General features: G+C 58.9%; 34 protein-coding genes and 6 pseudogenes. 17 read left to right on the top strand and 23 right to left on the bottom strand.

The window, feature by feature from the left end; translation table 11 throughout:
- On the top strand, positions 1-234 hold a 234-nt coding region (locus tag JCM25414_RS23895; RefSeq protein ID WP_206777963.1), incomplete at its 5' end, for a hypothetical protein.
- Positions 235-291: 57 nt separating this feature from the next.
- Here JCM25414_RS23895 and JCM25414_RS22645 read toward each other — a convergent pair.
- Entirely contained in the window at positions 292-462 is a 171-nt protein-coding gene (locus JCM25414_RS22645; protein ID WP_023979726.1) for a DUF1328 domain-containing protein, read from the bottom strand.
- Positions 463-654: 192 nt separating this feature from the next.
- On the opposite strand from JCM25414_RS22645, the pseudogene JCM25414_RS20750 reads away from it, so the two are divergent.
- The 4 genes and pseudogenes from JCM25414_RS20750 to JCM25414_RS25445 all read left to right on the top strand — a co-directional run bounded on the left by JCM25414_RS20750 (position 655) and on the right by JCM25414_RS25445 (position 7,931).
- Positions 655-2,685 (top strand): annotated as a pseudogene (locus tag JCM25414_RS20750) (NAD(+) synthase).
- 942 nt (positions 2,686-3,627) lie between these two features.
- Positions 3,628-5,067, top strand: coding sequence for a beta strand repeat-containing protein (locus tag JCM25414_RS14290; RefSeq protein ID WP_025842076.1), 1,440 nt, complete (start codon positions 3,628-3,630; stop codon positions 5,065-5,067).
- 174 nt (positions 5,068-5,241) lie between these two features.
- Positions 5,242-6,525 carry a hypothetical protein gene (locus JCM25414_RS25440; protein WP_051535916.1) on the top strand — a complete coding sequence of 428 codons (1,284 nt, stop codon included), beginning with the start codon at positions 5,242-5,244 and terminating at the stop codon, positions 6,523-6,525.
- Positions 6,483-7,931, top strand: a complete 1,449-nt coding sequence (locus JCM25414_RS25445) for a glycosyltransferase (RefSeq protein WP_242403622.1) — start codon at positions 6,483-6,485, stop codon at positions 7,929-7,931. The genes JCM25414_RS25440 and JCM25414_RS25445 overlap by 43 nt, the downstream gene beginning before the upstream one ends.
- A 195-nt stretch (positions 7,932-8,126) precedes the next feature.
- Here the strand turns inward: JCM25414_RS25445 and JCM25414_RS20760 are convergent.
- Together JCM25414_RS20760 and JCM25414_RS14305 are read right to left on the bottom strand one after the other, a co-directional pair.
- Positions 8,127-10,500, bottom strand: a pseudogene (locus JCM25414_RS20760) (membrane-bound PQQ-dependent dehydrogenase, glucose/quinate/shikimate family).
- A gap of 441 nt (positions 10,501-10,941) precedes the next feature.
- Positions 10,942-11,868, bottom strand: coding sequence for a LysR family transcriptional regulator (locus JCM25414_RS14305; protein ID WP_025842077.1), 927 nt, complete (start codon positions 11,866-11,868; stop codon positions 10,942-10,944).
- Positions 11,869-12,077: 209 nt separating this feature from the next.
- Here JCM25414_RS14305 and JCM25414_RS25455 point away from each other — a divergent pair, with 209 nt between their 5' ends.
- The 6 genes and pseudogenes from JCM25414_RS25455 to JCM25414_RS20770 all read left to right on the top strand — a co-directional run bounded on the left by JCM25414_RS25455 (position 12,078) and on the right by JCM25414_RS20770 (position 17,134).
- Positions 12,078-12,887 (top strand): TonB-dependent receptor plug domain-containing protein, encoded by an 810-nt coding sequence (locus JCM25414_RS25455; RefSeq protein ID WP_025842078.1) that lies wholly within the window; start codon positions 12,078-12,080, stop codon positions 12,885-12,887.
- Positions 12,881-13,021 carry a hypothetical protein gene (locus JCM25414_RS25460; protein ID WP_242403617.1) on the top strand — a complete coding sequence of 47 codons (141 nt, stop codon included), beginning with the start codon at positions 12,881-12,883 and terminating at the stop codon, positions 13,019-13,021. Before JCM25414_RS25455 ends, JCM25414_RS25460 begins: the two co-directional genes overlap by 7 nt.
- Positions 13,022-13,054: 33 nt before the next feature.
- Entirely contained in the window at positions 13,055-13,633 is a 579-nt protein-coding gene (locus JCM25414_RS26195; protein WP_025842079.1) for a TonB-dependent receptor domain-containing protein, read from the top strand.
- Complete coding sequence (locus tag JCM25414_RS26200) at positions 13,630-14,367, top strand: TonB-dependent receptor domain-containing protein (protein ID WP_025842080.1); 738 nt, start codon at positions 13,630-13,632, stop codon at positions 14,365-14,367. Before JCM25414_RS26195 ends, JCM25414_RS26200 begins: the two co-directional genes overlap by 4 nt.
- A gap of 28 nt (positions 14,368-14,395) precedes the next feature.
- Positions 14,396-15,694, top strand: a complete 1,299-nt coding sequence (locus JCM25414_RS14330) for an MFS transporter (protein WP_025842081.1) — start codon at positions 14,396-14,398, stop codon at positions 15,692-15,694.
- Between the two features lie 28 nt (positions 15,695-15,722).
- Positions 15,723-17,134: pseudogene (locus tag JCM25414_RS20770) on the top strand (amidohydrolase).
- A gap of 66 nt (positions 17,135-17,200) precedes the next feature.
- On the opposite strand, the gene JCM25414_RS14340 reads toward JCM25414_RS20770, so the two are convergent.
- From JCM25414_RS14340 to JCM25414_RS14385, 13 genes are all read right to left on the bottom strand, one after another.
- A complete protein-coding gene (locus tag JCM25414_RS14340) occupies positions 17,201-18,220 on the bottom strand; it encodes an ABC transporter permease (protein ID WP_081775957.1) in 1,020 nt (339 codons plus the stop codon).
- Positions 18,213-18,986 (bottom strand): ABC transporter permease, encoded by a 774-nt coding sequence (locus JCM25414_RS20775; protein ID WP_369346097.1) that lies wholly within the window; start codon positions 18,984-18,986, stop codon positions 18,213-18,215. Before JCM25414_RS20775 ends, JCM25414_RS14340 begins: the two co-directional genes overlap by 8 nt.
- Complete coding sequence (locus tag JCM25414_RS25470; protein WP_242403618.1) at positions 18,920-19,216, bottom strand: hypothetical protein; 297 nt, start codon at positions 19,214-19,216, stop codon at positions 18,920-18,922. Before JCM25414_RS25470 ends, JCM25414_RS20775 begins: the two co-directional genes overlap by 67 nt.
- Positions 19,209-20,696 (bottom strand): sugar ABC transporter ATP-binding protein, encoded by a 1,488-nt coding sequence (locus JCM25414_RS14350; RefSeq protein WP_025842083.1) that lies wholly within the window; start codon positions 20,694-20,696, stop codon positions 19,209-19,211. Before JCM25414_RS14350 ends, JCM25414_RS25470 begins: the two co-directional genes overlap by 8 nt.
- Positions 20,693-21,700 (bottom strand): substrate-binding domain-containing protein, encoded by a 1,008-nt coding sequence (locus JCM25414_RS14355; RefSeq protein WP_081775958.1) that lies wholly within the window; start codon positions 21,698-21,700, stop codon positions 20,693-20,695. Before JCM25414_RS14355 ends, JCM25414_RS14350 begins: the two co-directional genes overlap by 4 nt.
- Positions 21,701-21,790: 90 nt before the next feature.
- Positions 21,791-22,672, bottom strand: a complete 882-nt coding sequence (locus JCM25414_RS14360) for a sugar phosphate isomerase/epimerase family protein (RefSeq protein ID WP_025842085.1) — start codon at positions 22,670-22,672, stop codon at positions 21,791-21,793.
- Between the two features lie 91 nt (positions 22,673-22,763).
- On the bottom strand, positions 22,764-23,075 hold the full coding sequence (locus JCM25414_RS27055; protein WP_148301117.1) for a substrate-binding domain-containing protein: 312 nt from the start codon (positions 23,073-23,075) through the stop codon (positions 22,764-22,766).
- On the bottom strand, positions 22,961-23,695 hold the full coding sequence (locus JCM25414_RS14365; protein WP_025842086.1) for a LacI family DNA-binding transcriptional regulator: 735 nt from the start codon (positions 23,693-23,695) through the stop codon (positions 22,961-22,963). Before JCM25414_RS14365 ends, JCM25414_RS27055 begins: the two co-directional genes overlap by 115 nt.
- Positions 23,696-23,937: 242 nt before the next feature.
- Entirely contained in the window at positions 23,938-24,918 is a 981-nt protein-coding gene (locus JCM25414_RS14370; protein WP_159101785.1) for a polysaccharide deacetylase family protein, read from the bottom strand.
- Positions 24,919-25,085: 167 nt separating this feature from the next.
- The gene (locus tag JCM25414_RS14375) at positions 25,086-25,793 is read right to left on the bottom strand and encodes a histidine phosphatase family protein (RefSeq protein WP_025842088.1); all 708 of its coding nucleotides are present in this window, start codon (positions 25,791-25,793) and stop codon (positions 25,086-25,088) included.
- Positions 25,790-26,542: a hypothetical protein gene (locus JCM25414_RS25475; RefSeq protein ID WP_242403619.1), complete on the bottom strand. Its 753-nt coding sequence runs from the start codon at positions 26,540-26,542 to the stop codon at positions 25,790-25,792. The genes JCM25414_RS14375 and JCM25414_RS25475 overlap by 4 nt, the downstream gene beginning before the upstream one ends.
- On the bottom strand, positions 26,460-27,884 hold the full coding sequence (locus tag JCM25414_RS25480) for a hypothetical protein (RefSeq protein WP_242403620.1): 1,425 nt from the start codon (positions 27,882-27,884) through the stop codon (positions 26,460-26,462). The genes JCM25414_RS25475 and JCM25414_RS25480 overlap by 83 nt, the downstream gene beginning before the upstream one ends.
- Positions 27,885-28,088: 204 nt before the next feature.
- A complete protein-coding gene (locus tag JCM25414_RS14385; protein ID WP_242403621.1) occupies positions 28,089-29,021 on the bottom strand; it encodes a LysR family transcriptional regulator in 933 nt (310 codons plus the stop codon).
- A gap of 150 nt (positions 29,022-29,171) precedes the next feature.
- On the opposite strand from JCM25414_RS14385, the gene JCM25414_RS14390 reads away from it, so the two are divergent.
- A complete protein-coding gene (locus tag JCM25414_RS14390; protein WP_025842090.1) occupies positions 29,172-29,897 on the top strand; it encodes an SDR family NAD(P)-dependent oxidoreductase in 726 nt (241 codons plus the stop codon).
- Between the two features lie 341 nt (positions 29,898-30,238).
- Here JCM25414_RS14390 and ilvC read toward each other — a convergent pair whose 3' ends face one another.
- From ilvC to miaA, 4 genes are read right to left on the bottom strand one after another with little or no spacing between them, the layout of a single operon-like run.
- Complete coding sequence (gene ilvC, locus JCM25414_RS14400; RefSeq protein WP_025842092.1) at positions 30,239-31,258, bottom strand: ketol-acid reductoisomerase; 1,020 nt, start codon at positions 31,256-31,258, stop codon at positions 30,239-30,241.
- Positions 31,258-31,785, bottom strand: a complete 528-nt coding sequence (gene ilvN, locus JCM25414_RS14405; RefSeq protein WP_025842093.1) for an acetolactate synthase small subunit — start codon at positions 31,783-31,785, stop codon at positions 31,258-31,260. Before ilvN ends, ilvC begins: the two co-directional genes overlap by 1 nt.
- Positions 31,785-33,581 carry a biosynthetic-type acetolactate synthase large subunit gene (gene ilvB / locus JCM25414_RS14410; protein WP_025842094.1) on the bottom strand — a complete coding sequence of 599 codons (1,797 nt, stop codon included), beginning with the start codon at positions 33,579-33,581 and terminating at the stop codon, positions 31,785-31,787. Before ilvB ends, ilvN begins: the two co-directional genes overlap by 1 nt.
- A 32-nt stretch (positions 33,582-33,613) precedes the next feature.
- A complete protein-coding gene (gene miaA / locus JCM25414_RS14415) occupies positions 33,614-34,636 on the bottom strand; it encodes a tRNA (adenosine(37)-N6)-dimethylallyltransferase MiaA (RefSeq protein ID WP_081775960.1) in 1,023 nt (340 codons plus the stop codon).
- A 1-nt stretch (position 34,637) separates the two neighbouring features.
- Between miaA and serB the strand changes: the two are divergent.
- Positions 34,638-35,526: pseudogene (serB, locus tag JCM25414_RS20785) on the top strand (phosphoserine phosphatase SerB).
- 182 nt (positions 35,527-35,708) lie between these two features.
- Here the strand turns inward: serB and JCM25414_RS14425 are convergent.
- Positions 35,709-36,860: an alpha/beta fold hydrolase gene (locus JCM25414_RS14425; protein WP_025842096.1), complete on the bottom strand. Its 1,152-nt coding sequence runs from the start codon at positions 36,858-36,860 to the stop codon at positions 35,709-35,711.
- 478 nt (positions 36,861-37,338) lie between these two features.
- Here JCM25414_RS14425 and JCM25414_RS20790 point away from each other — a divergent pair.
- The 3 genes and pseudogenes from JCM25414_RS20790 (at position 37,339) to JCM25414_RS20795 (ending at position 40,211) form a co-directional block, all read left to right on the top strand.
- Positions 37,339-38,834: pseudogene (locus JCM25414_RS20790) on the top strand (CoA-acylating methylmalonate-semialdehyde dehydrogenase).
- Between the two features lie 156 nt (positions 38,835-38,990).
- Positions 38,991-39,263: a DUF3297 family protein gene (locus JCM25414_RS14435; protein WP_025842097.1), complete on the top strand. Its 273-nt coding sequence runs from the start codon at positions 38,991-38,993 to the stop codon at positions 39,261-39,263.
- A 4-nt stretch (positions 39,264-39,267) separates the two neighbouring features.
- A pseudogene (locus JCM25414_RS20795) lies at positions 39,268-40,211 on the top strand (nucleoside hydrolase).
- A 124-nt stretch (positions 40,212-40,335) separates the two neighbouring features.
- Here the strand turns inward: JCM25414_RS20795 and JCM25414_RS14445 are convergent.
- Both JCM25414_RS14445 and JCM25414_RS20800 read right to left on the bottom strand, forming a co-directional pair.
- Positions 40,336-42,561: a TonB-dependent siderophore receptor gene (locus JCM25414_RS14445; RefSeq protein ID WP_025842098.1), complete on the bottom strand. Its 2,226-nt coding sequence runs from the start codon at positions 42,559-42,561 to the stop codon at positions 40,336-40,338.
- A gap of 144 nt (positions 42,562-42,705) precedes the next feature.
- Complete coding sequence (locus JCM25414_RS20800; protein WP_199897650.1) at positions 42,706-43,248, bottom strand: GDSL-type esterase/lipase family protein; 543 nt, start codon at positions 43,246-43,248, stop codon at positions 42,706-42,708.
- A 637-nt stretch (positions 43,249-43,885) separates the two neighbouring features.
- On the opposite strand from JCM25414_RS20800, the gene JCM25414_RS20805 reads away from it, so the two are divergent.
- A partial coding sequence (locus JCM25414_RS20805) for an outer membrane beta-barrel protein (RefSeq protein WP_148301118.1) occupies positions 43,886-44,298 on the top strand: 413 nt, incomplete at its 3' end.

Raw genomic sequence — 44,298 nt, forward strand, 5'->3', positions numbered from 1 at the left:
GCGGCTGGGGCGGATGGGGCCTCGGGGTCGCGACCGGTGCCGTCATCGGCGCTGCGGCGACGAGTTCGTATTACGCCAACCCCTATTATGGCGGAGGCTATGCGACGACCCCCTATACCTATCAGTGCGGCGCTACGCCAATTGCGCACCGGCACCGGGCTATGCCTATCCTGGCACCTATGCAGCCCCTTATCCGAACGCTATCCCGGCGACCCCGATCCCAACGGCTACTGAAGGGGTTGGGGGAAAGGTGCAGACCGCCTGGGCCTGCACCTGGGGAACGACCTGCGTTCAGCGCATACGCCCGCGGCCAAATACGAAGCTGAGAACGAACAGCACCAGAAAGATAAAGAACAGGATTTTGCCTATCGAGGCGAAATCGGCTGAAATACCACCGAAACCGAGCACACCCGCCAGAAGGGCAAGGATCAGGAACACGATTGTCCAGCGAAGAAGGTCCATGGCGATAACTCCGTGATTGGAACATAACATAATCGTCATGATCCTGGGTCTTTGGGTGAACGGGCCAGCCTCGCAACGGTTTGCTTCGCGATGACAGGGCCTTGTCTTTTAATCTGGAAAGACGTTTCTGGGCGAGAGCCGGTGCCAATGCCGGAAGCATGTTATAGGGCCGATGCTGCAGGAGATGATCCCATGAGCGCGTTTCGATCTCTCTATCGTCATGGTTTTGCCCGGGTTGCGGCCTGCACCATCCCTGTGCGCCTTGCTGACCCACGCCATAATCTGCAGCAGATCGTCGCCCTTTCCCGGCAATGCTCGGCTGCCGGAGCGGCTTTGGCCGTGTTTCCCGAGCTATGCCTTTCAGGCTATGCAATCGACGATCTGAGGCAGCAGGACGCGCTGCTCGACGGCGTGATCGAATGCCTCGTGCATCTGAGAGATGAAAGCGCCTCCTGGAAGAGCGTTATCGTCGCGGGTGCGCCGCTCGTGCATCGGGGGGGTCTCTTCAATTGCGCGGTGGTGCTGCATCGGGGAGAAATTCTTGGCATCGTCCCGAAATCCTACCTGCCAAACTACCGCGAGTTCTACGATTCGCGCCATTTCGTCGCCGGGGTCGATATCGTCGATGAAACGCTGCGGCTTGGCGGGCGGGACGTGCCGTTCGGCACAGATCTGATTTTCGAAGCACAGGACCTGCCCGGCTTCGCGCTCGGCATCGAAATCTGCGAGGATCTCTGTACCTAATCCACCCAGCACCGCGCTCGCTCTGGCAGGCGCTACGGTCATCGGCAATCCGTCGGCCAGCACCATCACCATTGGCAAATCGGAGGATCGCCATCTGCTCTGTCGCGCGCAATCGCAACGCGCCCTTTGTGCTTATGTCTATGCCGCGGCCGGAGCCGGCGAGTCGACGACAGACGTCGCGTGGGACGGGCAGGTTTCCGTCTATGAAGCGGGCCGCCTGCTGGCCGAGTCAGACCGTTTTCCCGTCGAAGCCAGATGACGCTTGCCGATATCGATATCGATCTGATCCGTCAGGAGCGCATGCGCATGGGGAGCTTCCATGACTGCGCCCGCGCCAATGATCATGGGCAATGGCGCCGCATCGGCTTCACGCTGGCGCCGGTTGAGGGCGATATCGGCTTTCAGCGCATCGTCCCGCGCTTTCCTTTCGTGCCCGAAAATCCTGGCCGACTGGATCAGGATTGTTATGAAGCCTGGACCATTCAGGTGCGCGCCCTCACGCAGCGCCTCAAGACGAGCGGTGTCGAACGCTGCGTGATCGGCGTATCAGGGGGGCTCGACTCCACCCTTGCCCTTCTGGTCGCCGCACGCGCCGCCGATGAACTCGAATGGAGCCGTGACAGGGTCGATGCCTATACCATGCCAGGCTTTGCAACAGGCGATGCCAGCCTGGGCCTCGCCCATGAGCTGATGACGGCGCTGGGCGTTGACGCCCACGAGCTCGATATCAAACCGACCGCCATGCAAATGCTGGAAACCATCGGCCATCCCTTTGCCTCAGGCGCGCCAGTGCATGACATCACGTTCGAGAACGTTCAGGCAGGGTTGCGTACCGATTTCCTGTTCCGCCTTGCCAATCAGCGCAACGGGATCGTGATTGGCACTGGCGATCTGTCCGAACTGGCACTCGGCTGGTGCACCTATGGCGTCGGCGACCAGATGTCGCATTACAACGTCAATGCCGGCATGCCGAAAACGCTCATCCAGCATCTGATTCGCTGGCTGGCCCGCAAGGGAGGTCTCGGCGACACGATTGCGCCCGTGCTAGAACGGATCGTCTCGGCAGAAATCACGCCCGAGCTGGTGCCCGCCGGTGCGGAAGGGGTGCAGAAAACCGAAGACAAGATCGGTCCGTATGCCCTGCAGGATTTCACACTCTATTATGTACTGCGCTACGGCTTTCGCCCGAGCAAGATCCTTTTCCTCGCGCTACAGGCTTGGGAAAACAAGGATCGCAGCATCTGGCCAGCCCATTTCCCGGAAGACAGAAAGCTAGCTTTTGACGCTGCCGCCATCCGTCACTGGCTAAAGGTATTTCTGACGCGCTTCTTCGGCTTCAGCCAGTTTAAACGCTCCGCTCTGCCTAATGGGCCCAAGCTCTCTTCCGGGGGAAGTCTCTCTCCCCGTGGCGAATGGCGCGCGCCTTCCGACGGGACTGCGGCGGCGTGGCTCGAAGAGCTTGAGAAGACCCTCCTGTAAAAGGGGGGATCGCTCCATACACTTTAACCCGTGCCATTCGACACGCGGCCTCATCTGGAACAACACGAATAGACTGATACTCGATAGGCCCACTGCGCGCCGTCCGTAAGGCAATTGCCCAGCTATATATCGAAAACGTAGCCGTTCAGCTTTCTCCGTGGCGCCTTGCGTTACATGCATGGTCACGACTTCGGCAAACCGGATCGACGACGGGCAATGTCTTCGTGTCACCGATTCTGACTCACCGACCAATTTTCTAAAAAAAGCGTCATTCCTCAGGCGGAAAAGGCCCGTCCGCGCCTGTAACATTCTTCATCAATTCGTGAAGAGGTGAGGCAAACCCATGAAAGAATTCAAGAAACAGGATCCGTTTCTCAATATTTTCTTTTAGGACCTTTTCCACGGTAGGGAATTTTATTGTAACGATATCAGCTACTTATACGAATATTCTAACGTACCCCGTGATCGCGCCTGTTCGTAGAAGAGAAAGAAACCGAAGAAATTCGTCGTAATGACGATAATAGTTTATCTTTTTACTTCAGGAGAAGTCATTACAAGCCATTCATATTCAACACAAACAAATCTGATTCGAAACAATAATCTCGCAAGATTGTGAGTATTAAGTCACTCACAATGTGGAGTTTTTATGGATAAAACCCTCGGAAACGCTATGTTTCCTTACCTCAGGTCCATTTCAAATCACTTCAACATCCCGGATCTGCGTTCAATATGATAGTTTGCATCAAACTATTATCCATCGGCCACAAATACCTTTTGATTTATTGACTCAGACCATAGGTTAAGACATCTATAAAAAAAATTGGTTTTTCGATCTAGATCTTGGTAGACGGCACGACCGATGGGCGTGGGCATGTTGAGAGCGCCCGACGCATTGTAACGGTCTATGTCTGAAGCCTCCAGAAATAACAAGGAGCTGGTCGCATGGCGATCGTAACGGTAGTTGGTTCGTCTGGTATGACTGTGCAGGTCACCGTTGAAGGTGCCCGCATGCAGACACTCGCCTCGAGCTACGCAGCACAGATTCTGGGCGCTGTGACAACGGGCGACATCACCTCGGTCGATCTTGTGACAGGTGCGAATACCGGCCCCTCAGCCTCGACGAGCATCGTTCAGGGCGTCATCACCACCGGTGGTGCCTTCTCGATGGCAGGCAACTACAGCAACCTGGTCATCGGCTCGCTTGGTGCGCCGTTCAACGATCCGGCCCAGGATACGCCTGTAGCACCGACTGTGAAGGCTGTTACCGTCGACGGCACGGGCGTGACCGCGGGCATGCTCTCGGTTCTCGCTGGCGACACTGAAGGCGTGACCTTCTACGCAGGCAATTATAACGGCAGCTTCGTCTCGACGATGGGCAACAACCTGTTCGATGGTCGCGGTCATACCGGCAACTGGACGATTGCTACCGGCGACGGCAACGACACCATCTACGCAGCAGCCGGGACGAACAATATCCGTGCTGGCGAGGGACAGAACGTCATCAACCTCAGCACCGGCGCCAATTTTGTCGCTTCTGAAGGTCAGGACACCATTACCGGCGTAGAAAATGCGTCCGACACGGTGACCATCCTCGGTGGCAAGTCCGTCGTCACGTTGCAGTCCAACTCGGTTGTGGTTGATTCGGCACTCTCCGGAAGCCAGATTAGCGTCGGCATCAACAGCACCGTCTTTGGCGGCACGGGCTCGACGGTGAATTTCACGGGCAGCACCGGCACTATCGTTGGCACTGTAGGCGATACGATTTCTGCAGCAGGCGATCTGGAAGTCGACCATGGCTCGAACCAGTCGATCAGCGTCTCCGGTGCTCTGAAGTTCATCTCAGGCACGGGCAATACGTCGATCAATGCCGGGCTTGGCACGATCTGGGGCGCCAACGATCTGCGTGCCTCGGTCAACACGAATGGTCTGGCCCTGTTCACCGCCAACCAGCCCAGCACAACCGGCAGCCAGTATATTGACGCGTCTTCTTCGGCAGGCACGCTCGAGGCCTGGACGGGTGCAGGCAACAACACGATCATTGGTACCTCAGGATCGGATCACTTCGTTTTCGGCACGCAGTTCGCTAACTCCAATGGCGATAGCTTTGCGACCGTCACGGGTGGCAGCGGCGCAGCCAACACATTCGGTGTGCTTGCAGGCCATAATGGCGGCGATATCACCATCACCGATTTTGGCAGTGCCGCCGGCAACATGTTCTTCATGTATAATTACAAGCCTGCCGATGCCGACAAGGCTGTGAAGGATCTGCTGGCAACGGCGACCGTCACAGGCGGCAACACCACTCTACAACTGGACAACAACATGAAGGTGACGTTCCTGGGCGTGACCGACCTGAAAGCCTCGAATATCGTTATCAGCTGACGATCACGAGCTAAAAACTTCGATCACGTTTTTTTTAGAGGCCCAGTCCACAAGACTGGGCCTTCATTTTTCATGGCAGCGCGTTTGGGCTTATAGGTCCGCTCGGCTTATACAAAGCCCTTTCCGACCTCCTCTTAGAGTGAGAGATTTTTGCCTAACCTGAAAAAAAAACAGATGTGGTCTGCTCCAGTCTCCGAGGATAACCTCGACGAGACGACGCAGGCCTCGGCCTATATGGCGACTCTGCGCGCAGATTCACTACAGGCAGAGCTGCATCTGGCTAAACAGCAGTTGAAATTGATTCGCGGCTCGCTTTCCTGGCGTTTGACGGAACCGCTTCGCTGGGTCAGGGCGCTCACCTTGGGTCGTCTTCCTCGCGGGACTCCGCTCGATGAAGCGTGGGAGCAGTGGCAAGACTCCCGGCGTTCAGAGGGGACTGTCAAAGCAATAGGCCGCTTTTTTGCTGGCGGCGCCGCCAAAAGACGTCTTCTGCGCCATGGCGATCAGGCCGGCGATCCGCTGTTCGTGCCCACACAAGAACAGGCGGAAATTCTCAGGAGACATGCACCCAAGGCGACGCTCATGCTGCGTCCACGCTGTCTCCTGATCGCGGATATCGAGTTGCAGCAATGTACTAAGTACCGTGTGACGCAGAAGGCCGAGCTTCTTCATCGCCTCGGGTGGAGCGTGCAGATCGTTGATTGGAAAGACAGCCGCGAAGTGCTGTCTTCACTTCAGGTAGCGACCCGTGTTCTCTTCTATCGTGTACCCGGCATCGACGCCGTGTTGTCTTTGATCGAGGAAGCGAAGCGCCTCGGTCTGGAGCCAAGATGGGAGATTGATGATCTCCTGTTCAGCAAGACTCTTTATCGCCGTAACGGCAATCTTTCGACGCTATCCTCTCATGAACGACACGAGCTTTACGAACTTGCCGATCTTTATTGTCGCGCTCTGCTCGCATGCGGACGCGGCATGGCCTCTACCGAAGCGCTTGCCCAGGAAATGCGCAAGATCGGCATCCAGGACGTGCTCGTGCTCGAAAATGCGCTGGATGAGCAAACACTAAGCGTCGCCAAAACCCTTCTTGCCGCGCCAGCGCCGCGCGATCCTGACAAGATCTGGATATGCTACGGCTCCGGCAGTCGCGCTCATGACATTGATTTCAGAGCTGCCGAAAGCGGTCTCATCGCAGCGATGCAGGCCGATCCACGTATTCATCTGCTGATCGTGGGGCCGCTCACGCTCTCCAAGCTTTTTGCCCAGTTCGGCGCGCGTGTGGAACGGCGCAATGAGTTGTCCTATGCTGCCTATCTCGGCGAATTAGCAAGGCAGATATCGCCATTGCTCCGCTTGAAAATACGCTCTTCAATGACTGCAAAAGCAACATCAAATTTCTCGAAGCTGCTATTCTCGAAATCCCGTCTGTCTGTTCACCCACCGATACCTATCGTCGTGTGATTCAGTCAGGTCAAAACGGGCTTCTGGCGGATAGTGGAGAGACCTGGAAAAACGCCTTGCTGTCACTCGCACAGGACCCGGGTCTGAGGCGGCGTGTCGGCCTCAACGCGAGAAAATCAGCGCTTGCGGAGTATGCGCCGGAGCATATTCTGACTCAGCAGGCCAATCCGATTTTCGGCAAGCCCCCTGCTTTCGCACACAAGGCGCCCCGGGTGCTTCAGGTCAACCTCTTCTTCGCGCCGCGCTCGTTCGGCGGCGCCACAATCGTGGTAGAAGCCATGCTCGAACCGCTTGCGAAGGCGGGATTCGAGAACAGCGTCATGACGACACGACCAGTTCTCGAAGGTCTGCCTGATGGTGCTTTGCGCTATCGCAGTCTCGACACGGATGTCTTCTCCGTCAGCGTGGGCCGCAACGGTGGAACAGAAAATCTGACCATCGCCCGTCATCTCGAGCGCTGGATCGACGCATGGGATGTCGAACTGGTGCACTTCCATGCCATTCAGGACATGGGCGTTGGCATGACGCGGATCTGCCAGCAGCGCGGCATTCCTTACGTTATCAGCCTGCATGATTGCTGGTGGCTGTCAGATAATCTCTTCATCGCCCGTGATGATGGTCAGTATCACCTCGAAAATGACGATGTTCCGCTGTCACCGGAAAACTCGACCCATAGTCGTTACCTGGGAGAGCGCCGCAAACTCATGCGTCAGGCCCTTGCCGGAGCCGCAGCCATTCTCAGCCCATCCGAAGAACATAAGAGCCTTTACGTACGCAACGGTGTGCCCTCCGACCGTATCCTGATCAACCGAAACGGGTTCACCTGGCCTTCGCGCCCCAAAGCGAAGCGCGCTCCCGGCTTGAAGCTTCGCTTTGCCTTTGTCGGAGGAGTCGGCAAGGTCAAGGGCTACGAGCTGATCCGCAAGGCATTTGAGCGCACGCAGCGCGACGATTGGGAACTGCTTCTGGTCGATAACACCCTGAATCTGGGTTTCCCCTCTATCGATACTTCAGGCTGGCTGGTTAAGGGCGAAATACGGACGGTCCCAGCCTATACGCAGGCGGGGCTCGATGATTTCTACGATCAGGTCGATGTGCTTCTCTTCCCGTCACAATGGCGCGAAAGCTATGGGCTTACCGTACGCGAGGCCCTCTCTCGTGATGTCTGGGTTATCTCGACGACGCCAGGGGGCCAGGCCGAGGAAATCGTCGAAGGCGTGAACGGATCGCTCATCCCGATCATCGACGACCCTGCCCCGCTTCAGGAGGCCATCGAAGCTGTTCTGGACCAGAAGGAACGCTTTGAAAAATATGTGAACCCGAACAAGGCCAGCCTGCCGAGCTATGACGATCAGGCAAAGGAGCTTGCCGTTCTCTATCGTCGCCTTTTGAACAGGTTCTCCTGACCCGGGTCGCGCATCCGATCGCCGACCGCAAAAAACCCCTCCCCCGTAAAGAAAGGGGTTTTTTCTTGCCCGTTCCTTGAGAAGCCTAAAGGTCTCTGCCGCAATGGACAAAGCCGCTGAAGACACAGCCTGAACAAGCCCGCAGGAACGCCTCCTGTCACACGCGATCAACGCGTATGACAGGGGAGCTCTCTGTCAGTTGGCCGAGGGCAAGGCGTAGGCCAGAACGTAATCACCCTTATTGGCGTTGGTGCCCGTGCGGGTCGCGCCGCCAGCGACGACGAGCACATATTGCTTGCCGTTTTCGACATAGCTCATGGGCGTTCCCTGGCCGCCTACGGGCAGACGCTCGCGCCAGACTTCCTTGCCGGTGCTGAGATCGAAGGCGCGCAGATAATTATCGAGCGAGCCGTGGAAGAAGGCGAGATTACCCCCGGTCAGGAGCGGCCCACCCATCGTGGGCATGCCAACCGGGATATAAAGATGCGGGATGATACCCTTAGCGCCGAATATGCCATGAATGCGTGCATCTTGAATGCTGCCGACCGGCACCTGCCACAACGTCTTCTGCGTTTTCAGGTCAATGGCCGTCAGCGAGCCGAAAGGCGGCTTGAAGCAAGGCGCACCCATGGGTGAGACGAACATCGAGCGTTCGACGCCCCAGGGGGTTCCGAGCTGCTCGGAGTATTCGCCCTCGGTCGACGGCACGAGACCCGCCTTCGCCGCCTCCTCGCGCTTGATGAACTGCCCCCACATGGCCATGCGGATATCGTTCACTACCAGCACACCGGTCTGCGGATCTATAGCGCCACCACCCCAGTTGGAACCGCCGTAATAGCCAGGCCAGATCAGGGTTTTCTGCTGGTCAGTCAAAGGCGTCCATTCGCCTTCCCAGCGCATTTTCTTGAAAGCGATGCGGCAATAGAGCTGATCGAAAATCGTCGCCCCCCACATGTCGCTTTCCTTCAGCGGCGCGACACCGATCGACAGATCGGAATAGGGCTGAACCGCTGATACGCTGGCCGGGCATGCCATCGGTCGCAACCGGGCGATCCGTCACCTTCACGACCGGCTTGCCGGTGCGACGGTCGAGCACAAAAACCTGGCTACGCTTGGTCAGTGCCACAACAACCGGCGTGATCTCTCCACCGGCGCCGGGCAGATCATAAAGGATCGGCTGCGAGGTCACGTCATAATCGAACATGTCCTGATTGGCCGTGCGGAAATGCCAGCGCTCCTGACCTGTGCGCAGATCGAGTGCGAGAATTGCATCGGTATATTCATCCGAATAAGGATGACGATTGCCGCTCCAGAAATCGGGCGTCTGGTTGCCCATGGGAATGAAGGCAAGACCGAGCTTCGGATCGTAAGACGCCGTACCCCAGAAATTCGGGGTTTCCGGCGCATAGATCTGACCTGGGGGCAGCGGGCGACTGTCCTTGTTGCCGCGTGAGGCATCCCAGGCCCAGATGAGGCGGCCGGTACGCACATCATAACCGCGAATGACGCCCGAGGGCTCACCTACGGTCATGTTATCGTTGATCTTGCCACCCACCATGATCACGCCATCAGCCACCAGCGGGGCGGAGGTGAGATAATAGGAGCCGGGCGCCGTCGGGCCGAGACCTTCAAGCAGATTGACCATGCCGTGGTCGCCGAAATCCTGGCACAGCGCACCTGTCGCAGCATCGAGCTCGAAAAGCCGGGCATCATTGGTGGTGCTCACGATACGGCGGGCGCAAGGCGTCTCTGCCGTGATCGCTGCAGGAGCGACCGGGCTTTCGTCAGACGGTGCCTGAGCCGGGGTCGCAGGGTCGGCCGTCGGCTCCGCAGGCGGTGCTGCGACTTCCTCTGGGCCAAAAGCCTTGGCGTCGGGTGCCAGAAGCGACATCGTGGTCAGATCAGCATAGCTGACGCCACGGCAGCGCTTCCAGCCCTTATTACCGCGCGTCACCTGCATATGCGGATCGAAGCGCCAGCGCTCATGTCCCGTTACCGGGTCAAGGGCAATCACCTTGTTGAGCGGGGTGCAGAGATAGAGGGAGTCGGCCACCTTGAGCGGCGTTACCTGATATTCAGAGCCGTCAATGGCCAGATCGCCTGTATGGAAGCTCCAGGCCAGTTTGAGCCCCGAGACATTGCGCGCATTGATCTGCACAGAGGGCGCAAATCGGTCACCCGTCAGATTGCGCCCCCAGGCGGGCCAGTCATTGCCATTCACCTGCCCCAATGCCGTATCGACTTTCGGAACCTGCGCAGGGTCTGCCGTGACTTCGGCATGAGGCCGGAACATGTTGACCGACACCCCGGCGAAGACGATGGCGTAGAGCGCAGCAACGCCCAGCCCCCAGTTACGGGAGACACCAGAGCGACCATCCGGGCCGAACCAGGGTGCCATCACGCCGATAACGATCGGCAGCACGAGGAAGACGACTACACGCGGCACGACGAGCCAGAACACGTCGCCCACCTCGCCAAAGGCCCAGCCAGCGGCAATCACACTGAGTACGATGGAGAGCGGCAGGGCGATGGTCTTGCGCGCCATCAACGCTGTACCAACTGCCGCCATCAGCAGGCCGAGCGGGATGTAGGCCCAGCTCCCACCAAGCCAGGCGAGGTAGACACCGCCAAGTGTCAGCGCGACACCAAGCAGCGCGATCACCAGACCGATCACGGTACTTAAAAGATGGATAAGGCTTCTCACGAGCAATCCTCACACTACGCTCTCAGCGGGCCGTTCCCCTGACCGGGAAGCCGCCCCGTTGAGAGCAATTTGAGCATTGAGCGTTTTCAAGCCAGCAACACCAGAAGACATCACCACGCCGGCACCCGAAAACGGGGGATAATCAAGTCAAAACCAGCCTGAAAGCTCAAAGAATGGGCAATGTGCCGCGCAAAACTTTCATTGACGTCATCAAATCTCCATCATTCATCAACATTCACAGCTTTTTGTTCGCCCGACCACAATCATGTCAAAACATATACGCGCAGCAACCTGAACGTACCTCTTCTATGGCAGGGTAGACATGATCGATAACGCATATTGCGCGGCAGGACTCAGGCGCCCTCCCCGCGCCCAGGCAATGCCATGCTCCATGTAAAAATCGTCGCCAGCCGTATCGCCCTCCAACACCGGCAGGCGGGAAAGCTGGGCCTCTGAAAGTAGCGAGACGGGCATGAGTGCAGCCGCATTGCAGGCCTCGACAAGATGCTCGATGAGGGTCGGCAGGCTGATCTCGATCAACCTTGGCGGAAAAGAGAGACCACGCGCCAGCAGGATCTGGTCGAACCTATCGCGCATCGCCATGCCTTTGAGCGGAAGCAGCCAGACACGATCAACAAAATGCGACCATTTGTCGAAAACTTCCGCACTCGTCATCAGCACGTCATCGATGATCATCACGCAATGCTCGAGACAAAGCGTTCGCGTCTCAAACCGGCCTGACGACACCACATCGAGCAGATTGACCGCAACGATGTCATTTCGGCCTGCATGTAGATCGTCCAGAAGGCGTTTGCGCATGCCATATTCGATACTGACGGTCAGAAAAGGCTGCTCATGCTTCATGCGCGTCACCCAGCTTACGAGCGGACGCTCAAGCATCGGCGCCTGAAACCCGATACGCAGCGTGCCATGCAGCAACGCCGTCTTTCGCGTAAAATCCTCACTCAACGCCTGCAATTCATGGTCGATACGCCGCGCAGCCACCAAAACGCGCTCCAGCCCTGGCAGAGGCACGAGATGACCCTGCACACGGTCGAACAGACGCTTGCCAAGTATCGCCTCGATTTCGATGCAGGATTTCGAGACCGCCGCAGGCGAGATACCCAGACGTGATGCTGTCTGTCTCATGCTGCGTGTCGTGTTGAGCATATCGAGCAGATGCAGATGACGCAGCTTGAGCCGACGATGCAGCGTGATGCCTGATCTGACCATGCCATCCCTCCGAGCACATCAACCAATCGGTTGATAGGGCATAACTCTATTTTGCTTCAATAACGAAACGTTTTAATTCCATAATCTTTCATCGGCAATTTACCGACACAGGCGGTTACCGCGCTTTGCTCCAATAATAATCGGCAGGAAGCATGATGACAGATTCATCAAAACAAAAACGTTCTGCGAAAAAACATATGAAAGCATCAATGTTTTTGTTGCTGGCTTCTGTATCCGGCCCTGTCTTCTGGGATTACGCCAAGGCGGCACCCCACCGTGCCCCGTCGCAGTCACGGGCCACTACCGGCGTGAAAAAGCCAACCCAGACACCCTCAGTACAAAGATCGACGCATCACAAACCTGTCGCCGGGGGCGCCGAAACACTCACCGTCACAACAGCGCGTCGCCGCCTGCATTTCAATGCCGCCCAGCACGAAGCCGATGCCACGACCCATATCACGGCAGAAACCCTTACCCGTCAGGGCGTCGTGTCCCTGCTCGATCTGCCGCGTGTGGCACCCAATCTGACCGTACAGAGCGTGAACGGCACCGGCACGACGAATTTCTTTCTGCGCGGGATCGGGCTGAACGACTACATGCAGAACAACATGTCGTCCGTCCTCGTTTACTATGACGATGTTGCCTATCCCCTCGCCCGTATGGCGTCCGGCCTAATGTTCGATATCGCAGGTGCAGCGGTCGAACCCGGCCCGGTGGGCTTCAGCCATGGCCAGACCGATACAGGCGGCGAGATCGCCTTTCGCACCGCCGACCCGACCGATGAATGGCATGGTGGTGTCTCGCAGGATATTGCGAGCTACGCGCGCAGCCGTACCAATCTCTTCGTTTCCGGCCCAATCATAAGCAACAAGCTGAGCTTCCGTATCGCCGGGCAGACCATGCAAGGGGGAGGCTGGCAGACAAACCCCTCCAACGGCGCCCATCTGGCGATGCCAATCTCGCCGCGCTACGTGCGAAGATCCGATGGCGTCCTGAAGAGCATACCGAAATCATGCTGAGCGGGCATTGGGTGCAGGATAATTCCGAAGTCGTAGCCGCCAAGCCCGTCATCAATTTTCTGCCGAGCCGGCCCTATCCGACGCTTTCCTATCAGCAGGCACAATGGATTATAACGCCCGTCTGGCCAGGCTGATCGGCGTCATTATCGCCCAGCGAGCACAACACCATGTGGGGTGCAGACCTGAAAATGTCTCATGATTTCGGATTCGCAACAATAAAAAGCATCAGCGCTTTCGAGACCGAACACGTAGGCGAATATACCGATCAGGACGGCACGCTCTGGGCCACCGGCGATAATTATCGCAATATTGTCGCCAACAGCTTCTCACAGGAATTGCGTCTCGAATCGCGCAAGAAAAAACCCCTCGAATGGGTGGTCGGTGCCTATTACGACCGTGTGCGCATGACGCAGCAATCATTCTTCGATTTTACCGATTACGTGCCCACACGCGGCTATCTGCAGGAAACGTCTTTCGGCCAGTACGAGCAGACCTTCTCGCAATTCGCGCATCTCTCTTACAAGCTGCCCTATCGTGTGACGCTGATCGGCGGGCTGACGCATGAAGCGGATGACCGTCAATTGCTCAATCTGCGCACGGTGCAGTTCGGACGCCGCAATCTGCAATTCCAGTCCACCGGCTCGAACATGAACCAGTTTGCCAGCACGCTCGGTGTGCAGTTTCAGGCCACACAAGATCTGATGACCTATTTCAAGATCAGCCGCAGCATGAAGCCCGGAGCATGACCGCCAATAACACCGTCGTTCAGGGCCAACTCGACCCGTTCAAACCCGAGACCGTTCTGGCCTATGAGCTGGGTTTCAAGGCCGATATCATTCCCAATCGCTTCCGACTCAATGCTGCGGCCTTTTATTACGACTATCACGACCAGCAATATCTCGGCAGCTATGTCGTGCCGGGTTACGGCCCGCTGGGGCGCTTCGATAATATTCCGAAATCCGAAATCTGGGGGGTTGAATTCAATACCGAGATCAATCCGATCCGCCATATCTATCTCACACAGAATTTCGGGTTCCTGCGGAGCAAATACCAGAAATTCCAGGCCATCAACGCCGCCGCCGTCAACACGCAATATCAGCAGACCGGAATCTGGGCGCCCATCTATACCGATTATGCCGGAACAGAAGGCATGAATCCCAAGCTCACCCTGAACGGCTCGGGCGATTATCGCGTCACTTTTTTGCGACGCTTCGAGGGCGAAGCCGGTATCGACTGGAATTTTCGCACTGCGCAATCGATGGTTCCCGGCGGCACGGGCAATTACCAGCTTCCTGCCTATTTCCTGCTCGGGGCGCATCTCACCGTGCATCCGGTGAAAGGACCATGGACAGCGACCATTTATGCGTCGAATATTCTCAACAGAGAGTATTTCACCACGAGTTCGCAATCAACGACGACCTATTTCCGCATACCCGGCCCGCCCCGTTTCATCGGCGAACGTATCGGCCTCACCTACTGACGCCTCACCCGGCAAGGAGACATGTCGCATGACAGGATCGGATCAGGACAGGAAGCGGGTCATCATGGCCGCCTGTGTGGGCAATTTTCTCGAATTCTACAATTTCATGGCCTACGCATTTTTCGCCCCGATGATTGCCAAGGCATTTTTTCCTGACTCTTCCGGGCTGACGGGGCTTTTCGAAGCCCTCATCACCTTTGGGGCGGGGTTTTTCCTTCGCCCGTTAGGGGCATTCTGCGTGGGCATCTATGCGCGGCGCTACGGCCATCAGGCCGCGCTGATGCTCACTTTTGCGATCATGGCCACAGGTTCGCTTCTGCTGGCGGCAACCCCTTCCACGCGCTCTATCGGAATGACAGCCGCGCTCCTGATCGTTCTGGCCCGCATGTTGCAGGGCTTTTCAGATGGAGGCGAGGTCGGTCCTGCCACCGCCATGCTTTATGACGCCGCACCACCGGGCAAGGGGGGCGTCATCAGCATCATGCAATATGTCACCCAGCTTCTAGGCATGGTCGTCGCCGTGATTTTTGGCCTGGTTCTCTCCCTCACCCTTTCCCATGATGCGCTCTATGCCTGGGGTTGGCGCATTCCTTTTTTCATCGGCATTGCCATTCTGCCTTTCGGTTTCTGGCTGCGCCGCCAGATCCCGGCACAGCATGCACATCGTGAAGAGCCGCATCCCTTCGGTGCCACGTTGCGCCTGCTGATCACGCCGAAGATCCTGCTGGTCTTCGCGCTTATCGTCTGCGGTACCATCACCAATTATCTGCGCACTTTTGGCGTCAGCTACGCCATTGCCGTTCTGCATCTGTCACCAGGCACCGCCATGCTCGCCATGGCACTGGGGCTGGTCTGCGGCGTGATCGCCGTCATTGCAGGTATGCGTATTGCCCATCGCAACCCCGACCCCAAGCTCTTCGTCATCGTGGCGTCGATCATAGGCACGCCGCTTTGCATGCTCTATTATACGCTTTCGGTCACCTATCCGGGTCTGGGCACGCAGATCGGGCTGAATCTGACCGTCTTTCTCTCTTCCGGCCTGCTCATCGCGCCGGTCTGGCGCCTGCTTTTTGACGCCATTCCCAACCACAGCCGCGCCTTCATTTTCGGCCTCGTCTATGCGGTTGCCGTCTCCGTTTTCGGTGGCCTGACCCAACCGCTCACGGTTCTCTTGATCGCGCATTTCCATGATCCCATGGTACCCGCCTGGATGCTGGGCATTTTGATGCCTCTCTCGCTTCTGGCCTATCTTGCCCTGCGTCGGCGCATGATACCGCCCGCGCCTGATGCCTCGATCATTGCCTCACAGGCCGATCAGGCCTTTTGACCCCGTTACCCCGACAAGGATTTTCACGATGAAAAACACCGATGCCATTCTCTCCTTTGTCGATGACCGCGCCCAGAGCCTGATCGCGCTCAGCGATGCTGTCTGGGAAGTGCCTGAGACAAATTTCGAAGAAGTGCGCTCCTGTGCACTTCATACCGAAAAACTGGGTGAAGAAGGCTTTCGCGTTACACGCAATGTCGCCGGCATTCCAACTGCGGTAATGGGCGAAGCCGGAGAGGGCGGACCCGTTATCGCTTTCCTGGGCGAATATGACGCCCTGCCCGACCTGACCAATGCGGCCGGAGTGATGGAACACACACCTCTACCCGGCGACGGCAACGGCCATGCGTGCGGGCATAATCTGCTGGGCTCGGCGGCGCTGCTGGCTGCGACCGCGCTCAAGAACTTCCTTGCAGCGCATGATCTGCCCGGCCGTGTGCGCTATTATGGCTGCCCTGCCGAGGAAGGCGGCGCCGGCAAGGCCTTCATGGTGCGCGAAGGCGTGTTCGACGATGTCGATGCGGCGATTTCCTGGCATCCGCTGTTTTTCACCGGCGTGTTTCCGCCCTCATCGCTCGCCAATATCCGCCTTGACTTCACCTTCACCGGCAAGGCAGCCCATGCAGCAGCGGCGCCTTTTCTCGGTCGTTCGGCGCTCGACGCTGCGGAGCTGATGAATGTCGGCGTGAATTACCTGCGCGAACATATGCTGCCCAGCTCGCGCATTCACTATGCCTATCTCGATGCCGGTGGCACTGCCCCCAATGTCGTGCAGGCCAAGACGACCATACGCTACGTCGTGCGCACGCTCGATCTGGCCGATCTCGTGCCCTTGACCGAACGCGTGCGCAAGATCGCTCAGGCGCCGCGCTGATGACAGAAACACAGGTTCAAGAGCGCGTCATCAGCGCCATGGCCAATATCCTGCCCTGCCCGCCTCTCGAAGCCGCCATGCAGGGCCATATCGAGCATCTCGGCCCGCCCCCCTTCGATGAAGACGACCGCGATTTCGCCCGCAAGATGCAGGCGACTTTCCCGAAAAGCGACATCATAGCCGCCTTCCGACACGCCGGGGTCAAGCCGGATCTCGATCAGCCTTTGGCCAATTTCGTGCTGCCACCAGGCGGAAACCGCTCCTCGCTCGGCTCGACCGATGTGGGCGATGTGAGCTGGACCGTTCCCACCGTACAGGCGCTGGGCGCAACCTGTGCCATCGGCACGCAGCTTCATTCCTGGCAGATGACGGCGCAGGGCCAGTCTTCAGTTGCCCATAAGGGCATGGTGCATGTGGCCAAGATCATGGCCATGACCGGGCTCGATCTCTTCACGAACCCCGACCTGCTCGAAGCGGCGAAAAAGGACCATGCGGAGCGTCTGGCCATTCAGCCTTATGTGACGCTCATTCCGGCGGATGTGGTGCCTTCTGCCGATAACGAGTGAAGTGAGTAGGGAGGTGGGGCTCTGCCCCACACCTGGCCGAAGGACTTGTCCTTTGGCGACCTGTTTTCAGCGCCTTTTCTTCATCAGCGACTGGGCACAGGCGACACCGATCAGGACGAGCCCCCAGATGGCGAGCGTCAGATAGTCGCTGAACCCCAGCAGGTTGAAGCCTGTGGCAATGAGTTGCAGCATGATCATGGCCAGAACCAGCCCAGTCACGCGCCCAAACCCGCCATTCGGGTCCACCCCCCCCAGAACCGCCGCCAGAACCGTCACCAGCAGATAGGATTTGGCATAGGCCGCACTGGCTGAATTATACCGTGCCAGCATCAGACAGGCAGCACAGAAGCAGAGAAAGCCAGAAAGCGCATAAATCCTGATCGTCACCCGATCGACATTGACCGCCGAGTAGCGGGTGGCAAGCGCGTTAGAGCCGATCATGCGGATCGAAATACCAAAAGCCGTATGCTGCAACACGACATGCACAATGGCCGCTATGGCGAGAAAAGCCAGAAAGGCCAGCGGTATCTGTAGCAGCGATGCGTTGCCGATCTGGCCATAGAGCGCGGGCAGACCAGAGACCACCTCACCACGCGTCAGCCAGACGCTCGTGCCCTCGACAATCGACATGACGCCCAGCGTGACAAGGATAGGATGTACTTTCGTACGTACGATCAACCAGCCTGTCAGCCCACCGAGCGCCGTACCGACCACCATACCGGCCATCAGCGCCAGAATGATGCACAAGGCGACATATCCCGTGCCATGTCCTGCCAGAGGCAGATGCGCCAGCACCGTCACCATGGCGAGGCCACAGGCATTGGCTATGGCAATAATGGCAAGGTTCAACCCGCCAGACATCATCGGAATAGCCATGGCCAGCGCCAGCAGACCGAGCTGCGGCAACTGGAACATCATCGACCGCATCGAGCCAAGGCTGAAAAATCCCGGCACGACGAGGCTGAAGCCGACGGCTAATGCGAGAGCCGCCAGAGCCTGGCCCGAGACACGCGCCGGGAGTACCCGCCGCAAAGGCCCCACCAGGTCATTAATGGAGAAGTTCTGTCCCGTCAGATTTTCAGACATTGGAGGCCTCCTCGACAAGACGCGAGCGCGTGCGGCTGCGCACAGAGAGCGCCGTGAGGCTGGTCGAGGCGAGTATGATCGCGCCGGTGATGATCTCGAAACAATAGGGCGAGATATCGAGCAAATTGAGCCCGTTCTGGATGATCGCCAGCATGAGGATGCCCAGCGTAATACCGCCAATCGTACCAACACCGCCTAGGAGCGAGGCACCACCAAGCACAGCAGCCGAAAGCACCGAAAGCTCGGTGCCATAAAGCGCGTTCGGCACGGCCTCACCCACACGATTGGCCTGAACGAGCCCGGCCAATGCGGCCATGAACCCGGCAAAACCATAAGCGAAAAACTGCAACCGGGAGATATTCAGCCCGATACGCCGTGCGGCTTCGGCATTACCGCCCATGGCGTAAAGCTGCCGACCTGTCTTCGTGCGGTTGAGCAGCACCCAGCACAATCCGAGCGAGGCGATCATGACCACGATGGGCAGGGTGATACGCACCAGATCGCCCCCTGCCGTTTCGAACTGCAGAAAGGTGATCCGGTCGCTCCACCATTCGGGCAGATTATAAATCGAATGCCCACCCGTCGCGTACATCAGCAGGGCGAAATACACATTCATGGTGGCAATGGTGATGATGATCGAATTAACCCGCGCATAATGAATCAGCGTCGCATTGATAAAGCCGAGCAGCGTGCCGACGATCAGCCTGCCGGGATGACCAGCATAGGCGACAGTCCGAAACGCGTCGCCAGAAGTGCTGCCACATATTGCGCCACCGACGCCGTCGCCGCGAAGGAGATATCGATTCCGCCTGCGATCAGCACCACGAAAAGCCCGGTCGCCATGATGGCCTGGACCGCATAGCTTTCGGTGAGATCGATGAAATTGGAAATACTGAGAAAACTGGGTGTCGCGAGAGAAAGCGCGAGGACGAAAACCGCGATGACAGCGGCCAGCCAGAATTCCGGCCGGTTTCGCAGGGATGAGAGATCAGGCATAGATCCGCTCCTCCAGAGCCTGTTCGGTAATGAGAGACGGGCTGTATTCGCCAGCGATCCGTCCGTTGCGCATATGCAGGATGCGATCGCAGGTCGCAAAAAGCTCGATCATCTCATCGGAGATCACGAGAATGCCCACGCCCTGATCGCTCAACTCACGTATCAGCGCGTAAATACCTTCCTTGTTCTTGATATCGACACCAACCGTCGGGCTGTCGAGAATCAGGATTTTCGGGTGAGACGCCAGCCAGCGCGCCAGAATGACACGCTGCTGATTGCCGCCCGAAAGCGTATTGATGGCGTCTTCAACCGAGCTGAGCTTGATGTTCAGACGTGCTACCCAGTTTTTAGCGAGCTGCGTGCGTGACTCATCCGAAATCAGCCCAAAACGGTTCGCGAGTCCGGGCAGAACCGCAATATCCAGATTATCGACAATGGATTGCTCGGCATTGATCCCGAGATTCAGTCGATCTTCCGAAACATAGGCTATGCCTGCCGCCAGAGCGTCCTGATTGGTGCGAAAACGCCGCTCCTGCCCATGCACGATGAGCGCACCTGAATCCGGCTTCGTCATGCCGAAAAGCGAAAGGGCCAGTTCGGTGCGGCCTGCACCAAGCAGCCCGGTCAGACCGAGCACCTCGCCTTCATGCAGGGCAAGCGACACGTCATCATATTCGCCACGACGGCTCAGATGACGCGCTTCAAGCACTACATCACGCGGCGCGCAGTCACGCGCGACATGATGGGAGGCGATCTCGATGCCAGTCATGAGATGAATCAATGTCCGCTGGTCGAGCGCAGAAGCCGGATAGGTGCCGACCATACGCCCGTCGCGCATGACCGTAATCCGCTCTGCAATGGCCGAAACCTCATCCAGACGATGCGAGACGAACACCACGGCGATGCCTGCTGCCGAGAGCTTGCGCACCAGATCGAGCAGACGGCGCACTTCTGCGCGTGTCAGTGAGGCTGTAGGCTCATCCATGAAAATGAGACGGGCCGACCCAGCAAGACCGCGAGCGATGGCCACGATCTGGCGTTCGGCGATCGACAATGATTCAACTGGCAGATCGAGCGGCAGATCATGACCGAGCCGGTCGAGGGTCTCGCGCGCCTTGCGCCTTATCGCGGCTTTCGGGCTGAAGCCACGCCCGAGATTGGCGTCGAACGCGATATTTTCGGCAACGCTCAGATTGGGGAAAAGCGCCAGATCCTGAAACACGACCTGAATGCCCAGCGCCCGCGCCCGCATCGGGTCGAATGACAGGATTTCCTGACCCGCAATGCGCATGTCGCCGCCTGCATCGGGCGCATGAACACCGGAAACTGCCTTGATGAGCGTCGACTTGCCGCATCCATTCTCGCCCACCAGGCAATGGATTTCGCCCTCACGCACATCCCAGTCGATGCCACGCAGGGCCTGGAAATTACCAAATGTCTTGAAGACATTCCGTAATTCCAGGAAGACGGGCGCTGTCACAGCCCGAGTGCCACCAGCTCGTCGATGCTCGATTTGTCGATAATCTGCATTTTCGGCGCGAGAATACTGCGCTGTGCCGGATCGACCTGCAACGCGCCGATATCCTTCATATCCATGCCATTGGTGATCGGCTTGTCAATGGCCAGCATGACGCCCAGACGCACGAGTGTCTGACCGGCCAGAAGCGGATTCCAGATATAGCCGCAGCGAATAGCGCCGGAACGAACATATTTCGCCCCCTGTCCCGGCGAAAAAGGCCCTACCACAGAAACGGTTTTGATCTTGCCTCGCGCATCGACGGCGCGCGCAGCGCCAATCGGGCCCTGCGATCCGAAAGCCACCACCCCGGTAAGATCGGGATGAGCGCGCAGTTGATCCATGACGGTGCGATAGCTGTCATCTACGCTTTCACCGCAACCAAAGCGATCGCCGATGAGGTGCATGTCGGGATATTTTGCCTTTTGCAGCGCAATCGCCGCATCGGCGCGCATTTTATGCTGCGGCACAGTCAGCGAGCCGACGATAATGATGTAACCGCCCTTGCCGCCCGTCGCTTTGGCGAGCGCCTCCATATGACGCTCGCCATCCGCAGCGGGGGTGGTGAATTCGAGGTCCCATTCCGCGCCCTGCTGACCGGGGCTTTCATGGCTGATGACATGAATTCCGGCGGCACGGGCACGTTGCAGCACCGGCACCAGCGAGCTGGCATCATTGGGCACCACGCCGATGACATCGACTTTCCGAGCGATCAGATCCTCGATCGCACTGACCTGCTGGGCCGCATCGGCCTGCGTCGGCCCGATCATCCAGGCGGTGCATCCTGCCTCTTTGCCCGCGCTCTGTATTCCGCGCTCCATGGCATTGAACCAGGGAATGCCGCCAATCTTGGCGACGATGGCGATTTTCTTTGGAGCTCCTCGGCAAAAGCCGATGACAGACGAGCAGAAGCGAAGGGCGCGAGGGCTGTAAGGCTGGCAGCGGCGCCAACGAAGCCGCGACGGGATAGGATCATGGTCTCAACCTTTTCGGGTCGTCACGAGGCGCCGCACAGACGCTCTCATGACCAGGGGTGAGGCAGGAGAAAAAGTAAGAAGTCAGCGGTTCTGGCGGCCAAGCGCCTCGCGTGCAGATTTCATCTGCACATCGGTATAGGCCTTGGCATGAGCAGCCAGATCGCGACTGTCTTCCCAAAGATTGCGCCAGATACCCAGAATGCCCTCAAGCGGCTGACCGACCACGGCGGAAGAGAAGGACTCGAACGTGATCGGCCCCTGATAATTGATGCTTTCCAGCGCACGGAAAACGCTCGGGAAATCGACCGAGCCCGAGCCCAGATAGCCACGATGGGAGTCGCCGGTATGGAAATACCCCAGCAGATCGCCCGCCTCGCGAATGGCCTCGGCTGAATCGGCTTCTTCGATATTCATGTGATAGCAATCGAGATGCAGCTTCACATTCGGCATCTCGACTTTTTTCACATAGGCAATCGCCTGACGCGCCGTATTGAGCACGTTGGATTCATAACGATTGACCACTTCCATACCCAGCGTAATGCCACTCGCCTGCGCCTTTTCGGCAACGCGACGCACGACCTCTATGGAGCCGCGGATACCGTCTGCCGTGACCGGCGTCGCGTATTTCTGAAAGGCCGAATAAAGAATACCGCAGACATGGGTAGCGCCCACATCGCGTGCGAGCGAAATAGCATCGAGCAGATGCGCCTCACCGCGCTTTGTGCGCTCGGCATCGCCCGACGAAATATCCATATCCGAGGTCAGGCCGAACGACATGGTAATGCCGAGCTTGTTGCGCTCGAGTTCGCGCAGGGTAGCAGGCACATCGAAAGCCTTGAGGTCCATCGTCGAGGCTTCGATCAGGTCGTAGCCAAGTTCGGCGGTCGAACGTATGGCCATGGCGGCGTCTTCGGGCGTCCAGCCAGCGGTCCAGACGAAAGCATGCAATCCAAGCTTGTTCATGACATTTTTCCTGTTTTGGGAGCGGCGGTCGAACCGCGCACCGCGAGCGTGCAGGGCAATCTGACCTGCATGGGGGCGGTGCTTTCGCCCGCTATGCGATGCATGAGACGCGACCAGGCCTGAGCCCCATTTCCTCCACCGGTTGACGAATGGCCGTGATGGGGGGGTGAGTGGCGCGCATCCACGCATAATCGTCGTATCCGACAAGCGACACGTCGCCGGGTACGGCACATCCGCTCTGGTGCAGGCAACGCAGCGCGCCCAGAGTAATGGAATTGGTAAGAGCAATCACGCAGTCGGGGCCTGATCGCCTTTGAGCACGGCCGTAAGCGCTTCGGGCCCTTCCTCGGCATGATGGCCGACTTCCAGAACCGTGGGAGCGGGCAACCCGGCCTGCGTGCAGAACGCAATGATACCCGCGCAGCGTTCGCGAATATTGGCGAGCGACAGGGTGGTAGCGACGACCAGAATTTTCCTGTGACCCAGGCCCGCGAGATAGGCCGCAGCCTCTGTAGCCGCCTGTTCGTTTTCGACCGCGATAGTATCCGCATTGCAGGAATGCGGTAGCCGGTCGAGCACGACATAGGGCACGCCGGTGGCATCGAGAAACGGCGCATCGGCAAAGAGATCGTCATTGGGTAGAATAATCATGCCCGCAGGACGCCACGACAAAAGCGCCTTGAGCCGCGATGAGGCGAGCTGGGATTCCTCACCGGCGCTGGCTACGATGATGTCGTAACCATCCTTTCGGGCGCAGTCTTCGAGACAGGCGATAATCGCCGTAAAAAACGGATTATCGAGGCTGGGTACCAGCACGCCAATAATACGATTACGCCCCTCGCGCAGCTGCATGGCCGCCCTGTCAGGCAGGTAATTCAACCTGCTGATGGCCTCCTCGACACGCGCACGCACGGCATCCGACACATTTTTTCGGCTGCGCACGACGTTGGAGACGGTTGCCACAGAAACCTGCGCTTCCTCTGCGACATCGCGGATCGATACCTTGGCGGTCTTGCGTGACATGAGACGCCCCTCAATCGGTTAAACGTTTAACCGCGGCGCCAGACGTAAGATGAATCCAACGTGTCAGGGAAATGACGTTTCTGTTATTTTATGTCAGCCTCTCTTTCGACAGCCATCGCGGCACTCTCGTGGCGGCTTTTCCAGCCTGCCAGCGCCGCCCTTTTTCCCGTCAGCGCGACAGTCCTGAACAGGGGCTATCGTCACGACTGCGAACCGCTAAAGCCGCCAGCACCCTCAAGGTCTTACGGCGTGTGGCAGTAGAGACGCACCCAGTCAGGCGGCTCCTGCTCAAGCCGTCCATCGACCGCGATATGCCGCTCCTGTGCCCAGCGATAGCCCCACATGGGACCGAATTTGGTGGCGATTTTGGGCTCCTGCGCGAAAGCGGGGTCCGCTTGCGCCTGCGTCAGCGTGACGAAGCGATAATGCTGCTCTTTAAAGAGGGCGAGGATCTGGGGCAGAACCGCCGCATTCAGACGATTGCTGTGAAAAAGCATGACTGCCGGGATGTCTCGCCCCATGATTTTTTCATCGAGTGCCCGATAATACGGAATCTCGATGCGGGCATAAGCAACATAAGCCTGCCGTATGCGAGCCTCATCATCTGAACGATGCGTGGCATGAGCGCATTCATAAGCATCGTTGAAAAGATAGTCCTCAACGTCGATCGTGGTGGCGGCCTGTCTGTAACCGAGCCGTTTGACGATCTCGGAAAAGGCAATACGTTTCGATTCCGTATCGCCTGCATGATTGAACGGAAAACGGAAGAAGTCGAGATGCCGCCCTGCCCGACGGGCAAGCGGTCCGATGCTCCGCTCGCCTTCCCGTATCTCATTCTCGAATCGGGCCGGGGTAAGCGTGTTGCTGTCAACATGATGCGCTGCATGATTGGCTAATACCAGAGCGCCCTGATTCCATTGAGCAAGTATATCGGTGCCGACCGTGCCCAAGGCCTGTACCTTGTCTTCATTGACGAAAGCCGTCACCGGGATGGCATCGCGGCGCAATATCGCCAGAATTGCCCTGTTGGCCATCAAGGCGTCGGCCTGGCTTTCCTCCTGCGAGGCACCCGCGTGCATGACATAAGGCAAATCATCGAAAGTGATCGCCACCTTATGGGTCGGTTGCGCCGCCGCAAGGCCCTGCGTGCAGGGCAGAACGGTCGAACAGAGCAGCAAAGCCGGAAAAATTCTACGAAAATCGGTCTCTTTTTTCTTCTTCATCATGATGCCTCATGGGCCGGAAACCACGTGTCTTCGTGATTTTTCCGCACTCCGGACTCATTACGAAAACAGAATCAGGCAATGGTGCGGCATGGAGAAGAAAAATACGGTCAGGACCGACATATCATCGAGCGTGAGGCCAGTCCTCACGCCCCTGTGCCGACATGTCAGGTCTGACTGATGCTTGCCGGCAATTCATTGACCGTCACGACCCGCCAGACGCCGTTGATACGCTCCAGAATCGAGAGAGAAAGGTTCTGAATCGAGAAACGCAGGGCAGTATCAGGATGCACATTCAACGCATGCGAGATTGCGGCACGAATAGCGCCCCCATGGCTCACCACCACAGTGTCCTGCCCTTCGCTGCGATCGGCCAGTTCATCGAGTGCATGGCCGACACGGGCACAGACATCGAGCATGCTTTCACCGCCCGGCGGCTGCTCGGAAGCCGAAAGCGACCAGAAATTATGCGCCGTCTGACGCAGCTTCAACGGTAGTTCTTCATGCGGCAGATTATGCCACTCGCCCATGGATTGTTCGGTAAAGCGAGGCTCGATCGTCAGATTGCGGGCGCCATAACCCGCAGAAAAAATAGCGCGAGCCGTATCCTGAGCACGCTTGAGCGGCGAGACCACCCACTGCGCGTCATCCGGCAATCTGTAGCCCAGCGCGGTGTAATAAGGCACCTGCAAAGCCAGATGCTCGGAGCAAAGATCGACATCGAGCGCACCATAAACGCGCAGGCGCGCCGTTGCCTCGACAATGGCGTGACGGATCAGCCAGATGCGCGTCACACCTGACGGCAACTGCATGGAATCCAGAAAATGGCCATGCGCCTTCGGCTCGGTCGAAGAGGGCGTGTGTGACTGGGTCATGATACCAGAGACTTTCGCGAAGAATGGGAATGAGGCGCATAGCGCGGCACCGGATCGGCAGCTTCGAGCCGGTCCCAATTTGCAAGAATGAGAGAGATCTTGGCAAAGGCGCGACGTATATCGGCAAATTCGCGCGCAAGACGCGACTGATCTGTCAAACCTGCATGAGACGGCTCACCGGAAACCAGACGCGCCCCGGCACAGAGACGCAAAGCCCCGGCATTCTCGCCCCCCAATGCCGGATGCGGCACGGGCACCGGCTGCCCCAGATGACAGAGCAACTCCGCCAGCGGCTCGCCCGCAATCCAGGGCGAGAGATCGGCATTGAGCCAGCGATGCAGGGCGCGGGCGCGCTCTAGCGCCAGGGGCTTTTCAGAGGTTTGCGGATCATCGACGAGAAAGGAGAAGACGGTCGGCACGACATCCCAGATTTCCTGGCCATCGATACGGGCACGGTCCAGAGACGGCACAGGCAGAAGGGTCAGAGCGGGATGAAGGGCAATCACATCGCGCGCTGTAAACTCGAAGCGCCTCAGCGTCTCGACGATGCGCACCCGCGGCACTGCGGCAAAAGCCTCGCTTTCGGCGAGAGCTGCCTGCCAGCGCAGGGCCAGACCGAGATTGCCGTCGCGGGTCAGAGGCTCGGGCGCCCGCGTTGCCGGCCAGTCACACCGATTGAAATAGGCTGAAAGCCCTTCCGGCAGGGAAAATGCGGTCAGCGCCTCGACCTGGCTCTGCGGCAGCAGCACTGCGCCACAGAAAGGCGGCCCGGTCAGGAATTTGGACCCGGTCGTCATGACCATCATGCCGCTCCGCACCATCAGGCCTACACGCTCGGGCGCTAGACGCGCCTGACAGGCATCGACGACGAAGGTGAGCTGCTCGGGATAGAGACCTGCCAGTTCCTCCAGCAGAGCATGACATGGCCCTATCAGCGGTCTTGGACATGTCGAGCTGGTGCAAGATCACATGGCGGCCCTCGGCCACCTCGCGCATGACGCAACAGCGCACCTCGTCATCGAGCGCCGTTGCGTCTCTCGGCGATCCGTCCGGGTTGCGTATGGCGATACCGAGCAGGCGTGTCTGCTCCGGGAAGCCAGCGAGGTGGCGCGCCTTGTAGGCCGTGTTGCCGAGTGCCGTTTCAGCGGCGAAATGCCGCCCCTGCGCCGCAAGCGGCACGCCACTGCCGGTTTCATCCGGCGCGATCAGCACGTTGGTGATGGCTGCGCCCTTTGCCCGCATCAGACCCACAGCCAGAACTGCCAGCTCGCAATCGGTGCCGGAGGCAGCCAGAACGACATTATCCCGCGAGTCGAGACCGTAAAGCGCCGCCAGACCGTCTCTCACGGCAAGACAGGCAGCCTCGCGCGCGCGCGATGGCTGAGTGCCGTGCAGGGCATCCAGCAAACAGGCCCGTCGGGCACGCTCTGCCCCCAGATAGCCACGCTCGGAGAGGGATGACGCTGTGGAAGACGAAAACGTGACGGCCCAGGGGCGCGGGCGATGCGAGCAGCCATAACGGTTCAGGCCGGTCTCGGGATCGATGCGCAGCCGCTCGTCGCCGCCATCGGCCATCAGATATTCCGCCGGTGCCAGACAGGGCCAGAGCGGCTTGAGCCGCGCCAGAAGCATGGCGGGCTCGACCACCGACACACAAGCCTCAGGACAGAACTGCGTCAGTTTGGGCCAGAGCGCTGTCACACGCGATGCCGAAGGCGGCTGATCACCCGCGAAATCATGCAACCACTCCAGCCCGGCGGGCAATGCTGGTGTGTCGCAATCAAGCTGATGGAAAAGGGCCGCCACGCGTGCCGCCACGATGGCCGCCAGCGGGCGGTCATGCATGGGCAGACCCTGAAGCAGGAACCCCCATTCGAGCGCATAGCGCAGCAAGGTTGGCGCCATGTCCGGCCGCTCGAAGGCGATGGCGCCGAGAACGATGGCGTCGGCAGAGACTGTAAAGGGCAGATGAAGACGCGGCGAAAGATCGAAAACGATCCGATCCGACAGGCTCTGCAGGTCCGGTCGGTCGAGCGCAGCCAACAAACTATCCGTCACTTTTTCTGCAAGCACGCGGCGCCATCCTGTCATGAAGAGGCGGCTTTATAGCCCAGACTGCGTTGATCCCCAAATGAGGGCAGCCCATGAACAAGGCTGGGCCACCGGCCGTTCATCGACGAATTTCAGCTGTTCCGAGCCCTAAAACGCCCTTCACGTCACAATTATTAACGTAATTTATGGCGAGTGCGGTTCTGCCTCTGTACGCGCCGAAGCGAAGAAATCCGCCCCAGTCGATCAGGCATCATCCCCCAGCCTGTCGCGACACAACCCGATGATCCGGTCGCGAATCCAGCGATGGGCGGGGTCTGCCGAAAAGCGCGGGTGCCATAACGCGCTGACCGCAATTTCAGGCGTATCAACCGGCAGCGCAAAACCACGCAGGAGCGGCTCTGCGGAGGCTCGGAAAAATGATCGTGGCACCAGAGCGACAAGATCGGCCTCTCTCGCCAGACGAAGCGCATCGTCGAAGCCGGGCACGACGGCAACGATCCTTCGACGCAAGCCGAGACTGGCCAGTGCCTGGTCCACAATGCCATGTCTGTGCCCCTTTCTGGAGGCGACGACATGGCGAAAAGCGGCGTAATGTGCGGGCGTGATGGCACCGTGACTGAAGATTGGGTGGTCTCTTCTCGCCACAGCCTGAAAACCATCACGGAACAAGAGGCAAGACCGCATTTCAGGCCCGTAATCGCCCAGCCCCACAACGCCGATATCGAGATCGACACGCCCGTCGCGCAGCAACCCGGCCGCCTTGTCGTGCTTTGGTGCGAATATCAGCGTCAGATCCGGGGCTTCCTGTGCCAGAGCACGGATGATGCGAGGAGAAAACACCTCAAGAAACCCCTCATTCGTACGCAAAACGAAAATACGATCGAGACTCTTCGGGTCGACACCACGCTGAACCGGCGAAAGAACTTCCCGCGACTGCCGGGCGAGAGCACCCACACGGTCTTTCAACACCTGTGCATGAGGCGTCGGAACGAGCCCGCCCCCTGCCCGCACCAGAAGCGGGTCACCTGTCGTCTCACGCAATCGTGCCAGCGTGCGACTCATGGCAGATGCGCTGAGACGCAGCCGCGCTGCGGCTTTCTTGACGCTCCCCTCTTCGAGCAGGACATCGAGCGCATTCAGCAGATTAAGATCGGGCGGTATTCCAGAAAACGTCACGGCTCTCTCCACTCACCGCGCCCGACATGGCGCCTGATGCATTTCCATACTGCACAAGCTGCGTCTGGCGCCTTTTCTCTGTGAACCCCATCGTCTGAGAGTACAGGACGTTCCCTTCCGGGCGTCGCCACCAGCGTAAGGTCTACCCCCATGATGTCTGTTTCTAGCCTGCAGCCCGCCGGGCGGCTGCTTCTGGTCGGCGCGTCGCGCGGTCTCGGCCTCGCCCTTGCGTCCGAATTCGTTTCTCTGGGCTGGCATGTCACTGGCACGGTGCGGGGCAACCAGCACACCGGGTTGCACGATCTGGCCGTGACTCATGCGGGACAGATCGCCATTGAAACATTGGACATCGACCAACCTGACCAGATCGACAGTCTTGCCACGCGTCTCGCCGAACGCCTTTCAGGACAGCCTTTCGACATGCTGTTCGTCAATGCGGGCACGACGAACACCACGCCCAACCAGCCTGTCGGGCAGGTCAGCACTCAGGATTTTATAGCCATCATGACCACCAACGCGCTCTCACCGATGCGGGTGGTTGACGCATTCGAGACCTTGGTGGCGCCTGAGGGACTGATCGGAATCATGTCATCCGGCCAGGGGAGCATCGCCAATAATGAAACCGGGTTGCGCGAACTCTATCGCGGCAGCAAGGCTGCGCTCAACCAGTTCATGCGTTGTTACGACGCACGACAGAAGCATCAAAGACCTCTCGCCCTGATCGCCCCCGGCTGGGTACGCACCACTCTTGGTGGTCCTGATGCGCGGCTGAGCATAGAAGAGAGTATCCCCGGTGTGACAAGATGCTTGATGGACCACCGGAGCAAAAAAGGACTCATCTACCGCGACTATGCTGGGCGCGACGTCCCTTGGTGAAAGGCAGGCACTGTTCTGCGCTCGTCGGGAAGCGCACGCATCTTCAAAATACGGTTCATCACCTCGCGATCAGAAGGCAGATTCCGTCGTGATAGCGCCGTTTGAAACTGGTTCAGGTGCCTTTCATAGCGTCGCTCTTCGCCCAACAAAAACCGACTATTCGACCATCCACGTGGATTTTGTCATGCGTTTGCGAAAAATCGCGCCATCACGCTAAACGCTGCATTTCGGGCCTTCGATGCCCTGTCCAACCCGATGGTCCGGTAAAATCGAGTGGCTGCCATACAAAAAAAGGGGGGCTGAGCCCCCTTTCCGTTTCTAACCTTAGGTCTGAACAAAAATCAGTTCTTGGCCTTGTCTACCAGCTTGCCTTTGGCAATCCAGGGCATCATGCCGCGCAGCTTTTCGCCGGTCTTTTCGATCTGGTGCACGTCATTGCGGGCGCGGATGGCCTTGAAGCCGACGCCGCCCGCCTGGTTTTCCAGAATGAAATTACGCACGAAGGTGCCGTCCTGGATGTCGGTCAGAACGCGCTTCATCTCGGCCTTGGTTTCTGCCGTCACGATGCGCGGGCCGGTAACATATTCACCGTACTCGGCCGTGTTCGAGATCGAGTAGTTCATGTTCGCAATGCCGCCTTCGTAGATCAGATCCACGATCAGCTTCATTTCATGCAGGCACTCGAAATAAGCCATTTCGGGAGCGTAGCCGCCCTCGACCAGCGTCTCGAAACCAGCGCGGATCAGCTCGACCAGACCGCCACAAAGCACGGCCTGCTCGCCGAACAGATCGGTTTCGACCTCTTCCTTGAAGCTGGTCTCGATGATGCCGGCGCGGCCGCCACCATTGGCCGAAGCATAGGACAGGGCGATTTCGAGCGCCTGACCCGTTGCGTTCTGGGCAACAGCCACGAGCGACGGCACACCGCCACCCTTCTGATATTCGGAGCGCACGGTGTGGCCAGGGCCCTTCGGCGCAACAAGGAACACGTCCAGATCAGGACGGGCTTCGATGATGCGGAAATGGATCGACAGACCATGGGCGAAAACGAGCGCCGCACCCTGCTTCAGGTTCTTTTCGAGCGAGTCCTTGTAGAGCGCGCCCTGGCCTTCATCAGGCGTCAGAACCATCACGACATCGGCCCAGGCGGCTGCGTCGGCGGGGTTCATGACCTTGAAGCCAGCGCCTTCTGCCTTGGCAACAGCCGACGACTCAGGACGCAGACCGATGACCATATCGGTCACGCCGCTGTCCTTCAGGTTGTTGGCATGGGCATGGCCCTGGCTGCCATAACCGATAATGGCAACTTTCTTGCCCTTGATCAGGCCCAGATCACAGTCACGATCGTAATAGACGCGCATCAGAAAGACTCCTCGATGGATTGAAAGACTTCGGTACCACGGCCTATAGCGGCGATTCCGGTCCGGGACACTTCCGCAAGACCAAGCGGTTGCATCAATTCGACGAAAGCATCGATTTTCTCGGCGCTTCCCGTCAGTTCAAAAACGAAAGACCCTGCCGTCGTATCAACAGCATGGGCGCGAAACGCCTGGGCGATACGCATGCCTTCGGTACGCATTTCGCCCTTGCTGACCACCTTGATCAGCGCGAGTTCGCGCGCCACATGCGGACCGCAAGCGGTCAGATCACGCACACCGTGCACCGGAATCAGACGCGCAAGCTGCGCCTTGATCTGGGTGATCACCATTTCCGTGCCAGACGTCACGATGGTGATGCGCGACAGGTTGCGTGTCGCATCGATGGCGGAGACGGTCAGGCTTTCGATATTATAGCCACGCCCTGAAAACAGACCGACGACGCGGGCCAGGGCTCCGCTCTCGTTTTCGATCAGAACCGCAATGACGGCTCTCTGGATATCCTGTGCCATCAGACCAGCATCATGCCTTCTTGTGTGATCTTGGCTGCATTGGCCTCCTGATCGGGGCCGAGCAGCATCTCGTTATGCGGGGCGCCCGACGGGATCATCGGGAAGCAGTTTTCATCCTGCGCCACGCAGATATCGGCTACCACCGGGCCGTCATGGCGCAGCATTTCGTCAATCACGCCGTCAAGCTCACCCACACAGGTGGCGCGCAACCCCTTGCCATGGAATGCCTCAGCCAGACGGATGAAATCGGGGAGCGCCTCGCTATAGGATTGTGAATAGCGCGAGCCATGCAGCAACTCCTGCCACTGACGCACCATGCCCATGTAGCGGTTGTTCAGGATGAACAGCTTCACCGGCAGGCGATATTGCGCCATGGTGCCCAGCTCCTGAATATTCATGAGCGTCGAGGCCTCACCGGCAATATCGATCACCAACGCATCGGGGTGTGCCACCTGCGCGCCGACCGCCGCCGGCAGACCATAGCCCATCGTGCCGAGACCACCCGATGTCAGCCAGCGATTGGGCTTGTCGAACTGGAAATGCTGCGCCGCCCACATCTGGTGCTGGCCCACTTCCGTGCTGACAAATGTATCGCGCCCCAGAGCCTGTGTCGCTTCATACAGACGACGAACAGCGTATTGCGGGCGAATAATGGCGCTCGGTGTCTGATCCTGCACGAAGCCAAAGGAGTCCAGAGCGCGCCAACCTTCGATCTGTGCCCACCAGCCGCTCAGATCCTGCCCCTCGCCGTCCCAGGCGGCCAGAAGCGCGTCGATTGTACGACCGACGTCACCAATCAGCGGCACATCGATACGGATGATCTTGTTGATCTGCGACGGGTCGATATCTGCATGGATCTTGAAGGAGTTCGGCGAGAACGCATCGACGCGGCCCGTCACGCGGTCATCGAAGCGCGAACCAAGCGCGATCAGCAGATCGCAGCCATGGGTCGCCAGATTGGCTTCGTAGCTGCCATGCATGCCCAGCATGCCAAGAAACTGACGATCCGTGGTCGGGAAAGCGCCCAGCCCCATCAGCGTGGAGGTCACGGGAAAATTGGTGCGTCGTGCCAGCTCGCGCAGCCCTTCGGCTGCCTTCGGTCCGGCGTTGATTACACCGCCACCCGTATAGAAGAGTGGGCGCCTGGCGCGCTTCATGGCGGCGATGGTCTGACGAATGCCTTCGGCATCGGCATCCAGAGTCGGTCGATAGGGGCGATGCAGACGTCCCTCGCCCGGCGCGGGCAGAGGCGCATTGCCGACCGATATGTCCTTGGGCAGGTCGATCAGCACCGGACCGGGGCGACCGCCTGCAGCCACCTCAAACGCCTCACGCACGATCGGCGCCAGATCCTGACCGCGACGGACAAGATAGTTATGCTTGGTTGCCGGACGCGTGATGCCGGTCGTATCGGCCTCCTGAAACGCGTCATTGCCGATCAGCGCCGTGGGCACCTGACCGCACAGGCAGATGAGCGGGATTGAATCCATCAGCGCATCGACCAGACCGGTCACAGCATTGGTAGCGCCGGGGCCGCTGGTAACCAGAACCACGCCCACCTTGCCGGTCGAGCGGGCATAGGCTTCTGCCGCATGAACCGCAGCCTGCTCATGGCGCACCAGAACGTGACGGATATGGTTCTGCTTGAACAGCGCATCATAGATGGGCAGCACCGCGCCGCCGGGATAGCCGAAAATCACCTCGACGCCCTGCTCCACAAGCACGCGCAGGAGTACCTCGGCACCGTTGAGCGGCGCTGTCGAAGTTTTTCCGGTCTGCTGTGTTGACGCGTCCATGTGAGCGCACCCCTTTCATTGAGCGGGCGGGTTTATGATGGTGACGAGGATTCGTCAATGGCTGATTGTATGAAAGTTGCTATTTTTTCGAATTCTCTTTCCGAAAATTGCGTACTCTCGTCATATCTCTGCAAGGAAATCATGCAATCCTGCTCTGCGCCCAGCGCATGATGGTTGAACCAGGTTGCCTGACGCCTCGTATATTGCCCCGTCGCGATGACGGCGCGGCGTATAGCCTCGTCCAGCAGGAGTGTTCCCGCAAGAGCGGCGCTCAATTCCGGCACGCCATGGGCGCGCATGGCGGGCAAAGCAGGCGAAAGCCCGCGCGCCACAAGGGTTTCGACCTCCTGCATGGCGCCCAGATCGATCATGCGCGAGAACCGCTCGCCGATAGCCGCACGCAGCATTTCGCGAGGCGGATCGAGCCTTACAGAGACAAAGCGACAGGGCGCAGGGGGCAGGCCCGGCTGACTGCGCCAGTACGACAACCCCTGCCCCGTGCCCCGCAGCACTTCGAGCGCCCGCGCAACACGCTGGCCATCGCTGGGGCGCAGGGTCTCTGCGGTTTGCGGATCGTCGCGCATCAGAACCGCGTGAGCGGCCTCGCTCCCCTGCTCGGCCACGAATGCCCGTGCCGCCTCGCGTGCCTCATCACCCGGTTCCGGCACCTCCACCAGACCATCGAGCAGCGCGCGCATATACATGCCTGTGCCACCGCACAGAATGGGCAGGCGCCCCTGCGTCCACGCCGCCTGCATCTCGCCAAGCGCCATCTCGCGCCACCAGGCCACGCTGCCCGGCTGGGCGGCATCCAGAACGCCATAAAGCCGATGCGGCACGCGCGCCTCATCGCTTGCATCAGGGCGCGCTGTCAGCACATGCAGATCGGCATAGACCTGCATGGAATCGGCGTTGATCACCGTGCCTGTAAAACGTTCGGCGAGAGAGAGAGCCAGTGCCGACTTGCCCGAACAGGTCGGTCCCGCCACAATAAGGGCGATCGGGGCGTCAGCATTTTGTCTTGCTGTCCCAGACGTTTTTCTTTGATGGGCCAAGATGACCTTACCTTACGCTCTCGTTCTCGTTGCCGACCCTGCACAGGGCACCCTGTCCAAAGATGCCATCGACATCGCCCGGAACATGGTCAAGGGCAATAACCCCATTGTGCTTTCCGCGGGCGAGGCTGTCGAGATTCCCTGCCCCACACCGGCCTCTGGCGCGCCGACAATCGCCACCATACGCGCAACCCTTGCCCGGCATAAGGTCGATGCGTTGCTGGTCAAGACACGCGGTCGCCGCAAAGCCCTGCTCGTGGCCGATATGGACAGTACCATTCTGGACGGCGAAAGCCTCGATGAAGTCGCGGCTCTCCTGGGCGTCGGTGACGACGTGGCCCAGCTGACGCTCGATACCATGAATGGCAAGCTCGATTTCGAGGACTCCCTGCGTACGCGCGTGGCGCTGCTCGCTGGTAAATCGACCGATTGCTCGAAGAAGTCTGGCAGAAATCGAAGCTCAACCCCGGCGCACAGACGCTGGTGAAAACCATGAGCGCCCATAACGCGCGCACGGCGCTCGTTTCAGGCGGCTTCACCTTCTTCACCAGCCGCGTCGCCGAGGCCTGCGGCTTTGACGAGCATTACGGCAACGAATTCGAAATCTCAGACGGCCTCTTCACCGGCAAGCTCGCAGCGCCGGTTCTCGGCCCGGAAAGCAAGGAAGAGCATCTGCAACGCCTGCTCGAAGAACGCGGCGTAAAGGCCACTGCCGCCCTGACGACCGGCGATGGCACCAATGATCTGCCCATGTTGGCCGTTGCCGGTCTGGGCATTGCCTACAAGGCCAAACCAAAAGTGCGCCAGATGATCGAGATGCAGGTCAATCATTCGACCTGCGCGCCCATCTTTTCGCACAGGGCTATCCGGCAAGTGTTTTCGTGGAGTGAGGCTTATGGGGCGCTGCCCCATCCCCCGGAAAGGGGCTCGCCCCTTTCATCCCATTTTCGTTCGCATTGATGGTCTGACGTGAGCTGCTCAACGGGAAGACCCGCGCGTGCTAGAAAGGGTTTCCAAAGAGTGACAGCCCTTTGGCGGACTCAGGGCAGCGCCCTAAGCCTGCAAACAAGCATTACTGACAATCCGAAGAAATCGCGTCGCCCTGAAGGCTGCGATCGGCGAAGGCCTGAGCCTCGCTTTCGGCAGCGTTAAGCAACGGGGAATGCTCGACGCGATAATGATGCACGCTCACGCTTGTTCCCGCAGAGCATAGCGCCTGTTTCAGCTTCTCCTGCTGGGCGGGAGGCACCTGTGTGTCATTGGTTGCGATACCCAACATGACGGGCGAGGCGAGCTTGAGCGTGGGATAACGCGCCCATTGCAGCGCGGGAGCGAGAGCATTTTCTGCGTCCGGCTGGAACGTGTTGTCAGGCGTCAGACCGGCATGTTCGACCGCACCGAAGAAATCGCCACGGCAAAGCTCACTCGCCTTGCGATACAGAGGCAGGGCACGAGGCTTGAAGGCGCTGGACGGATCGAATGAGGAATCCGCCGCCCCGAGAGATGCCCCCAGCAGAAGCCCGTAGACGACGCCCGGGGCAAAACGGCGGGCGCCATGGGCTTGGGTCAGGATATGGCCGGAATCACCGTCGAAATAGGGCGCACCCAGCGCAATGGTACCTTTGATCTGCAAGCTGGGGGCATAATTTTTTGCCAGAGCGGCGGCGGAGAGCACGGCCTGAGCCCCCTGATCATGACCCAACAGCACGACATAACCACTGAGCGACGAAAAACGACGTCGGGCGGCGCGAACAGAATCCAGCACGGCCATGCCTTCTGATTTCGCGTTCAGATAAAGCGCTGCACCGGGTTCACCGAGACCGGGATAATCAGTCGCCACCACGGCATAGCCACGACGCAGCCAGCTGCCATAGAAGCTCGCCTGCGGACCACCGATACCCATGATAGAGGGCGCGCAGGTCAGGCCGATGCCGCTCGTGCCATGAGCCCAGGCCATGACAGGCCAGCCACCGGCGGGCGGCGTACCACGGGGCACCATCACCTCCGCGGAAACAGCGACGAGATGAGTGGGATCATGCGCGTCCGTGCTGCGATAGGCCATGCGATAGGCCGTGCCTGGGATGGGCGCGTTTTTCTGCTCCATCTTGATGGCCTGACCGGCGGCGACGGGGGCGTAGCGCGATTCGGCGTCTTCATCCGCATCCATGGCGCAGGCGGTCAGGGTCAGGGCGGAAACAGCCATCATGGCAAGAACAGAACGCATCAGACCTCTTCGATCTCAGGGGCACAGGCAACAGGAAAACAGCAAACGCCGCCTGACCATCGTTGGTTCGGGAGCAGGGATCGGCAGGATGACCCGACGATCTGGCAAAATCATGACGGGTATTGCCCTGTCTGCCTCAACGCGACCAGACGTTTTCTGTAACACCCGTCATTGGCGAGAGGCATCGCGACGCGTTGCGACAATGATCTGCCCGTGCAGGAACACGCCATGACAGGATGCCGGAAAAGACGGTGCGAAGCACAGGTTATTTCACCGGAACGTGAAGGGCCGCCTCCAAAAATGGAATTATTTTTCTTTTATATAACAAAAAAGAGAATAATAATTTCCAAACGCAGAAAGCCCGTCATTGGTGCGAGAGTTGAAAACCGCACTCTGTGGCGGGTGCTATAAGCCCCGTACCGGACGCGGGTCCAGCGCGCTTCGCCCATTACGGTCGCAGAGAAGAGGAAGACGTTTCATGAGCAGTCTGATTCAGCATTTTATCAACGGGTCACGCACCGCGGGCCATGGCAGCAAGCGGGGCGACGTGTTCAACCCTGCCACGGGCAAGGTGACGGCGCAGCTCGCTCTGGGCGATACGAAAGACGTCGATGATGCCGTTGCCGCTGCCAGGGCTGCCTTCCCCGGTTGGCCCAAACGACGCCCCTCGCTCGCGCTCGCGTGCTCTTCCGCTTTCGCGACCTGATAGAAAAACATGCGCGCGATCTGGCGGCTGTCATCACCGCAGAGCACGGCAAGGTGCTGTCAGACGCTCTGGGCGAAGTCACGCGCGGCATGGAAGTGGTGGAGTTCGCGACTGGCGCGCCGGAGCTGCTGAAGGGCGAATTCACCGAGCAGGTCGGGCGCGGAATTGATGCGTGGTCGATGCGCCAGCCTCTGGGCGTAGTCGCGGGCATCACGCCTTTCAACTTTCCGGTCATGGTGCCGCTCTGGATGGCGCCGATGGCTCTGGCCTGTGGCAATTGCTTTGTTCTCAAGCCGTCCGAACGCGATCCTTCGGCCTCGCTCATTCTGGCAGATCTGCTCAAACAGGCGGGTTTGCCCGATGGCGTTTTCCAGATCGTCCATGGCGACAAGCTGGTGGTCGATGCGCTGCTGAAGCATCCGGACGTACAGGCCATCAGCTTTGTGGGCTCCACCCCCATTGCCCGCTATATCCACGAGACCGGAATCGCGCACGGCAAGCGTGTTCAGGCACTGGGCGGTGCGAAAAACCACGCGGTCATCATGCCCGACTGCGATCTCGACAAGACGGTCGACGCGCTGATGGGCGCTGCCTATGGCTCGGCTGGTGAGCGTTGCATGGCCATCTCGGTGGCAGTTGCCGTCGGCCCCGTGGCCGATGCGCTGATCGAAAAGCTGATCCCGAAGGTCGAGGCGCTCAAGATCGGCAACGGCACTGAAGACGTGACCGAAATGGGCCCGCTGGTCACAAGAGTACATCGCGAAAAAGTAGCCTCTTATGTCACGATCGGTGCCGAAGAGGGCGCCACACTTCTGGTCGATGGGCGCGATTTCAAGTCGCCACAGAACCCCGAGGGTTTCTTCATCGGCGGGTCGCTGTTCGATCATGTGACGCCCGAGATGCGTATCTATCGTGAAGAGATTTTTGGCCCGGTTCTGGCGGTGGTGCGCGTTCCCGATTTCGAGGCCGCGCTCAAGCTGGTCAATGAGCATGAATTCGGGAATGGAACAGCCATTTTCACCCGGGACGGCGATAGCGCCCGCGCCTTCACCCATCGGGTTCAGGCCGGGATGGTGGGCGTGAACGTGCCGATCCCTGTGCCGATGGCCTTCCACTCCTTCGGCGGCTGGAAAGCCTCGCTGTTCGGCGATCATCACATGCACGGTGCCGAAGGCGTGCGCTTCTTCACCAAATACAAGGCCGTCACCTCGCGCTGGCCGACCGGCATCCGTCAGGGCGCTGATTTCGTCATGCCGACCCTCGGCTGAGGGCGCTTCAAACACGCAGCGCCGTAAAACGGCCCCAAACGGGCGCGAGGGTCTCCCCCTCGCGCCCGTTTTGCGTTCCGGTGCTTTGCGCAAGCCGGAACTCGGGCTATGTCCCATGACAAGAACTGGAACACGCGCCAAACCGGAGGATATTCCATGAGCGACACCATGCCAGACCGTCTGAGCGCCACACCGGGCAGCCCGTTTTATAACGAGGCTTTGCTGGAAAAAGGCATCGGCATTCGCTTCAATGGCGAAGAGCGTACCAATGTTCAGGAATACTGCATCAGCGAAGGCTGGGTGCGTCTGGCCGTCGGCAAGACGCTCGATCGCAAGGGCAACCCGATGACGATCAAGGTTTCGGGCAAGGTCGAAGCCTGGGTCAAGGGCCCCGAAGGAGAGACCGCCGGAGAAGCCGGCAAGGAGTAAACCCATGACGCCCACACGGATCATTATCGACACGGATCCTGGTCAGGACGACGCGGTTGCCATTCTACTGGCGCTGGCCTCACCCGAAGACCTCACGGTCGAGGCGATCCTGACGGTGGGCGGCAATAGCGGCATTGCCAACACCACGCGCAATGCCGCAGCCATTCTCGAACTGGCCGGGCGCGCCGATATCCCGCTGCATAGCGGCTGCGATCTGCCCCTGTCGCGCGCCCCTGTGCGGGCGGATCATGTTCATGGCGAGAGTGGGCTCGACGGCGCAAATCTGCCACGCCCGACCAAACAGGCCGACTCCCCCCATGCGGTGGAATTCCTGATCGAGACACTGCGTCACGAGCCGGAAGGCAGCCTGACGATCGTGACGCTCGGCCCCATGACTAATCTGGCCACGGCGCTGCAAAAAGCTCGGATATTGCGCCACGCATCAATCGCGTGGTTTCGATGATCGGCGCCTGTTTCGAAGGGGGAAACATCACCCCCAATGCCGAATTCAATGCGTATGTCGACCCCGAGGCCGCCGCCATCGTGCTGGGTTCAGGCGTGCCAGTGGTCATGCTGCCCCTCGATGTCACGCATCAGGTGCTGACGACGCCCTCACGCCTTGGCCGTATTCGCGCCATCGGCAACGCCGCAGGGCGCTGCGTGGGCGGGATGCTCGGTTTTTCAGAGCGCTTCGATCTGGAAAAATACGGTTGGCCCGGCGCCCCCTTGCACGACCCCTGCACCATCATGTGGCTGCTGCGCCCCGATCTGTTTCAGGGCCGTCTGGTCAATGTCGAGATCGAGACCCAGAGCGCGCTCTCTGCCGGTCAGACCGTGGTCGATTACTGGAGTGTGACGGGTCGCCCCGCCAATGCTCTTTATTTGCGCGACGTGGATTCAGACGGGTTTTATCAGGTGCTGACCGAGCGCCTGTCGCGCCTGCCATAAAGCGCCTGTCCTGACATCGAAAAACCTTGGAAGGCCTTTGCACTCCGGGGATTTCTGTTAACCGATCAGGGCCAGGTTTTACCGGCCCTTCACCCGGCCGGAGTGATATCCCGGCCGGTCAGTTTTACCAGGCGAAACCCAGCGTCGCCTGGGCATTGCGTCGCTCACCGTAATAGCAGAAAGCCTGGCCGTAAGCGGCGTAGGCAAGGCAGTTGGTCACGTAGCGCTTGTCGAAGAGGTTGCGTACATTGGCGCCCAGCGTCCAGCCCTTGAGCGATTTCGACACATTGACCAGATCGTAGCGCAGCGACGCGTCGAACAGCGCATATTGCGGCACATTGGCGCTACCATAGCTTGCTTCGCCGCCATAGGCCGAAGCCGAATAACGCATGCCTGCACCGAAGCCGAAAGATTTGAGACGCCCCTTGGGAACGGTGTAGAAACCGAACAGCGAGGCATTGCCGCGGCCGGACTGGATGAGCGGCTTGCCCGTGGAATCGTCCTTGACGCGCTGCACGCTGACGGCCGCATCGACGGTCAGATTATGCCAGCTATCCATATGAGCTTCGAATTCGAAGCCATCGGAATGCACGAGCCCCTGCTGTGTGTTGTAAATTGTATTGGGGATTGAGAGTAATACGTTGGTCTGCTCGATATGGAACCCGGCTGCCGTCAGCAGGATCGGTGTACCGGGCAGCTGGTATTTCAGACCGCCTTCAAGCTGCTTGCCGATCGACGGGCTGGCCTGATGAGTGGCCCCGCTCGTCTCAATGACCACACCCGTCTGGGGCTGGAAGGACGTTGCGTAGCTGATATAGGGCGCAAGGCCGAACTTGAAATGATAGAGCCCCGACGCGCGCCAGGTGATCTGGCTCGGGCTCTGCTTGGAGTTTGAATCCGCAAAGTATTCTATCTGACGCGAACGGAACCAGTCATTACGAATGCTGCCCGTCAGGATCAGCCCGCCCCAGTGAATTTCATCCTGTCCGTAAGCACCGATCTGGTGGGAATCCACCTTGTAGCGCGCATAGGTCTGGAGCGGGTCGATCCCCATATCGTAATTCGGTGCGAAGACGTTCAGGTCGGGTGCGTTGCTCGACCCGGCGGTCTCATTGGCCCATTGTTGCTGATAATCAAAACCGGCCATGAGCATATGGACGAACGGGCCCGTGCGAAGTTTGCCATGGAAGCCGCTATCAAAGGCGAGGTTACGTGTGTGCTCGGTGGTGCCGAAGCCATAGCGTGGCAGCATGCCATCGGCATTCCAGTAACCGGCATTATAGACGCTGCGATATTGCGTGCTGAGATCGTCGTAACGGCCGCGTGTCGAGAAGCTCCAGTCGTTGTTGAAACGATGGGTATAGATGTAGGTGAAGGCGCCGTGCTTGCGGTTGAATTTCTCGAAGCGTGCATCGCCGTCATAGAAATTGCGCGGCAGGTAGCCGCCAAAGGGTGCAGGCTTGAGTGACCCTTCAAGCGGCACACCGCCATAGGTGCCAGCTTCGGGGTCGTATTGATAATTGCCGATCAGGGTGAGTGTATCCGGCCCGTTGCCCCCGAAGCTCACGGTGGGGCTGATGGAGAAACGGCGGCTGCCTGTGCGCGAAAGCTGGGTATGCTGCCCATTGACGGTGCCATAGACGCGATAGCGGATCGACCCGTCTTTGGTCGCGTAGCCACCCATATCGGCATCGACACGATAGAGGTCGAACATACCGCCCGTGGCATTGACCGAGCCGTAAGAGACCTTGTCGAGGGGCGTCTTACTCTGCAAGGCGACAAGACCGCCGGGACTGGACTGACCATAAAGTGCTGAAGCCGGGCCCTTGAGAATTTCCAGCCGTTCCAGACGTGACGTATCGATCTGGGCAATGGCATAGCCGGTCGGACTATCCTGCAGACGAAGCCCGTCGAGAAATTCGGGGATAGTGAAGCCACGCAGCTGGAATAGGTCGTAACGCGTGCCAACACCGCCACGCAGATCGGGCGTGATGCCTGCCGCATAGCGAATAGCCTGATTGAGCGTCAGCACGCCGCGAATATCCATCTCGTTACGCGTCACTACCGTGACCGATTGCGCGGTCTCGATCAGCGGCGTGTTCGACTTGGTCGCCGATGACGCGATGGTCGCGCCCTTCTGACCTCGAACGGTCAGACGTTCGACAGTGCTGGCCTTGCCCGATCGCTGGCTTGAGGGAGGGGCGTGTTGCACGGCCGATTTCAAGCCGATTGTCTCGCCCGTATGGGTTTTCGCTTCCTGCTGTTTTTCCTGTGCACCCGCACTCCCCACCATCAGAGCCGTGAGGGAAACACACATCGCCAGACCCAAACGGGTAAAATCCGCGCGCATAAAATCGTCCTGCCTTGAGAAAACGGCAGAGGCTTAGCGTTAGTGAGAGTCATTCGCAATTTAAGTTAGCCGAACGTTACTTTTCCCCAATCTTACTGTGGCGCAAATATCACCATCTCGTGAAACGAATTAACGGATGCATTCTCAATCCAGCCCGTCAAGCAAGGCTTTCACCTTCTCTGCAACGGCCTGCCCCAAGGCTTCGTTGTTCTCAGACGTAAAGTGAACGCCATCGAGACCGTTCGTGACGACATGCCGCCCTGCATCGAGAAATCCCACGCCTCGGGCCTTCGCGAGGGCTTCGTAATGGGCAGGCAAAGACGCGATCTTGGGCGCAGCATCGCCAAACTGGGCCGCGAGCCAGGGGCCGGGGATGTGCTCGAGCGGCGGCGGCGCGACGACCAGCATCTTTGGAGCAGGATAGGCCGTGCCAACCCCGCCCGCGCTGGATCTTACCTGACCGATCAATCTGGCCATACCGAGCGCAATGTCATGAGGCGTGCGTCGGTAAGCGCTCTTGGCGTCGTTCGTGCCGAGCATGACGATCACCAGATCGAGCGGAAGATGACTGGCAAGCGCCGTCGGAAGATAAGCCGAGCCATCAAGACGCTCATCATTGGGATCGGCAATCGATGTCGTGCGTGCGCTCAGCCTTCCTCGATCACCCGATAGGAGTCTCCGAGGCACCGCCGCATTACGCCGGGCCAGCGCTGTTCTGCAGGATAGCGCGTCGTAGGCATTCCTTCAGGAACGGGCATCCAGCCCCAGGTCAGGGAATCGCCGAAGCAGAGGATTTGTCTGAGGGCCATATCATGGGTTCCGTGCAAGAGGAGATCATCGCTGCCTGGAGATGCTATGCGGTATTGGTCTCGCGCAGAACCTCTTTCTACCAACCTGAACGCGACGCTCTACCGTTTAATCATTGCTCTGAAATACCGAATTTCCCTGTATCGCCGATCTCGAATAACCAGTGCATTTTCTGAAGCGCCTGAGAGAAGGGCATCGTCAGTCTGCCAATCGCGGCAATGCATACCGATCCAAGACACAGGCGGAAAATACTTATTTCCCTGAAAAATTTCTATCGCCATTCCACTTGCATGGAATAGATTTGGCTATTTATTTGAATATCCACGGTTTTGAGCGCCTATCATCACAAGGTCACAATATATGACAAATTATGTTGCCTTATTGATACAATTATCGTTTCAAAATAAAAATATATTGTTGAAACGACACTGCCTTTCGGGGCCCTCTAAAAGGATGGGTTATGGACCTGCTTCGCCATCTTTCGCGCCATTTTCGCAAATCAGCAGCGGCCGGCGCCATGACCCTTCTCGCCACGGCTGCGATGCAGGATCCGGCCCGTGCTGAAATCGCCTTGTTCAAGACGGCTTCCAATCCCTGGCTACAGGGCGTCAACCTGTCAGGGCTTATCGAAGGCGGCATCATGGCCAATCCTGCCCGCCCCGATAACGGCATCAATTTCGGCAATTTTCTCGGCGACCATGCCAACCAGGCGCAGCTGAACCAGATCAGCCTTACCCTCTCAAAGGCCATCGATCCGACCAGATACGAATTCCAGGTCGGGTTCATGCTTGAGGCGCTTTACGGCTCCGACGCCCGTTACTACCACCTGCTCGGCCTGTCGAACAAAATGACGAGCGACCGCTATCAGCTTCTTCCAGCTCAGGCCCATGTCGATGTTCACGCACCGATCCTCTCAAAGGGCGGCATCGA

The sequence above is a fragment of the Asaia platycodi JCM 25414 genome (assembly GCF_000614545.1).
Classification (GTDB): domain Bacteria; phylum Pseudomonadota; class Alphaproteobacteria; order Acetobacterales; family Acetobacteraceae; genus Asaia; species Asaia platycodi.

What these genes read in the sequence shown, in the direction of transcription:
- JCM25414_RS22645 (WP_023979726.1), bottom strand. Translation starts at nt 462, where the DNA reads ATGGACCTTCTTCGCTGGACAATCGTGTTCCTGATCCTTGCCCTTCTG.
- JCM25414_RS14290 (WP_025842076.1), top strand. Translation starts at nt 3,628, where the DNA reads ATGGCGATCGTAACGGTAGTTGGTTCGTCTGGTATGACTGTGCAGGTC.
- JCM25414_RS25440 (WP_051535916.1), top strand. Translation starts at nt 5,242, where the DNA reads ATGTGGTCTGCTCCAGTCTCCGAGGATAACCTCGACGAGACGACGCAG.
- JCM25414_RS14305 (WP_025842077.1), bottom strand. Translation starts at nt 11,868, where the DNA reads ATGGTCAGATCAGGCATCACGCTGCATCGTCGGCTCAAGCTGCGTCAT.
- JCM25414_RS25455 (WP_025842078.1), top strand. Translation starts at nt 12,078, where the DNA reads ATGTTTTTGTTGCTGGCTTCTGTATCCGGCCCTGTCTTCTGGGATTAC.
- JCM25414_RS25460 (WP_242403617.1), top strand. Translation starts at nt 12,881, where the DNA reads ATGCTGAGCGGGCATTGGGTGCAGGATAATTCCGAAGTCGTAGCCGCC.
- JCM25414_RS26195 (WP_025842079.1), top strand. Translation starts at nt 13,055, where the DNA reads ATGTGGGGTGCAGACCTGAAAATGTCTCATGATTTCGGATTCGCAACA.
- JCM25414_RS26200 (WP_025842080.1), top strand. Translation starts at nt 13,630, where the DNA reads ATGACCGCCAATAACACCGTCGTTCAGGGCCAACTCGACCCGTTCAAA.
- JCM25414_RS14330 (WP_025842081.1), top strand. Translation starts at nt 14,396, where the DNA reads ATGACAGGATCGGATCAGGACAGGAAGCGGGTCATCATGGCCGCCTGT.
- JCM25414_RS14340 (WP_081775957.1), bottom strand. Translation starts at nt 18,220, where the DNA reads ATGTCTGAAAATCTGACGGGACAGAACTTCTCCATTAATGACCTGGTG.
- JCM25414_RS25470 (WP_242403618.1), bottom strand. Translation starts at nt 19,216, where the DNA reads ATGCCTGATCTCTCATCCCTGCGAAACCGGCCGGAATTCTGGCTGGCC.
- JCM25414_RS14360 (WP_025842085.1), bottom strand. Translation starts at nt 22,672, where the DNA reads ATGAACAAGCTTGGATTGCATGCTTTCGTCTGGACCGCTGGCTGGACG.
- JCM25414_RS14365 (WP_025842086.1), bottom strand. Translation starts at nt 23,695, where the DNA reads ATGTCACGCAAGACCGCCAAGGTATCGATCCGCGATGTCGCAGAGGAA.
- JCM25414_RS14370 (WP_159101785.1), bottom strand. Translation starts at nt 24,918, where the DNA reads ATGAAGAAGAAAAAAGAGACCGATTTTCGTAGAATTTTTCCGGCTTTG.
- JCM25414_RS14375 (WP_025842088.1), bottom strand. Translation starts at nt 25,793, where the DNA reads ATGACCCAGTCACACACGCCCTCTTCGACCGAGCCGAAGGCGCATGGC.
- JCM25414_RS25480 (WP_242403620.1), bottom strand. Translation starts at nt 27,884, where the DNA reads ATGACAGGATGGCGCCGCGTGCTTGCAGAAAAAGTGACGGATAGTTTG.
- JCM25414_RS14390 (WP_025842090.1), top strand. Translation starts at nt 29,172, where the DNA reads ATGATGTCTGTTTCTAGCCTGCAGCCCGCCGGGCGGCTGCTTCTGGTC.
- ilvC (WP_025842092.1), bottom strand. Translation starts at nt 31,258, where the DNA reads ATGCGCGTCTATTACGATCGTGACTGTGATCTGGGCCTGATCAAGGGC.
- ilvN (WP_025842093.1), bottom strand. Translation starts at nt 31,785, where the DNA reads ATGGCACAGGATATCCAGAGAGCCGTCATTGCGGTTCTGATCGAAAAC.
- ilvB (WP_025842094.1), bottom strand. Translation starts at nt 33,581, where the DNA reads ATGGACGCGTCAACACAGCAGACCGGAAAAACTTCGACAGCGCCGCTC.
- JCM25414_RS14425 (WP_025842096.1), bottom strand. Translation starts at nt 36,860, where the DNA reads ATGCGTTCTGTTCTTGCCATGATGGCTGTTTCCGCCCTGACCCTGACC.
- JCM25414_RS14435 (WP_025842097.1), top strand. Translation starts at nt 38,991, where the DNA reads ATGAGCGACACCATGCCAGACCGTCTGAGCGCCACACCGGGCAGCCCG.
- JCM25414_RS14445 (WP_025842098.1), bottom strand. Translation starts at nt 42,561, where the DNA reads ATGCGCGCGGATTTTACCCGTTTGGGTCTGGCGATGTGTGTTTCCCTC.